Origin of the sequence: Paraburkholderia sp. SECH4 (assembly GCF_030511745.1) — a bacterium.
Taxonomy (GTDB): Bacteria; Pseudomonadota; Gammaproteobacteria; order Burkholderiales; family Burkholderiaceae; genus Paraburkholderia; species Paraburkholderia madseniana.
Map to the genome: position 1 here is coordinate 57,672 of NZ_JALOCP010000019.1, position 57,354 is coordinate 115,025.

The window sequence follows — 57,354 nt, forward strand, 5'->3', positions numbered from 1 at the left end:
CACAAACGCCGGACGTGCTGAACGTCGCCACCGACGCAACCTTCCCGCCGATGGAATACACCGAAAACGGCGCGCGCACCGGCTTCGACGTCGACATGATGAATGCGCTCGCGAAAGCGATGGGCAAACGCGTGCAATGGACCGATATCGACTTCAAAGGCTTGATTCCGGGCCTGATCGCGCATCGTTTCGACGTGGCGATCTCCGGCATCTACATCACCGATGAGCGCGCGAAAGTGGTCGACTTCACCGATTCGTACTACGCGGGCGGCCTTGTCGCGCTGGTGAAAAGCGATTCGCCGATCAAGTCGGTCGCCGACCTGAACGGCAAGAAAGTCTCGGTCCAGGTGGGCACGAAGTCGGTCAACTTCCTGCGCGACAACTACCCGCAAATCAACCGCGTCGAAGTCGAAAAGAATCAGGAAATGTTCGACCTGGTGGGCATCGGCCGTGCTGATGCAGCTGTGACCGGCAAGCCGGCCGCCTATCAACTGGTGAAGACGCGCGGCGGTTTCCGCGTGCTCGAGAAGCCGCTGACGACCGAAGCCTACGGTATCGCCGTGCGCAAGGACGAACCGCAACTGAAGGCGGCATTCAACACGGCACTGGCGAAGATCAAGGCCGACGGCACGTACGCCGCGATCGTCAAGAAGTGGTTCGGCGCCACCGCGCAATAACCGGCTGAGCGGACACAATGGAACTCGACTTTTCGCCGGTGATTACCGGCTGGCCGGACATCATGCATGGCGCGCTGGTGACGGTCGAAGTGACCGCCGCCGCGCTCGCGCTGAGCTGCGTGCTGGGCCTGCTGATCGGTATCGGCCGGCTCACGCCGAAGCGGCGCGTCGTGTACGCCTTCTGTACGGCGTACCTTACATTTTTTCGCGGCACGCCGTTGCTCGTGCAACTTTTCCTGCTGTTCTTCGGCTTGCCGCAATTCGGCATTCTGTTGCCGGCTTTCGTGTGCGGGATGCTTGGGCTTGGCCTGTATTCGGCGGCTTATGTGTCGGAGATCGTGCGCGGTGCGATTCAGTCGGTGGATCGCGGGCAAATGGAAGCGGCGCGTTCGATCGGCATGTCGTCGGGGCAGGCCATGCGCGCAATCATTCTGCCGCAGGCGATCGTGCGGATGATCCCGCCGCTCGGCAACGAGTTCATCGCGTTGATCAAGAACTCGGCGCTGGTGTCGCTGCTGACGATCGACGATCTGATGCATGAAGGCCAGAAGATCATCAGCGTGTCGTACCGTTCGCTCGAAGTGTATCTGGCCATCGCGCTGGTGTATCTGGTGTTGACGCAGGTGACGAATTACGCGCTGCATCGTGTGGAGCGCCGCTTGCGTGCAGGAGGGATGGTGCAATGAACACAGTAAAAGTAGATGAACCTATCGTCAGCATTCGTGGGCTGACCAAATCGTTCGGTTCGCATACCGTGCTCAACGGCATCGACTTCGACATTCAGCCGCAGCAGGTGGTGGTCGTGATCGGGCCGAGCGGCTCGGGCAAGAGTACCTTCCTGCGGTGCTGCAATGGGCTTGAACAGGCAGAAGGCGGCACGATCGATATCTGCGGGCATCGGCTGGTCGATCATGGGGCGATGCTCAAGGAGCGCTCGCTGAATGCGCTGCGCACCGAAGTGGGCATGGTGTTTCAGTCGTTCAATCTGTTTCCGCATCTGTCGGTGCTGCATAACATCACGGTCGGTCCGCGGATGTTGCGTGGCGCCAGCAAGGCCGAAGCCGAAGCGGCTGCAACCGCGCTGCTGGAAAAGGTTGGCCTCGCTCACAAGGCGCATGTGATGCCGGCGAGCCTGTCGGGTGGTCAGAAGCAGCGCGTTGCCATTGCTCGCGCGTTAGCGATGCAACCGCGCGTGATGTTGTTCGACGAGCCGACTTCCGCGCTCGATCCCGAGCTGGTCGGCGAAGTGCTGCAAGTGATGAAGCTGCTCGCGAGCGAAGGCATGACGATGGTCGTCGTCACGCACGAAATGGGTTTCGCGAAGGAAGTCGCCGACGTGGTGGTGGTGATGGACGGCGGCGTGATCGTCGAGGCGGGGCCACCTGCTGAAATCTTCTCGGCGCCGTCGCAGCCGCGCACGCGGGCCTTTCTGCAGGCGGTGTTGTCGCGCGCATGAGAGTTCCATTCGACGACAAGGTATGGAGCGGCCGTTCTGATGATGGTGAGCCCGGCGATACCCGGCGTATTTTCAATCAGGTGGTGCCGTTTGGCGGCGCGCGGCGGCATGAGGATGTTTTACGCGCTGCGCCATGCGCTGAAAGCGATGCGACTGTGATCGTCGGCTTTGGTTCTGACGAAGGCGTGCGGCGCAATCAGGGACGCGTTGGCGCGGCTCAAGCACCTAAGGAATTGCGCCGTGTGCTGGCCGGTCTGCCGGCGAAAACGTCGATGACGACGCTCGCCGATGCAGGCGATGTGGTGTGCGACGACGGCGACCTCGAAGGCGCGCAGGCGGAACTCGCGAACGTGGTGAGCGACGTGCTCGCGAACGGCGGCCAGCCGTTGGTGTTCGGCGGCGGGCACGAGGTTGCGTGGGGGACATATAGCGGTTTGCGCTTGCATGAGGATCGCGTGGATGGGGCTCGAGCTGAGGCCATGGCAACCGCAACCCGCAAGCTACTCATCATCAACTTCGACGCTCACTTCGATCTGCGTCAGAAGCGGCCGGCCAATTCGGGCACGCCGTTCGATCAGATTGCGAACGACTGCGCCGAGCGGGGCGTGCCGTTCAACTACGCCTGCTTCGGTATCAGCGATCTGGGCAACACCGCTTCGCTGTTCGCGCATGCAGAGGAACTCGGCGTGCGCTACGTACTCGACATCAACATGCAGGAGCCGCAATTGCCGCAGCGTCTGGACGATCTCCAGCAATTGCTGGATTCAGCGGACGACGTTTATCTGACCATCGATCTCGACGTGCTCCCGGCCGCTACCGCGCCGGCTGTATCGGCGCCTGCCGCATTGGGCGTGCCCTTGTCGGTGGTCGAAGCGATGGTGCAGCGCGTGCGTGCGTCGGGCAAGCTGCGCGCGGCGGATATTGCGGAGTACAACCCGTCGCTCGATCAGGATAAGCGCACGGCGAGGGCGGCGGCGAGGTTGGCGTATCGGTTGCTTTAATGCACGCTAACTGCACCGTGCGGCATTGAAAAGGTCGCAAGACAAAACGGCTCACCGGATTACTCCGGCGAGCCGTTTTTTATTTGCTCTTACACACGTTCGGACTTTTCGTGTGCATTTTTCAGCGTTGTCCAGTACCACTCGCAGACAGGAAACGCCAGTCTCTCGGAATAAGATTTTTTCAACCCCCAGGAGACTGACGCATGACACATAACGCACGCAAAGAAACGACCTGTCCGTTCGCCACAATAGGATCACTGGAGGAGAGAGGCGGACGCATCACAACGACTACCGGCGGCCTCACAATCGCAGGTCTGGCGAAATCGGAGTGATTCACATGCTCCGTTTGTATATCTGCATCGGCGATCAGCCAGAGACGGGGCGCGCGATCGAGCCATACGTGGGGCCGCCCACAACGTTTTACGGACATCAGGCGGCGATGATTGGCGCAGGCGTTTGCTGCAACGCCTGCAAGAGTACTGGCGTTATCGCCAAGGCAGGCGGGCCGCGCCGCCGGAAACACCACGGCAACGAAATCGCGCTCGACGGCGATATTCTGCTCTGCGGCTGCACGCGATCGCCTCGCATGGTTGCATCAATGCAACGCAATGCCCGGTTCGACGATCTTGCCGAGACGATGGGAGTGGTGGCTTCTGCGAGGACCGCGGGCGGTGGTGTCGCGTCCGTGCTGCTAGGCGCCTATGACGAACAGGTCGAAGCGAGACGCGGAGCGCGGATTGAAGGTTACCCCTATTTCATCGAAACCGAAGACGGGCGCGTGTTCTCGGGGAGGCTCGAATCCGGCTGCCGCCTACCGCGCGTATATACCGCAGTTTCTGATAACTACACCGTATATTGGGGCGATGATGCTCTCGCGAGACAGGATGGAGTCTAAGCAATGCCCAACAAGAAAACCGTAGTTAGAACGAACTCAACGCCTGGCTCCGTCAAGATCGTGGAGTTGAAAGTGGCTACGTTTTCCGAGCTATGGGTAGCCTATCCCAAGAACGAGCCATGCATTGACCCATCGACGGGCAAGCCAGCGTTCGAAGACGAATGCGCGTCCGCCTTGGCACCTGCCTCGCGAACGTGGGAATTACCAATAAGTCTTTCAAAGGCGAAAAGTGCTGGTTCCATGGGCATCCGCCCTGCCACATGCTTCGGGCGAAGGAGGTCGCACAGTGGCTTTATCGGCGCCCGTTTGCTGGCTGCCCTCTACCGGAGACGGTAACAGGAAAAGAATGGCAGACGCGTGTGGAGGGCAGGACCGGTATTATCTTCTTTGGAAGCTACTGGCGTCGCTCGCTCAAAGAGAAAGACCCTTCGGGCGATCATATCGACTTATGGAATGGCGAACGCCTCACGCCGAGTACGCAAACTACATTAAGGTTTGACGTTGGCATTCCAAAGGTCTGGAATCCCTTGTCTCTTATCGGCGTCGGTCCAGAGAATCTTTTCTCCAATCTCGCGGACGCGAAGCAGATTCTGTTTTGGGAAATAGCATGAAGACTGCGATGCAAGTACTTGCGCTATTCGTCAGCGGAGCTATCGTCGGTGGCTTGATTGGGCTGTTTTTCGCTCTGCCGCCTTCGATGGTCGAGTGTGGTGATGAGTGCGGCGTGCGAGCTTTGATTTTCTCCCTTCGCTGTGCATTGGCCGGTGGTGTCGTGCTTGCTGTCGCCGGCCGGATCATGGTGAAATCACGCCTTCGCAGTCGAGCACGTTAGTTTATGCTGCCCGGTGCTTTGCTTCGCAATAAGCCGAATTGGTGGTGAGCCGCTGGATTTCGGACTTAAGTGGACACAGCTCAAAGTTGAGTGAATCCCGATACTTACGCCGAAATTTCAAACAGACATGTGTATGAATTTCCGCATCGGAAATGCTCGTGGCCAGATTCCGCAACATACTGTTCAACGCAAGTGAACTTGACAGAGTGCGTATGCACATATACACTGCGCAGCATGACCCGTCCTCTCTCTTACGACGAATGCAACTGTTTCGCGCTGCGCCAGGCGGCCCGGCACGTCACGCAAATCTACGAACGCCATCTCGGCGAGGTAGGGCTAACGGCTGCGCAGTTCACGATTCTCGCCAAGCTCGCGCGCACGCCGAACCTGCCGATGGTGGATCTCGCGGATGCCATGGTCATGGAGCGCACCACGCTGGTCCGCGCCATGAAACCGTTGCAGCGTGACGGGCTCGTGGTCGCTGAATCGGCGGAGCATGACGGCCGCACGTTTCTGTTCAGTCTCACGGAGAAGGGCGAAACGACCTTCGATCAGGCGGCAATCGCATGGCGTGCCGCGCAGGACGAGTTCGAGGAAAAGTTCGGTCACGCACGTGCCAAGGCGCTGCGCTCCGAGCTTTTCAGCATCACCGGATAAACAACGCGTATGAGCTCGTTCCGACGAGCTTTTTTACGCCGGATTATGTGCATACGCACTCACGAAAAGGAAGCGCAGCGATGGACGGGCTTTTCGACGACGACTGCTTTGCGATCCGCCAGGCCGCACGCTATGTGTCGCAGATTTACGACCGTCACCTGGAGAATGTCGGCCTCACCATCACGCAGTTTTCGCTGATGGGGCGCTTGAAGCGCGTGGGTCCGATGACCATGAAGCAACTGGCGGAAGCTATGCGCATGCAGCGCACCACCCTGGTCCGCACGATCCAGCCGCTGCGGCGCAACGGACTGGTCTCGAGCGAGACGCTTGGGGCGGATGTGCGGGCGTTGTCGATTGCACTGACGGCCGCCGGCGAGGAGCGTTTGCAAGCCGGTCGCAAGCATTGGCATGCGGCGCAAGCCGAATTCGAGGATCGCTTCGGCGAGCAGCGCGCGGCGGCATTGCGTACGGAGTTGTTCGCCATCACAAAAGACCCCGTTTGAATCTGCCCCGCGTGAAGCGGGTCAAGTCCGGCGCAGCGCAACGCGCTTTTTTTCAAGCTTAACGAGTGCATACACACATACAGCCATCATGTCCACTACACCCTCGACTATTGCACCGCCCAGCGTGGCGAACGCCGCCAAACCGGCACGGCGCATTCCGTGGATGCTGCTCGCGGTCATCACAGTGCTTGCGGTGCTGGCACTTGCGGCGTCGTACTGGTTCTTCGTCGGCCGCTTTGTCGAAACGACGGACGATGCCTACGTCGGCGGTGATGTAACCGTGATGTCGCCGAAAGTGAACGGCTTCGTCACGGACGTGCTGGTGCGGGACAATCAGTTCGTCCATGCGAACCAGGTGCTGATCCGGCTCGATGCACGCGATTACGACGCTCGTCTCGCGCAGGCGAGTGCGGAAGTTGAGAGCGCGCAGGCGGCTGTCACCGAGTTGCAGGCGAAGAAGTCCCTGCAGCTTGCCACCATCAACGAGCAGGCAGCCGAAGTTCGCGCGTCCGGCGCCGAGTTGACGCGCAGCACCGCCGATCAGACGCGCTATCGCCAACTGGTGAAGGACGATGCGGTATCGAACCAGGTCGTAGAACGCGCTGATGCCGATCTGACCAAGGCGCATGCCGCGGTCGACCGCAGCAGCGCGGCCTTGATCGCGGCGCAACGGCAGATCGCCGTGCTCGACGCGCAGATCGGTGACGCAGAGGCGCGCATCGCCACTGCACAGGCGGCGCAGCGGGTCGCGGCATTGAATGTGGAGTACACCACGATTCGCTCGCCGATCGACGGTTACGTCGGCAATCGCACTGCGCGCGTCGGCTTGCTGGCGAATATTGGCGTGTCGCTGCTGACCGTGGTGCCATCAAGCGGACTGTGGATCGACGCCAACTTCAAGGAAGACCAGTTGAAGAAGATGCACGTTGGCGACGGTGTCGATGTCGATCTCGATGCGTCGAGCAAACGGATTCACGGCGTGGTCGAAAGTCTTGCGCCGGCGACCGGCGCGACCTTCAGCGTACTGCCGGCGGAAAACGCGACGGGCAACTTTACGAAGATCGTGCAGCGCGTGCCGGTGCGCGTGCGCCTCGAGGTGCCGAAGGATATGCAAGGCGTGCTGCGCCCTGGCCTTTCGGCGACGGTGAAAGTGCACCTCGACGCTGCTCACGGTTAAACGATCATGACTCAGGTCCTTGCCAATCCCGCCGACCTGCCGACGCGCACCAAAGTGTTCGCGTTCGTGCTGATGTGCCTCGGTTTTTTCATGGCGACGCTCGATATCCAGATCGTGGCGTCCTCGCTCAAGGATATCGGCGGCGGCTTGTCCGCGAGTCAGGACGAGCTCTCGTGGGTGCAGACCGCGTATCTGATCGCGGAGATTCTCGTGATTCCGATGTCCGGTTGGCTCACACGTGTGTTCTCGACGCGCTGGGTGTTCGCATTTTCCGCGCTGGGCTTTACGGTCACCAGTATGCTGTGCGGCCTTGCGTGGGACATCAACTCGATGATCCTGTTTCGCGGTCTGCAGGGCGCGCTCGGCGCCGCGATGATTCCGACCGTGTTCACGACGGCATTCGTGCTGTTCCCCGGCAAGCAGCGCCTGATTGCGTCCACCACCATCAGCGCGCTCGCCACGCTCGCACCGACGGTCGGCCCGGTGATCGGCGGCTGGATCACATCGCAATGGTCGTGGCACTGGCTGTTCTATCTGAACCTCGTGCCGGGTCTCGCCGTCACGCTGTTGGTGCCGAAGTACGTGCACTTCGACAACGTCGATCTCTCACTGCTGAAAAAGGGCGACTATCTCGGCATCCTGTTGATGTCCGGTTTTCTGGGTTGCCTTGAATACGTACTGGAGGAAGGACCGCGCAAGAACTGGTTCGGCGACGACGTGATCCTGACGTGTACCTGGGTAGCGGCGATCTGTGGATTCCTGTTCATCGTGCACGCGTTCACCGCAGAAGAGCCGATCGTCGATTTGCGCGCACTGGCGATCCGCAACTTCGGCATTGGCAGTCTGCTGTCCTTCATCACAGGGATCGGGATTTTCTGCGCGGTGTTCCTGACGCCCGTGTTCCTGTCGCGTGTGCGTGGCTTCGATTCACTGCAGATCGGCGTGGCGTTGCTGTCGGTCGGGTGTTTTCAGTTGCTCGCGATGGTGGCCTATTCGATAGTCGCGCGTTTTATCGACATGCGGGTGCTGATGGTGTTCGGCCTGGTGCTGTTCGGTGTTGGCTGTTATCTCTACGTGCCGCTGACCAATCAGTGGGGCTGGCAGGAGTTGCTGATCCCGCAGGCGTTGCGCGGCATTGGCCAGCAGTTCTGCATTCCGCCCATCGTCACGATGGCGCTCGGTTCATTGCCGATGTCGAGGCTTCGATCCGCCAGCGGTCTGTTCAATCTGATGCGCAATCTCGGCGGCGCGATTGGCATTGCCGTGAGCAGCACGATGCTCAACGATCGTTTGAATCTCCACTACGAGCGGCTCGACGAGCATTTGAGCGCGGGCCGTCCGGTGATCGAGTCGGTGTTGCAGCAGCAAAGCGCGCACTTCGCGGCAGTCGGTGGCGATGCGCTGAATGCGGCCAATGCGGGCCTCGGGGCGTTGCATTCGCTGCTGATGCGCGAAGCGCTCGTGCTCACGTTCTCCGACACGTTCTTTGCGCTGTCGCTCTGTTTCGTCGTCGGTTTGTTGAGCGTGCTGTTCTCGCGCCCGTTTGGCAATACCGCGCCGCCGCCCGATGCTCATTGAGGAAATCAGCATGAAACCAATCGTTATGAAAGTACTCGCGAGCGCGGCATTGCTGACACTGGCGGCATGCGCGGTGCAGCCGGAAACGCATGCGGACCTGCAGCATACGGTTCAGACCGTCGCACCGACAGCGTGGAATGTCGATGCGCCTCAAGACAGCATCAACGCCAACACGTGGTGGGCGCAATTCGGCGATCCTGTCATGCATCAACTGGTGGAGTCGGTGCTCACGGGCAATCTCGATGTGCAGGCCGCGGTGGAACGCGTCAAGCAGGCGCAGGATCTCGCGAAGCAAAATCGGGCGGCCTTGCTGCCTGAATTGAACGCTAGCGCGACCGCATCCGATTCTCGCCAGAACACGCCGCCACCGCTCGGCTATGTGCGTCAGGCCGGCGTCGGCGTGACGGCGAGCTGGACGCCGGACGTTTTCGGCGGCGAACGTCTTGCTGTTCTCGCAGCCGAGGCGCAAGTGTCGGGTCGGCAGGCGGCCTTGAATCAATTGCGCCTGGCACTCGCGGCGAACACAGCCGCGGCGTATATCGATCTGCGCTGGGCGCAATCGCAATTGCAGATTCTCAGCGACAACGAACAGATTCGCGCCCGCGCCCTGAAACTCACGCAGGAGCGTTTGCATTACGGACTGTCGACGCAACTCGACGTCGCCCGTGCACAGAATCAGTTGGAGGATTTGCAGGCACAGATCCCGCGTATCCAGTCGGCCGTGCAGCATCAACTGAGTCTGATCGCGGTGTATTCGGGGCGCACGCCGGAGAGCGTCGATGGCTTGCTGCTCGCTAACGCTCGCGATATTCCAGTGCCCGCGCAAAGCGTGCCGCAGATGCTGCCTTCGGAAGCGCTGTTGCAGCGCCCGGACGTGCGCAATGCCTACGCCACGGTCGAACAGCGCGCGGCGGAAGTGGGGGTGTCCAAAGCGCAACGCTATCCGCAGTTCAGGCTCAATCTTGCCGATGGTCTGCTGGCCTCGTCGTATCTTGGCTTGCCGACGCTGACCGATAACCTCTTCAGCGCGGCATTGAACGCAACGAGTCCGATCTTCAACGCCGGCCGCATTACCGCGAATATCGATGCGAGCGAGAGCCGGATGCGCGAATCGCAACTCGGCCTGCAGCAAACCATGCTGCAAGCGCTCAAGGAAATCGAGGACAACCGCAGCGACCTGGTGAGCGGCGCGGTGCAGGTGCAACGCCTGGGCGGCGCGCTCGATGCGTCGAACCACGCGCTGCGTCTGTCGAGTGAACTCTACAAGGGCGGCGCGACTGACTTCCTCGATGTGCTCACTGCGCAGGAGGCGTATCTGCGCGATGCGGAATCGTTGAATCAGGCCAAACGCGAGCATGCGCTCGCAGCGGTCGCTCTGTACCGCTCGCTCGGCGGCGGCTGGGATGTCCCCGAAACGGTCACGGCCGCATCGGCGAATTGATGCGCGTGGATGTGGCGTTGAAAGTAGTAGTCCAACTGGAGATGAATGATGAGTACGCGTGAAGTAGTGATCTGCAATCCGGTGAGAACGCCGATCGGCGCATTCGGCGGATCGTTGAAAGAAGTACCCGCGACGGAACTCGGCGCGGTCGCGGTACGTGAGACGCTGCGGCGCAGCGGCCTCGATCCGGCCGCGTTGGCCTCGGTGGTGCTGGGCAACGTGATTCAGGCCGGCAACCGGATGAATCCGGCGCGTCAGGCGTCGATTGGCGGCGGCGTGCCGGTGGCGGTGCCGGCGTTGACGGTCAATCGTGTGTGCGGGTCGGGCGCGCAGGCGATTGCGTCCGCGGCCCAGGAAATCTGGCTTGGTCTCGGCGATGCAGCCGTGGCCGGCGGCATGGAAAACATGGACCGCGCGCCGTATCTGCTCGACGGCGGCCGCTGGGGCTACCGGATGGGCAACGCGCAAATCCACGACAGCCTGCTGCGCGACGGCCTGAATGACGCGTTTTCCGGCGAGCATTCCGGCTGGCATACCGAAGACCTCGTCACACAGTTCGACCTCACTCGTGAAACGCAGGACCGTTGGGCCGCGCGTTCGCAACAGCGTTTTGCGGAAGCGCAGGCACGCGGCGATTTCGACGCCGAACTGGTCGCTGTGGAAATTCCGGGGCGTAAAGGGCCGCAGCATTTTACGAGCGATGAACAGCCGCGCCCGGATACTACGGTCGAAACGCTCGCCAAACTGCGTCCGGCATTTCGTCCGGACGGCACGATTACCGCAGGCAACGCGCCGGGCTTGAACAGCGGCGCGGCAGCCATGCTGGTCGCTGAACGTGGGTTCGCCGAGGCGCGCGGCATCGAGCCGTTCGCGCGTCTGGTGGCGTTTGGCGTCGCGGCCGTCGAGCCGGGCATGTTCGGTCTCGGTCCGGTGCCGGCCGTGCAAATGGCCCTGGCTCGCGCGGGTTGGCAACTCGATGACGTCGAACGCTTCGAGATCAATGAAGCCTTCGCTGCCGTGCCGATCGCCGTGGCGCGCAGACTCGGCATCGCGGATGAACTGATCAACGTGCAGGGCGGTGCGATCGCGCACGGTCATCCAATCGGCGCGACCGGTGCGGTATTGACTACCCGCCTGCTGCATTCGATGCGCCGCGACGGCCTGAAACGCGGCATCGTCACGTTGTGCATCGGCGGCGGGCAGGGGATTGCGCTGGCATTGGAAGTGATCTGAGATCGGCCGCTGCGGTGCGTCGCGGTGCCACGAACCGCGATGGCGCCGCGGCCGCATCGGCTAATGAAAGATCGGCAAAGCCATAAAGCCCTTGATGACGATCGCGTTAGCAATGTCGATAAAGAACGCGCCCACCATCGGGACCACCAGAAAGGCGAGATGCGAATGGCCGAAGCGGGCCGTAACGGCCTGCATATTCGCAATGGCCGTAGGCGTGGCGCCGAGGCCGAAGCCGCAATGACCGGCGGCGAGCACGACAGCGTCGTAGTTGCGGCCCATCACGCGGAATGTCACGAAGATCGCGTAGAGCGCCATCAACACGGTTTGCGCAACGAGAGTCGAAACGACCGGCAGCGCCAGCGAGGCGAGGTCCCAGAGCTTGAGCGTCATCAATGCCATGGCGAGAAATAGCGCGAGGCTCACGTTACCCAGCAGGGCGACGGCGTGATCGATAACAGGCTTGCCTGCGAGCCCGAGCATATTGCTTAGCAACACGCCCACGAATAGCACGCAGACAAAACTCGGCAGTTCGATTGCCGTGCCGGCCAATACCTGTGAGAGCGCGTCGCCGGCCGCGAGGCTGATCGCGATCAGCGCCAGCGTCTCGATGAAGGCGGCCGGCGTGGTGGCTTGTTCCGCCTTCGGTTCTTCGAAGGCGAGCGGCGCTTCGGCGGAGTTCTCGGCGTGGCTCTCCGCATGGTTTTCGGCGCGGGCGGCGTCCTTCCTGGCGACTTGCCGCATCAGCACGCGCGCGACCGGACCACCGAGAATGCCGCCCATCACGAGACCGAAAGTCGCGCAGGCAATCGCGGCCTCCGTGGCGGACTGAAGCCCGTGGTGTTCGGCGAATACCTTGCTCCATGCCGCGCCGGTGCCATGACCGCCGGACAATGTGATCGAACCGACCAGCAAACCGTACAGCGGATCGATGCCCAATACATAAGTGAGAGCGATGCCCACTGCATTCTGCAGTATCAACAGGCTGATCACGAGACCGAGAAAACGCAGCAGCAGCGGGCCGCCGGACTTGAGGCTGGCGAGGTTGGCGTTGAGGCCGATGGTCGCGAAGAAGGCGAGCATCAGCGGCGTTTGCAACGCTGTATCGAAGCGTACTTCGATGTGGCTCGTCGTGCGCAGGATCAACAGGACGATTGCCACAAGGAGCCCGCCGGCAACGGGTTCGGGAATCGTATAGCTGCGCAGCAGGGGGATCCATCCGACTAGCCGGTTGCCGAGCAGTAGAACCAGTGAAGCCGTGACGAGCGTTCCGTAGATACCGACGTTCATGGTCGACCTCGTTGAGCATGATTGATGGTCATAGCGGTACGAGGCGTCTGACGGCGTGTGGAGCGGCAAAGGAGCGAGCGAGAAACGCCTGTGGCGTGAGCGTACCTGAACGGCAGTGATCCAACAACGGTGGCAGCGAGGCGCACCGGCGCGGACCGCCTGGCCGGCGATACCGGAGTAAGACCATATTTAAAGTTTTCTCCAGCATCGGTTTCGTTTAGCATCATTGCCACTTTCACAAGAACACCAAGAGACATGGCACTGATCGCTCGAAACATGCTCGGTATTGCCGTCCTGCTGCTTATCGCTTTCATCTTTTCGACCAACCGGCGCGCCATCCGCTTACGGACTGTAATTGCGGCGCTGCTTGCGCAGATCGGGATTGGCGCTTTCATTCTCTTCGTGCCGGTCGGCAAGACGGTGCTCGCCGCTGCTGCATCCGGCGTCAATCACGTACTCGGCTATGGCAACGCGGGCATCGAGTTCCTGTTCGGCGGCCTCGTGCAATCAAAGATGTTCCAGGTCTTCGGCGACGGCGGCTTCGTTTTCGCCGTGCGGGTGTTGCCGGCCATCATCTTCGTGACCGCGCTCATTTCCGTGCTGTACTACATCGGCGTGATGCGCTGGATCGTGATCGTGCTCGGCACGTTATTCCACAAGCTGCTCGGTGTATCGAAGCTTGAATCTTTCTCGGCCGTGACCACGATCTTCCTGGGTCAAAGCGAAATGCCTGCCGTGGTTAAACCGTTCACGCGCGATATGACAGGCGCTGAAATGTTCGCGGTGATGTCGAGCGGCATGGCGGCGGTTGCCGGTTCGGTGCTCGCGGGCTATGCGGGCCTCGGTGTGCGGATTGACTATCTGCTGGCCGCGTCGTTCATGGCGGTGCCCGGCGGCTTGCTGTTTGCCAAGATCATTCACCCGACCACTGAGCCGAGCCGCGTGCACCTCGAGAACCTCAGCTTCGACGAAAAGCGTCCCGCGAATGTGATTGAAGCCGCGAGTTCCGGCGCGACTGTGGGTTTGAAAATCGCCGTGATGGTCGGCGCGATGCTGATCGCTTTCGTCAGCCTGATCGCGTTGCTCAACGGCATTGTGGGCGGCATAGGCGGCTGGTTCGGCCATCCGCAACTGTCGATGCAATCGGTGCTCGGTACGGTGTTCGCACCGCTCGCGTATCTGATCGGTGTGCCGTGGAGCGAAGCCGCAATCGCCGGCAATTTCCTTGGTCAGAAGATGATTCTCAACGAGTTCGTCGCCTATGCTTCGCTGTCGCCGTATCTGAAAGATGCCGCCAGCGTGAGCGCGGCCGGCCTGCAGGCGCTCGACCCGCGTACCCTTGCTATTCTGTCGTTTGCGTTGTGCGGCTTCGCGAACTTCGCATCGATCGCGGTGCTGACGGGCGGCTTTAGCGCCGTCGCGCCGGAACGCCGCGCTGAAGTCGCGCGCTACGGCCTGCGTGTCGTGCTCGCCGCGACGCTCTCGAACCTGATGAGCGCCACGATTGCGGGCATGTTCCTGACGCTGAATTGAATCGAATCGAGGATCGTTGCATGAATATGGAACAACTGCTGGAACGCGCGGGCGTCGCGCGAGAAAAGGCCTATGCGCCTTATTCGAAGTTCAAGGTCGGCGCCGCGCTGCTGACTAAAGACGGCACTGTATTCGACGGCTGCAACGTCGAGAATGCCTCGTACGGACTGTGCAATTGTGCTGAACGTACGGCGTTTTTCAGCGCGATTGCCGCGGGCTATCGGCGCGACCAGTTCGCCGCGCTTGCCGTGATCGGCGATACGGATGGACCGATCGCACCGTGCGGCGCGTGCCGCCAGGTGATCATCGAACTGGGCGGCCCCGAATTGCCGATCCGGCTCGGCAATCTGCATGGCGCCACCCGCGACACCACCGCGCGTGAACAATTGCCGGACGCGTTTTATCTATGAGCAAGCACAAAGTTATCTACGACACCGATCCTGGTGTGGACGACGCGATGGCGCTCGTTTTTCAGGCGCTGCATCCGGACATCGAATTGTTGGGTCTGACGAGCGTATTCGGCAACGCCACGATCGAGACCACCACGCGCAATGCGCGTTTTCTGGCCGGGCGGTTCGTGCCGGGCGTGCCGGTTGCGCAGGGCGCCGCGGCACCGCTCAAGCGCGTGGCACCTGAACCGCTCGCCTGGATTCACGGCGACAACGGGCTTGGCAACATCGCGATTGAAGCCGCTCCTGAAGCCGCGCTCGATGCACGTCCCGCGCATCGGTTCATCATCGACACGGTGCGCGCCCATCCCGGCGAAGTTACGTTGATCGCGGTGGGCCCGCTTACGAACCTGGCATTGGCGCTGGCCGACGATCCGCAGATCGCGCCGCTCGTCAAACAGGTGGTCATCATGGGCGGCGCGTTCGGCACGGACGGCGTGCTCGGCAACGTGACGCCGGCCGCCGAAGCGAACATCCTCGGCGATCCCGATGCTGCCGACATCGTGTTCGGCGCACCGTGGCCGGTTGCGATCGTGGGGCTCGACGTCACGCAGCGCACCATCATGAGCCAGGATTATCTGGCGTCGCTGCGCGATCGCGGCGGTGCAGCAGGGCGGTTCGTGTGGGACGTGTCGCGGCACTATGAGGCCTTTCATGAGCAAAGCGCGCAACTCAAGGGCATTTACGTACACGACTCGTCGGCAGTCACTTATGTGCTGGCGCCGCATCTTTATACGACTCGCAGTGGTCCCGTACGTGTGCTGACGGACGGTATCGCGGTGGGCCAAACCATCCAGAAGCCTTCTACGATGCCGGTGCCCGCGCCGGACTGGGACAGCCGGCCCGACAGCACGGTCTGCCTCGACGTGGATGTGCCCGGGATGCTCGCACTCTACGAGCGCACCATTTGCGGCACGCTGTAGGGCGATCTTGTGACGCTGCCGCCGTTTGCTAAGGGACGCCACCTCTTAAGCACCTCTCTTCGTGCAGCCCGCGGCGTAGCAGGCGGCTGGCGGCGCGGCGATTGATCCGACGCGATTGATCTGACATAAAGAACAACGCGGAAACGGTGTGAGAAACCACGATGCCGCGGTGCAATGCAGCAAACCGGCCCGCCATTGTGGCCGATGCGTATCGTCAATCTTTGCTACATTTCTGCAGACGTGCTGCGCAGGCGGTCTTCGAAGCCTTTGCATACCGACCCGGCGCGCGTGACCCACATCTATCAAGAGGCAAAAGATGCGAATTCTAGTAGTAGGGGCGGGCGCCGTGGGCGGCTACTTCGGCGGACGTCTCGCAGCGGCGGGCCAGGACGTGACCTTCCTCGTGCGCCCCGGCCGCGCGGAAAAACTCGCGCGTGACGGCCTCGTCATCAACAGCCCGCGCGGCAATCTCACGTTGCACGACGTCAAGACGATACTCGCCGGTGTCGGCGCGGAGCCGTTCGATCTGGTGCTGCTCAGTTGCAAAGCCTACAGTCTCGACGACGCGATCGATTCATTCGCACCGCTGGTCGGCGAATCCACGCTGATTCTGCCGATGCTCAACGGCATGCGCCATATCGAGGTGCTCAAGGAAAAGTTTGGTGCGTCACGCGTACTGGGCGGTCAATGCGTGATCGCGGCGACGCTCAGCCCCGAGCAGCACGTCATGCATCTGAACGAAACGCACGCGATCACCTTTGGTGAACTGGACGGCGGCACGTCCGAGCGTGTCCAGGCGATCGCGGATGCGATGGCCGGCGCGAATTTCGATACCGTAGTCAGCGACAACATCCTGCTGCGCATGTGGGAAAAGTGGGTGTTCCTGGCCACACTGGCGGCCAGTACGTGCTTGATGCGCGGTTCGGTCGGCGATATTCTGGCTGCGCCGGACGGCAAGCGCATCGTCGAAAACCTGCTCGGCGAGTGCCGTGGCGTCGCGGAGCACAACGGCTTTACGATGGGCCCGGACTTCGACGCCCGAGCTACCCAAACGCTCTTCACGCCTTCGCCGCTAACCGCTTCAATGCTGCGGGACGTCGAAAACCACTCGCATACCGAGGCGGATCACATTCTCGGCGATCTGATCTCGCGCGGCGGCGATGCACAGAAGGGTGAGCATGGCTTATCGCTGCTGCGTATCGCCTATAGTCATTTGAAGACGTATGAAGCGAGGCAGACCCGTACGTCCTGAATGACCGGAACGCGGGCGACGCGGACTGTCACAGCAGCCTAACGTTTCGGAGGTGAAGCATGCCGAGTCCAACCGGATCCGTACCCGCGCTCAGTGCCGCTTCGGCGACGATCTTCTCGATCGGCATCGTCTTTCTCGGCTACTGGGGCTTGTACGAGCCGACCAAATGGCGAGCCTCCGACGTCTTCGTCTTCGTGTTTGCGATGATCGGCTTCGGCTGCCTCGGGCTCGTGCCTTGGATGGCGACGAGCCCCGTTGAACCGGAAAACAGCGACGTCCGCATCCGGGTTGCGCGGCACATGTTCCTTATCGGCGTGCTGTCGATCTGGCTGGGCGTGGCAATTTCGGTGATCTTCTGATTAACGCTCGATCTGCCTGTTCCAGCGCGTATCCCACTGTGCGCGATGCGCGTTGATCGTGTCCCAATCCACCACGGTCACCTTCTTCACCAGATCGTCGACGTTACCCAGGCTTTGCTGCATCGGCGGCGTCATCTTCGCGAGACGATTGGTCGGAATCTGCTTGCCGGCCTCGGCCGCATTTGTCTGCGCCGGCGCGGACAGCAGGAACTGCGCGAGTTTCTGTGCCAATTGCGGATCCGGGTTGTTGTTGACCACGCACAGATCGACCAGCAGCAACACCGGACCTTCCTTCGGACTCACATAGCCGACCGGAATGCCCTTGTCCTGCAGATCGCTGACGGCAGTCGGCGTCAACGGGAACAGACCCGCTTCACCGGTCTGGACCATTTCGGAAATCTTCGCCGAATTCGGCACGTACTCCACCACGTTCGGGCCGACTGTCGTGGCCCATTTCGTGAAGCCCGGTTCGACATTCTGCTCGCTGCCGCCCATCAAACGGTTGATCGCCAGAAAGCCGTGCAGGCCGAAGGTGCTGCTCGAAGCGGACTGGAACACCACTTTGCCCTTGTACTTCGGATCGGCAAAGTCCAGCCACGAAGTCGGCGGCGCCCAGCCTTTTTCAGCGAACAGCTTCTTGTTGTACGCGATGCCGGTCATGCCGAGTTGCACGCCGGCGCCCATGTCGTCCTTCATGCGCGCGAACGGGTAGAGCTCCTTGAGCACCGGCGAGTCGTCGAGCTTCTTGCACACGCCCATGCTGACCGCGCGTGCCATCACGCCGTCGTCGAGAAACACCACGTGGATTTGCGGATTGGCCTTGTTGGCGAGCAGCTTGGCGAGAATGTCCGACGAGGTGCCGGGCACCACGACTACTTTGACATTGTTGGCTTTCTCGAAGTCGGGCAGCACCTGGCTCGTATAGGCCTTTTCCATAGGACCGCCGTTCATGCCGATGTAGATGGTTTTGGTCTCCGACCATGCCGGCGCGGCCGCACCGAATGCGCACAATGCGGCCAGCGCCGCGATCGTCTTGAACAGTTTCATTGAGAGGCTCCTGAGTTTCATTAAACGATAACGAGGCGATGACTGAGCGATAAGAAAGCGAAAACCGAGCGATAACCGAGCGACAACTAAGCGACGGACGGCGCAGCAACAGCAGCGAAGCGATTGATCGAAAAAGCGTCGAGCGGTGTGGTTGTGGCGCCGTCGATCACGAGATCCGCGAGTATTTCGCCGACGCCCGGCGCCAGCAGAAACCCGCCGCCCGAAAAGCCGAACGCATGCAACAGTCGCGGCACCGTGCGGCTTGCACCGATGATCGGGTTGCTGTCGGGTGTTTCGCCTTCCACGCCGCTCCACGTGCGGATCAGCAGCGCCTCGCGCAACGGGGGCAGCAGGGCGCACGCATCGCGCATTACCGCGCGAGTGGTTTCCGTCGACGGTTGACCGTACTCGCCGTCGCCATGTCCGCGCCCGCCGCCGATCACGCAATTGCCGCGCGCCACTTGCCGTGCGTAGATGCCGCCACCGTACACGCCGAGGTTGTGCGTGATGAAATGCGGCAGCGGTTCGGTGACCCACATGTTTGGGTAGATCGGTTTCATCGGCGCGGTTTCGCCGAAGTAACCGGCGACCGTGTTAGCCCATGCGCCGGCGGAATTGATCAGCCAGTCGGCGCTGATACGCGTGTCGCCTGCTCGTAGCTGGAAGCGCGTGCCGTCGTGATGGATCTCGGTCAGTTCGGTTTGCTCACGCACGTCCGCGCCTGTGGCGCGCGCGGCGCGTGCGAACGCGGGCGACACCAGACGTGGATTCGCATGGCCATCGGTCGCACAAAGCGAGCCGCCGACCGCTGCAGCGCCCAGCCATGGATAACGTTGCCGGAACGTGGCGCCGCTGATGACCTGCGCTTGCAGTCCATGGCCGCGCGCCATGTCCGCCCATGCTTCGAGCGCGGCAAGATCGGCTTCGCTGCGCGCGAGCCGCAAATGTCCTGACGCGGTGAATTCGCCGTCGATGCCGATCAGCTCCGGCAAGCGGTCCCAGATGCGCCGTGCGCGCATGGCGAGCGGCATCTGTTCGGCCGGCCGTCCCTGGACGCGCACGCCGCCGTAGTTCACGCCGCTTGCCTGTGCGCCGCAATAGCGCCGCTCGAACAGGCCCACGCGCAAGCCGCGCCGCGCGAGCGCCAACGCTGCCGATGAGCCGACCAGTCCGCCGCCCGCAATCGCGACGTCGCAGTGCAGGGTGTCACTCATCGCGCGCCTCCTCGGGAATCTCGACGACGTCGTTGGCATACATCGCCGGCGATAGCGGAATCGGTTTGACAGGCGGCTGGCTACGCAAACGGCCTACTGCTTCGAGGGGTTTGCCGGTTTCTGCCGCAAGCAGCGTCAATGCCGCTTCGCCGCACATGCGTCCCTGGCAACGGCCCATGCCGACGCGAGTGAGCGCTTTCAGGCGGTTGATCTCGTTCGCTTCGCCACCGCGGATGCAGCGCCGCAAGGTGCCTGCATCGATTTCTTCGCAGCGGCACACGGTCATGTCGTCGGGCCATTGTGCTGCGCATTTTGCGGGTAGTGCAAATGCCGCTTCGATACCTTGTCGAAACACCGCGATACGTTGCAGGCCGCGCTCGAGGGAAGCCGCGTCGCGCATGCCGAGGCCACGTGGATGAGCGATGCCGAGGTCGTCGAGTAGCGCGAGCGCGGTGCGGCGGCCGCCGAGTTCGGCAGCGTCGGCGCCCGCGATGCCCGCACCGTCGCCCGCCAGATAGATGCCGCGCACGGAGCTGCGGCCGGCCGGGTCGAGTTCGGGTAGCCAGCAACGGTTGTGCGTATCGAAGCGGAAGCGGCACCCGGCGAGATCGGCGAGTTGGGTTTCAGGCTTCAGGCCGAAGCTGATGCCGACGGCGTCGCATGCGATGGATTCGGTTTTCGAACCGTCGGCCGAAGAACGCCATTCAATTGCACTCACACCTTGGTCGCCACGAATGCCGATCAGGTTCACATCGCGTTCGATCCGCACGCCGTGGATCTTTAGCCAGCCGACGTAGTAGAGCCCTTTGGTGAACGTTGCAGGTTGCCGCGCGAGTTTCGGCGCCGCCGCAATCTGCTGCGATAGCGGACTCGTGTCGAGTACAGCTACCACCTGTGCACCGGCTTTCACGTACTGATAGGCCACGAGATAGAGCAGCGGCCCGGTACCAGCGAGTACCACGCGCTGGCCGATCGCACAGCCTTGCGCCTTCAAAGCGACCTGCGCCGCGCCTAGTGTGTAGACGCCGGGCAGGGTCCAGCCCGGCGCCGGCAGCACACGATCGGTGGCGCCGCTTGCGATGATCAGATGCGAAAACGGCACACTGATTTCCTGTCCCGCGTGCAGCGTATCGAGACGGCCCGGTGCACAAGCCCAGGCCAGTGTGTCGGGGCGATAGTCGAGATGCGGAAGCAGCGCGGCCATCGTCGTATGTAATGCGTCGGCCTTGTGCGCTTCAAAACCGTAGAGCGTTTTCTTCGAGCGCTGGAACGCGCCGTTCGCAGGCGGTTGACGATAGATCTGTCCACCCCAGCGAGCGTTTTCGTCCAGCACGATGGGCTTGATGCCGGCCGCCACCAGCGTTTCGGCGGCGCGGACGCCCGCCGGTCCCGCGCCGACGATCACCACGCGGTGTTCGTTGCTCATTGCGTGTCTCCGTTTGCCGTCGCGGCAGAGGTAGCAGCAGTCGGAGCAGAGACGGGAGAGACAGCAGCAGTGGCAGCAACGGAAGCAACTTCAGCGAGCCGCGTGACCACCCGCATGCCTTGCGTCACCAGTGTCGAGCACGCGCGCAAACGCAGACCCTCTTCCGTACGCATCCAACAATCCTGGCAAGCGCCGATCAGGCAGAAGCCGGCGCGTGGCGCGCCGCTGAATTCGCTTTCGCGCACGCGACGTTGTTGCATCAGCACGGCGGTGAGCAGCGTATCGCCTTGCAACGCGGTGACCTCGTGACCATCGATAACAAAGCTAAGCGGTTCACGCTGCGTTTCCGCAACGCGAACGAATTGCGCATCGCGTTTCGGCGCGGCGGATTCGGAAGACGGCAAATTCGACGGCATGTGATAGAGGGCAGTAGAAGACATCAGTGCTGGCCGATCAGAATCCGGTTGAGCCCATACACGCGGTCGAGCAGCAGCATCGCGCCGGCCGTGATGAAGATCACCAGCGCGGAGACGGATGCCATCATCGGATCGATTGACTCGGTCGCATACATGTACATGCGCACCGGCAGCGTGACGGTTTGAGGCGAGGTGACGAAGATCGACATGGTCAGTTCGTCGAAACTGTTGATGAACGCGAGTAACCAGCCGCCGGTAATGCCCGGCAGAATCATCGGGAAGGTGATACGGCGAAACGTGGTCCACGCGTCAGCGCCAAGCGAGTGCGCGGCATGTTCCACACTGCGGTCGAGACCGCTGACCGAGGCCAGCACGAGCCGCATCACGAACGGCGTGATGATGATCATGTGCGCGAGCACAAGCCACGCGAACGAACCGGTCGCGCCGATCAGCGCGAAGAACCGCAGCAGTGCGATGCCGAGCACGAGGCCGGGAATCACCAATGGCGACAGCAGTAAGCCGTTAAGAAAACCGCGACCCGGAAAGCGCGCACGGCCGATGGCCAACGCGGCAGGCAAAGCGACGATCAAAGACAAGGTTGCAGAGGCAAACGCCAGCTTCAGGCTGTTGAAGAACGCCGAGATAAAGTCAGGGTAGTCGAGGATCGCGCGGAACCAGCGCAGTGATACGCCGTGTGTGGGCAGCGTGAGCGTTTCGTCGGGCGTGAAAGCGACCAGGACCACGATCACGAGCGGCGCGAGTACGAACGCGATGACGAGCGTGTGGAAAATCAGCGCAATGGGACCATTTTTTCTCATGATGATCTCGGGAAGTTCAACCGAGGCTTCTGGTGTACTTGCGTTCCAGAACCCGGTAGTAAGTGAGCATCACGATCAGATTCGCGACCAGCAGCAGGAGGGCAATGGTCGCGCCGAGCGGCCAGTTCAGCGAGCCGAGGAATTCGTCATAGACGGCGGTTGCGGCGACTTTCAGGCGCCGTCCGCCGAGCAGTCCGGGAATCGCGAACGCGCTCGCCGACAAGCCGAACACCATCAGGCTGCCCGACAGGATGCCCGGCGTGAGTTGCGGTAACACGATGCGGCGCAGCGTGGTGGCGGGGGAGGCCATCAGCGAAAGCGCGGCATTTTCCGTTTGCGGGTCGAGCTTCTGCAACGCGGTCCACACGGGAATCACCATAAACGGCAACATCACATGCACCAGTGCAATCACGATCGCAAAGGTGGTGTATTCGAGCTTGTACGGTCCGAGCCCGATAAGACCGAACGCCTGATTCACGAGGCCGTTGCTGTTGAGCAGCATGCTCCAGCCGAACGCGCGCACCACGACCGAGACCAGCAGCGGTGCGAGAATGATCAACAGGAACATCGAGCGATACGGATCGCGCATGCGCGACAGCACGTAGGCTTCGGGCATGCCGATCACGATGCACAGCAGGGTGGTCAGAAAGGCAATGCCGAAGGTGCGCAGGAAGATCGTATGGAAATACGACGATTGCAGCACTTCCGCATAGTTGCCGAACTGGAATGCGGCGAGCGGGCCGCTCGACGGATCGAAGCGGTAGAAGGTCAGCACCAGCGTCATCACGAGCGGCACCAGCACGAGCGTCGCAAACAGCAGGAAAGCCGGCGCGCACATCAGCCACAACGGCAGGAACGCCTGCCACGGCGCGCGGCGCGCATTGCCGGTCTTCATGCTGTCGTTGTTCGAAGCGGGCAGCGTACTAGCCATGATGCGCATCCCGTTGAATGAAGCGGATCGCCTCGCTGCTCCAGTCGACGCCAACCGCCGCGCCTTCCGGCAACGGTTCGGTGCCTTCGTTCTGGCAGCACACCAGCACTTCGCCGAGCCGGCTGTCCACGCGGTACAACCATTGGCTGCCGAGGAAGAAGCGGCTCGTCACGGTGGCAGCCAGACGTCCCGCGTTCGGCGCACACAGGCGCAGTTTTTCCGGACGAATGCACAACGTGACCGCATCGCCGACGCCGATCACGCGTTCACGCATCGGCAGTTGCGCGGTGTGGCCCGTCTCGGCGAGATCGTGTCCGAGGTCGATACGGATCGCGTCGCCGTCGCGCGCCACCACGGTGCCTGCCAGCATGTTCGCCTTGCCGATGAACTGCGAGACGAATCTGTTTTCAGGCCGTTCGTACGCTTCGTACGGCGTGTCGATCTGCGTAATGCGGCCGGCTTCCATTACCACCACGCGGTCGCTGATCGACAGCGCTTCCGACTGGTCGTGCGTGACCATGATGGTGGTCGTGCCGATCTTGCGTTGAATGGCGCGCAGTTCGAACTGCATGTCTTCGCGCAGCTTGGCGTCGAGGTTCGACATCGGTTCGTCGAGCAGCAACACGGGCGGCGCGATCACGATCGCGCGAGCAATCGCCACACGCTGCCGCTGGCCGCCGGACAACTCGCGCGGAAAGCGGTGCGCGAGCGCATCGAGCCGCACCAGTGCCAGCGCTTCGCGCACTCGCTCCTTGCGTTCGGCCTTGTCGATGTTGCGCATCTCCAGACCGAAGCCGACGTTTTCTGCGACGCTCATATGCGGAAATAGCGCGTAGCTCTGGAACACGATGCCGAGACCGCGTTTGTTCGGCTTCATGTGAGTGATGTCGCGGCCGTCGAGCGTGATGCGGCCGCGCGTCGTTTCGACGAAACCCGCGATCATCTGCAACGTGGTGGTCTTGCCGCAACCCGACGGTCCGAGCAGCGAAACGAACTCGCCTTTCTCAACCGACAGGTTCACGTCGGCGACTGCCTGCAGATCGCCGAACGATTTCGCTACGTCCGTGAGTGTGAGGAACGACATGATCTGGCCTTTGGATGGATCGACACCGGTTCTATCGGCTACTGCCTCGATGGAGCCGACTCTATCCAGCCAAATTGCATGGCGTCAATTTCAAATTCCGTTTGACGGTATAAGTTTAGAAAAAATTCCGATGAGCGGAATAGATTCGGCAAGACTGGCATTGATCATTCCGTTCCATGACGTCCGGAAAATCCCTATGAATCGGAATAAAGTGCAAATGGAACGGGCGTGCCGGGAATATTCCATTCATGGATAATTCCCTCTATAGTGTTCCGGTCAATGAAATAAATCGGAGCGACAGAGATGAATGCTGCCACCAAACGAGATGCCGATCCCGCACTGGCCGATACCGGCAGTCCGCCCGGCCCCGGGATGCTGGAGCGCGCCTTCGCGGTGATCCGTGCGTTATCCGAAGCGCAACCCGACGGCGGTCGCGTCACGCGTCTCGCGAAGGCGGTGGGTCTCACGCAAGGCACGGTGCATCGCATTCTTCACGCGCTGATCGCGGAAGGCATCGTCGAGCAGGACGAAAGCTCGAAGCTTTATCGGCTGAGTGTCGATTTCTTCGCGCTCGCCGCGCAGGCCGGCAATCCGAGCGGCATGCGCACGCTGTGCCGTCCCGCGCTGCTGCGGCTTTGCGCGAGTCTTGGCGACACGATTTTTCTGCTGGTCAAAAGCAGCTTCGACGCGGTGTGTCTCGACATTTGCGAAGGGCCGTTTCCGATTCGCTCGTTCACCGGCGATATTGGCGGGCGCGTGGCCTTGGGTGTCGGTCAGGGGAGTCTGGCGATTCTCGCGTTCCTGCCGGAAGCAGAGCGTGAAGAGATCATCCGCTTTAACGTGCCGCGCATTCGCGGCTATGGTGTGCTCGACGAAGTGTATTTGCGCACCGAGATCGAGCGCGTGCGCCAACTCGGGTACGCGGGCCGCAATAGTGGGGTACTCGACGGCATGGCGGGTGTGGCGGTGCCGATTCTGGATCGCACGGGTGTCGCGGTGGCGGCGCTGAGCGTGGGCACGCTGGCGGCGCGTCTCGGCGACGATCGCCTGCCGATGGTGGTCGAATTGCTGCGCCGTCAGGCGGATGCGATCGGCCCGCAAACCAATCCCTTCGATGTCGCGTTGCGCCGGCCGATGCATGGTTTGTCGCGGGCGATGACTACGGAGCGGATCGCGGGTTAATCTGAAACTGAAAGCGAATAGGGCGTCACGTTGAGCCGACGCGGTTTTGCCTGTCAAGTACACCCTGCCAACGCAAAACGGAAGCCACGGCGCTACGGCAGTTTGGCGAGTAGAGTGTCCAGGAGTGACGGCGGCAGACTGATTTCACCGTCATCGCCGTCCGCTGACGTGTCGTAGATAAGCGAGTGGTCTGTCCAAGCAAGGTTCGGTGCATCAAGATTGAAATGGGTCCTTTCCGCTAACAGCTTCTTGGACTTTGCGTCGTATAGACGTAGAAGAATCTTGTTGTTCCACAGATAACTGTAGCTGGCCGTGTAGCGGGCATCCGTATCGGATGGCACGTTGTGCCACGTCGCAGCGTGCGACCGCTGTCGCACGTCCAGCAAATAATTGCCCGTATAGGCCAACGCGACCACAATGGCGAGGCGCTCGGCCGTGAGCAGGGCAATCTGGCGAGTCCGCATGGTCCTGCCGTCACCGCTCGAAAAGATGAACATGACTGACCGGACAAAACTGACCAACGTGACTGTGACGACAATGGCGAGGATGCAAAGCATCAGCATGCTCTCGCTATATCCTTGCAGCCCTTTCATAGAAACCCCAATTCAATTGGTGGATTCAGTCCAATAACCCGGTAGTCGGAATACACGATAAAATCTCCGCCGCGTTGGTGCATTAGCTGCCACTGCCTGAATGAACGGTTTCTAACTGACTTCCGGGAGGTGGAACGTGGCACCCCCTAGGGCAATTTGGCTAGCAGTCTGTCATACAGCGAAGGTGGCAGGATTACCCAGGAAGAATCGTCGCCACCTCTCGAAAATGAAACATTGTCCTCTTTCCACCACGACAACTCTGGTACGGGTGTGCTGAATGTTCGCTCGGCCAACAGTTCGCTATTCTTTGCGTCGTACACGCGGCCTACGTAGTCAGAATCGTTTCCGGGATTCCATCGCAGTAGGCACAGTTCGGCTATGTAACGTCCTCCATCCGAGGGCGTCTTTCTGCAGTCGTGTGCCTTTGACCTCAGGTCAGCGCCGATCCAGTAATTGACGGCAATCCATAGCACGGCCACGCTGGCAATTCGTGTGACCCACAACCCGGCGACGCGCCCGACGCGAGCAGCCCGTTCCGTTGACTGCGAAAAAATGATGACCAGCGACCGGACGAAGCTAGCCAGCACAACCAACGCAATAAGGACGAGCGCGTAGAACGCCATCATGCCTTCGGAATATCCTTGCATTCCCATCATAGGTAGACCGTCATGGGTGGGTAAATCGGCACAAAACGACAATCCGAATAAACAACAAAGTCGCCGCCGCGCTTATGCTTCATCACCCACGGTCGGAATGAACTGCCCTTGACGGGGTTGTAGATGTTTCCGCTCCCACGCACAACCCCGACCGCAACGGGACAGCCAACGAAGGAGGTTGCGGTTGATCGAGAATCGAGGCCCCGGCGTTGTAGGCGGAGATAACAACGCTCTTATGCGCCTAAGCACAGGGCCTGGAGCCCCGCCCCGCTCAAAACACCTTCACCGGTACATTCACCACCAACCGGTACTCCATATTGTTGCCATCGGAGTAATAGTGCGAGGCGTTGTGCCACATCGCGATGAACGTGACCTTCGTGTCCTTGAAGCGGCCGCTTTGCAGCGTATAGCTCGGAATGAAGCCGAACTCGTGATGGTGGCCGTGCACCGGTTCACCGTTCTTCCAGTACAGGTTGTGCAGCGGCGCGGACGCCGAAGCATTGTCCGCGGCACCCGCCGACGCATCCGCACCCCAGCCGTACTCGCCCCAGAACATCGCCTTGAGCCCCGGCACGCCGGCGTATTTGCCGTCGAACGTGTAGCGCAATTGCAGCGACTGCTCATGCGGCGCGTTGTAGTCGACGTCCATCGAGTTGGTCAGGTAGATACCGTTGGTCTCGTTGACGTAGTCGAAGAACTGATCGCCGAGCACCTGCTGGTAACCGAGCAGCAGCGCATGTGGGCCGTGCTGTGCGGAAACCGACAGGCTGTACGCGTTGCTGTTGATATGCCCCTGGCGTGATGCGCCGGTATCGTGCGTCGAGTAGATATTCGCGAGACCGCTCCACCTGATCGTGGTCGGGTCGCCGAACGACTGCGCGACCGAGCCATAGTACTGACGCCAGACGTCGTCCGCCTGGTCGACGTACAGCGCCATTTCGCCGTTCTTCGCGTAGTGCCACGTTCCGCCCACGTAAGTCAGGCGGTCGATGCGCGTGCCGCCGTACGAGGTGGTCAGGTTAGTCAGGTTCGTGTGGCCGCGTGCATCGACTTTGGTGAAACTGCCGGCCTCCAGCGTCGTGTGAACCAGATCGTTGCTGACCATCGAAACACCGAGGAACGTCGGCGGCAATGCGCGGTTGTCATGCGGTTCGAGGAACGGATTGGTGACGGTCTGCAGACCGTACTTCACGACCGTTTCCGAAATACGTCCCTTGATGTCGTACATGCCGGGGTAAGCCCATGCGAGCTGCTGCGAGCCGCCGCCGTCCTTGCCGACGTGCACCATGTTGCCGGCGCCGTTGCCGCCGTCGAGCTTGAGCGCGGCGAACAGTGACGCGTCGACACCGAAGCCAACCAGGCCCTGCGTGAAACCGGATTCGTAGTTGACTTGCGCACCCTGAACCCACGCGTGACGATAGATCGAGGTGGGCGCCTGGAAGTAGTCGGAATAGTTGCGGAACTGCAGGTTCAGATGGCTATCGGCGATAAAGCCCTTGCTCGCTGCCTGGCTCGACGGCGGCGTGGCTGGCGTCACCGTCTGGCTGGCTTCCGCATTGACGACGGCATTGGTGGTGTCGGGTTGATCGTTGCGCACCTGGCCGCCCTGTTCGGCTCTGCGCTTGCCGGGCGTGTTGGCTTGCGAACTTTGCGAGGCGGGCGTTGCTTGCGATCGTTGCGCAGGAGAGGAAAACGTTTGCGCGAGTGTTTGAGTTTTCGTCGTATCGGAGGTGGGCTCCAGTACGACGTCGTCGGCGTAGGCACTCGCGCCGATGGTCAGCGCGGGCAGCGTGAATGCGCAGTAAAAGAAGGTGGCTGCATTAGTTTTTTTTGACCACTTTTTTGTTCGGCTATCTTTCATGTAGTACGTCTCTGTTATTTTGGTGAGTCTTTGGCTGGCGTTTAGCCAGTCCACGCGTATCGTTTGTCCCGCTGATGGCAGGACGAACGAATCCAACGGCGCGGCGGCCCGCCGCGCCGGGGAATACGGTTTAAATTTTCAGACTGATCTCTTTAGCGATGCCCTAAGGGGACTGCTATGGAGGCGTCGTTCACGCGAATGCACGCGACGCGTGTCGCGCTCGCGCCATGCGTGACAGCCTGCGGAATCTCGCCAGCGCAGGCCTCGATCGCATCCGGGCAGCGTGTGCGAAACGCGCAGCCGGAGGGTGGGCTGAGCGGCGACGCAATCTCGCCGCGCAACAGCAGATGACGGCGTGCGCGTTCAACCACCGGATCGGGCACCGGCACGGCCGACAGCAACGCACGTGTGTACGGATGACGCGGCGTGCCATATACGTCGCGCTTGTCGCCGAACTCCATCACACGACCCAGATACATCACCAGCACGCGGTGGCTGATCGCCTTGACGACCGCGAGATCGTGCGCGACGAACAGCAGCGACAGCGACAACTCGCGCTGCAGATCGCGCAGCAGGTTGACGATTTGCGCCTGAATCGAGACGTCGAGCGCCGACACCGGCTCGTCGCAGATTACCAGTTGCGGTTCGCCGATCAACGCGCGCGCAATCCCGACGCGCTGACACTGGCCGCCGGAAAACTCATGCGGATAGCGGCGCAGATGCTGCGCGTTGAGGCCGACGCGTTCGAGCATCGTCAGAACGCGCCGTTGCACGTCGGCGCGGGCAATGTCCTGGCCATGCGTGCGCAAGGGTTCGGAGACGATCTGTTCGATCGTCATGCGCGGATCGAGCGAGGCGAGCGGGTCCTGGAAAATCATCTGCACATCGCGGCGCAAGCGCGAGGTATCGCGATGCGCCCCCGTCAGGACGGTTTCCTTGTCGAGCCAGCGCACGCTGCCGCTCGCCACCGGTGCGAGCCCGATGATGGCGCGCGCGAGTGTGGACTTGCCGCAGCCCGATTCGCCGACGAGGCCCACGGTTTCGCCGCGCCGCACGCTGAACGACACGCCGTCCACTGCGCGCAGCGTTGCTTTGCCGGACCACGGAAAGCCGCCGCGCGGCACGCCGAACTGCACCTTGAGATTGTCGACTGACAACAGCGTTGCCGGACTTTGGCCCTGGCTTGCAATGGAAGTGGCGTTCATACGTGTTGTACCTCCATGATTTCCTGCGCCGGCCGGTGGCACGCGCGCAACGCATCGACAGCCGTAGGCGACGCGATAAGCGCAGGCCGCGACTCGCGGCACCGGTCGGAGCAATACGTGCAGCGCGGTGCGAATGCGCAGCCTTCGCCGACTTCGCCGGGTAACGGCGGGTTGCCGGGAATGGTTTGCAGCGGACGGTCATCGTCGTCGGTCAGGCGCGGCAGTGCGTTCAGGAGACCGATTGTGTACGGATGCGTCGGTGCGGCGAACAGCGTGGCGGCGTTCGCCTGCTCGACGGTTTGGCCGGCGTACATCACCATCACGTCGTCGCACAAACCGGCCACGACGCCCATATCGTGCGTGATCAGGATGATCGCGGTGCCGCGTTCGCGGTTCAGTTCGCGCAGCAGCTCGATGATCTGCGCCTGCACGGTCACGTCGAGCGCGGTGGTCGGCTCGTCGGCGATCAGGATTTCCGGCTCGGAGAGGAGGGCCATCGCGATCATCACGCGTTGCCGCATGCCGCCGGAAAATTCGTGCGGATACATATTGATGCGCCGTGCGGCATCGGGAATACGCACCGTTTCGAGCGTTTCGATGGCGCGGCGGCGCGCTTCGCGGCGCGACATCTTGCGATGCAGTTGCAGCGTCTCGGTCATCTGCCGTTCGATCGTCAGGAACGGGTTGAGCGAGGTCATCGGGTCCTGGAAGATCATGCCGATGCGGTCGCCGCGAATCCTGTTCAACGCGGCTTCGTTCATCGTCAGCAGGTTTTCGCCGCGATAGGTCGCGGCGCCCGACACCTTGCCGTTGCCGGCAAGCAGACCGAGCAGCGCCATCACCGTCTGGCTTTTGCCCGAACCCGATTCACCAACGATGCCAAGCGTGCGGCCCGCTTCGAGCGAAAACGATACGCGCTGCACCGCGTCGACGGGTGCGCCCTCGCGGCGCGTGAAGCGCACGCTCAGGTCTTTGACTTCGAGTAGCGGCATGTCAGCGGTCCTTCGGGTCGAACGCGTCGCGCAGACCATCGCCGACGAAATTCACGGAATACAGTGTGATGCACAGCATCACGGCCGGGCACAACAGCAGCCAGGGCATCGAATCGAGTTTCTGCGCGCCGTCCTGGATCAGCACGCCCCAGCTCGTCATGGGTTCCTGCACGCCGAGGCCGAGGAACGACAGCACCGATTCGGTGAGCACGATATTCGGCACCGTCACGCTCGCGTACACCACCACCACGCCGAACAGGTTCGGCACGATGTGGCGCGCGATGATCGAACGCGAACTCACGCCGATCGCACGGGCGGCGTCGATGAATTCGCGCGAGCGCAGCGACAGCGTCTGACCGCGCACCACGCGCGCCATGTCGAGCCACGAGAACGCGCTGATGGTGAGCACGACCAGATAGAACGCGCGGCCGAACAGCGTCATCATCAGGATGGCGATCAGCATGTAGGGGATCGCGTACATCATGTCGACGATACGCATCATCACCGCGTCGACGCGGCCACCCAGATAGCCGGCGGTAGCGCCATATGCGACGCCGATCAGTCCCGATACCAGTGTGCCGAGCAGGCCGACTTCGAGCGACACGCGACCGCCTTGCAGCGTGCGCGCGAGCAGGTCGCGACCGAGTTCGTCGGTGCCGAACCAGTGCATGTTTTGCAGCGTGGGCGCGAGGCTGATCGCGCTCCAGTCGCTATCGATCGGATTATTCGCCAGGAACCACGGACCGGCCACGCAGGCAATCACGATCAGCAGCAAGACGACAAAGCCGGCGAACGCCGCGCGGTTGCGCACGAAGCGCGCGGCAGCGGTGGCGAGCGGGCCGCGCGAACGCGGCGCGTTGGCAATGGCCGCGAGCGGATCGAGCGCCGCGGCAGTCGTTTGAAATGAGCGGGCCATGGATCAGTACCGGATGCGCGGATCGAGCCATGCATACGCGAGGTCGACCAGCAGATTGAACAGCACGGCGACGGCGGTCGTCAGCACAACGAGGCCGAGCACGAGGGTGTAGTCGCGATTGATCGCGCCGTTGACGACCAGTTGGCCGAGACCCGGCAGCGCGAACACCGATTCGGTGACCACGGCCGCGGTGATCGACGAGATGCAGATCGAGCCGAGCAGCGACACGACCGGCATCAGCGCGGGCTTCATCGCGTGGCGCAACACGATCGTGCGGCCCGGCAGACCTTTGGCGCGCGCTGTGCGGATGAAGTTACCCGACAGCACTTCGATCATGCTGCCGCGCATCACGCGCGCGATCCCGGCGACGTTGATGATGACGAGCAGCACGATCGGCAGCACGCGATAGCGCCACTCGCCTTCGCCCCAGCCGCCTGCCGGCAGCCAGCCGTGGCCTTCGGAAGTCTTCAGCAGGATCGCGAAGATCCACACCAGCACCGGCCCGAGCACGAACGGCGGCACCACGTTGCCGATATTGCCGAGCACCATCACGAAGTGATCGACGAAGCGGTCACGCCGCACCGCGGCCAGCGTGCCGAGCGCGACGCCGATCACCAGTGCGATCGGCACCGATACGCCGCCGACGCCGAGACTCACCGGCAACGCTTTCCACACCAGATCGTTGACGCTCCAGTCGGCGTAGCGGAACGACGGGCCGAGGTCGCCGTGCAGCAACGAACCAAGGTAGTGGAGGTACTGCAGCCACAACGGTTCGTCGAGGTGATACTTGGCGTTGAGGTTCGCGAGCACGGCCGCCGACAGGTGTTTCTCCGTGTCGAACGGCCCGCCGGGGGTGAGGTGCAGCAGCAGATAGCACGCGGTGATAACGGCGAGAATCGTCGGGATCGCCCAGAGCGTGCGGCGCAGCGTATAGGCCAGCATGACGGTGCTCCCGCGCTTAGTGCTTGATCAGATACATGTCTTGCGTGGCGCGCTGGTCGACGTAATTGGTCGACGTGTAGCCGCCGACATACGACTTGACCAGCCGGTCCGCCGAGTACTGGAAGAGCGATACCAGCGGGTAGTCGTTCATGGCCAGATCGTGCGCCTGCGTGAGCAGGGCAGTGCGCTTCGCGTCGTCGAGCTGCAGGTTACCTTCATCGACCAGTTTGTCGACTTGCGGGTTGCAGTAGCGCTGATCGTTCTGCACGCTGTTGCAGCGTATCAGATCGAAAAACGAGTTGGCGTCGTTGTAATCGACAAACCAGCCGTCGCGCGAGGCCTGCACCTTGCCGTCGTGGCGTTGCTTGAGCAGGACCTTGTATTCGACGTTTTCGAGCTTGGCGGTCACGCCGAGCTTGGTGCGCCATTCCGAGGTGGCAAACAGCGCGACCTTCTTGTGCAGGTCGTTGGTGTTGTAAGTGAGGGTGAACGTCAGCGGCTTCGCGTCCGAATAGCCTGCGGCCTTCAACAGATTGCGCGCGTAATCGACGCGCTTGGCCATCGGCCAGCTTACCCAGTCAGGCGTGAAGACGTTCGAGCCTTCCGTGCCCTTGGCGATCAGGCCGTACATCGACACCTCGCCGTCGGCCGTTATACGCTTGGTCAGCAGGTCGCGATCCAGCACCATCGCCAGCGCCTGGCGCACTCGCTTGTCCTTGAATGCCGGGTCTTCGTTGTTCAGGCTGTAGTAGTAGGTGGCGATCTGCAGGCCGGTTTTCAGTTCGGAGCCGAACTGTTTGCTGACCTGCGCATAGATGCCCGACGGAATCGAATACGTGTAGTCGAACTGGCCGGCCTGATACATGCGCATCGCCGTTTCGTCGTTTTCGATCGGCAGATAGGTCACTTTCGTGATCACGACCTTGCTGGCGTTCCAGTACGTGCTGCTTTTGGATGCCACCAGCCGGTTGCTCGGCTGCCAGTCGGTCAGCACATACGGGCCGTTACCGACGAAGTTGCCCGGACGAGTCCAGTCGCCGCCGAATTTGGTCACGGTCTCACGATTGACCGGGGCCATGGCCGGCATGGCGGTCAGTTGCGGGAAGAAGGCGGCCGGCACTTCGGTGGTGACTTCGAGCGTGTACGGATCGACGGCACGTGCGGCGAGGCTCGTCAGCGGCGCCTTGCCGGCGAGGATCGCCTTGGCGTTCTTTACGAATTCGACCAGCACCGTGTATTTCGAACCCGTTTTCGGATCGAGCACGCGTTGCCATGCATAGATGAAGTCAGCCGCCGTGACCGGCTGGCCATTGCTCCAGCGCGCGTCGTGGCGCAGCTTGAAAACCCACGTAGTCGGCCCGGTGCGCGTCCACGATTGCGCAACGCCTGGCACGATCGCGCCGGCCGCGTCGATGCGCGTCAGACCTTCGAACATGTCGAGCGCGATCGTGTCGCCGGTCCAGGATTCGATATGGGCGGGGTCGAGCGATTCGGTTTCGGCCGGTACCTGGCGGGTCATTTCCTGGCTGGCGGCGAGGGTGACACCTGCGGGTACGTTGACGGCGAAGGCGGAGGGCTGAAACGTAAGGACGAGCGCGGTCAGCGCCGTCGCGTAGGCAAACGGGGTTTTCATCGGTTGAGGTCGCAGGAAAGGTCGAGAGAAGAACGCGCTGGCGCCAGGGCGCCCGGTTATCTGCGGTGCTCGGGGCGGGGCGGCCCTTGTTGCCCGTGCTGGTTGCGCGACATGCAGGATTCCTTACATTTCGTAATGCAGGCAAACCCTGGCCGGATCAACCGGAAAAGGTGCCTGCCTCTTAGAACAGTCTTGGTGTGCCCACCCAGACGACTACCGTCTCGATACGCGCGGTATTCGCCCAGCTATGAGGCACCGTCGATTCGTAATGCGCGCTGTCTCCCGCGTGCAACACGAACGTCTTGCCTTCCAGCGTCAACGACACTTCGCCGCTGATCACATACATAAACTCTTCACCGGCATGCGTGGTGACTTCCGAGCGTTTCTGCCCGGGCGGCATCCTCACGAGGATCGCTTCGAGCTGCCGGCCGCCCGTCAGATTAGTCAACCGTGCAAACAGATTGGCTGAGTCTGCAAAACCGAAAAACTTCAACTGATCGCCGCGGCACATCGAGCGTTCTTCGCTTGGCGTGTCGACGAAATACTGCACCGTCACCCCGAGTGCGTGGGCAATCCCGGCCAGCGAAGTGATGGACGGTGAGGCCAGACCGCGTTCGACTTGCGACAAAAACGGTTTGGAAATCCCCGCCGCTGTTGCCGTTTCATCCAGCGTGCGCTTCAGCCGTTGCCGCAGCGCGCGGATCTTGCTCCCAAGTTCGAGTGCCGGGTTGTTCTTTTGAATTGTCGTGACCATAGCAGGAGGAAATTAGCCCGTCAAAATTTGTTTGATATAAGTAAATATGGTTTGATTGCGGTCCAGGCCGGGGTGGCGGGCCGTTCAGCGCCCGGTCGTGCAAGGGGCCGCAATTTCGAGACAACGCTCTATGTTGCCAGAACCGAAATCCGCGCCAGCCGTTTTGACCGGCAATCGGCGAGAAACTGAAAGCGGATGCGGTAAAGACTGCTGTATGCAATGGGTGTCGGCATTGATGCAAATTGAGTATCAGGAGACGTTAAAGGCATGACATCAAAGACTATTTTCAGCCACACCCGACTGGGGAATGAAGGAATATGGCGCGTAAGAACAGGTAATTGGCGTGGCATCAGTGAATTCCCTGAGTGACGAACCGTGCTTCTGTTTGCAGAATCAGGCCCGCTTGGCGGATGGGCGCACGTGTTTGTATCAGACGCGACGCCGGCCGCTGTTTTTTATTCCGAGCGCAGCGATCCTGCGCGGCGGAGCATTGTCTGGCACGTTCCATCAGAACGCTGGCCGGCATGAGGACATGACCATCACTGCCGATTTTTCCTGCCGCGGGCTGTGTGCCCGCCGCCCGGCGCGGCCGCCATCTGCCGCCCGTCGGATAGCCGTTCCCCACAATGCTTTATCATTGAGCCCGTTCCGCTTGCCGGAACCCGAGCCCGATGTGGCGCAGCGTCCCCCAAGGGCACTTCCTTCGGGACGTCCCGCGTGGCGGGCCTCCATCCCATTCCCTGGTTTTTCTGCTGGTACAGGCGCCTCACTTTGCAACCTGGCTTGCAGATGAGCGCGTAGCTGAGCGTGCCGCTGGCTACGCACATGCCTATGCAAATGCCTGTGCCGCGTCGCGCGGGCTCCGCCGACCGTTTTCCCAGATCCAGTTTTTCGCGCCGCGTGGCCAGTCCGCGTGCCGCTGCAACCGTAAGAACAAGAGGTACATGATGAATTCGTCCAATCCCGCCAGCGCACCGGTCTCGCAGACCCGTTCGTTCTCGACGGTCTTTCTGATCGAGATGTGGGAGCGCTTTGGCTACTACGGGATGGCCGCGCTGCTGGTCCTGTTCATGATCGACAAGCTGAACTTCACCGACAGCCACGCCACCCTCACGTGGGGCGCGTTTACGGCACTGGTGTACGCCTCGCCGTCGATCGGCGGCTGGATCGGCGACAAGATTCTCGGCGCGCGCCGCACGATGATCTTCGGCGCCGGCGTGCTGGCAGCCGGCTATCTGATGCTGGCGTTACCTAATGAGCAATTGAACTACATGTACGCGTCGCTCGGCGTGATCGTGGTGGGCAACGGGCTATTCAAGGCGAATGCCGCGAACCTCGTGCGCCGCATCTATGAAGGCGACGACGCGCGCATCGACAGCGCATTCACGATCTATTACATGGCGGTCAATATCGGCTCGACGGTGTCGATGCTTGCGACGCCGTGGATCAAGGACCATTGGGGCTGGCATACGGCATTCGCGGTCTGCTGCGCCGGCATGCTGCTGTCGGTGCTGAACTACTTCATCATGTTCCGCACGCTCGCGCATATCGGCTCCACGCCGGACGCCGAGCCGATTCGCTGGAAACGCGTCGGCGCGGTTGCGTTGGGCGGTATCGTGCTTGGCGCGGTCACAATGTTCGTGCTGCAGCACAAGGCGATTGCGGTGGCTTGCGTGTACACGGCGGGCGTCGCGATTCTGGCGATCTTCGGCTACATGCTGGTGAAGTGCGAACGCTCAGAGCGCTCGGGCCTGGTGGCGGCGCTGATCCTGACCGCGCAGGTGATCCTGTTCTTCGTGTTCTACGTGCAGATGTCGACGTCGCTCACGCTGTTCGCGCTGCGCAACGTCGATCCACGTTTCATTCTGTTCGGCCAGACGTGGTTCACATGGAGCGCCGCGCAGTTCCAGGCGCTCAATCCGATCTGGATCATGTTGCTGAGCCCGGTGCTCGCGCTGCTCTATACGAAGCTCGCGAAGAGCGGCAAGGACGTGCCGGTCGCGGTGAAGTACGCGTTCGGCTTCGCGGTGGTGGCGGCCGGCTTCTTCGTCTATGCGGCGAGCGGCAACTACGCGGTGAACGGCCGCGTGTCGTCGTGGTTCATGGTGGGCGGCTACGGTTTGTATTCGCTCGGCGAATTGCTGGTGAGCGGCCTCGGCCTCGCGATGATCGCGCGCTACGTGCCGGCGCGGATGAGCGGCTTCATGATGGGTGCTTACTTCGTGGCGACCGGTGTTTCGCAGTATCTGGGCAGCGTGGTGGCGAACTTCGCGCAAATGCCTGCGGGCAATCTCGATCCGCTCGAATCGCTGCCGCTGTACACCAAGTTGTTTAACGGCTTGGGTTGGCTTGCGGCGTTGGGCGCGCTGATCGCCGTGCTGCTGTTGCCGCTGATGCGCAAGCTTTCGCGTGAGCATCAGCGTTGCGGCGATGAAGCGCGTGAGAACGCGCGGCAAGCGGCTGCATTGAATGGAGTAGTGGCGGAGTAATCGCTTCCGGTAGTGCAACAAAAATGGCGCGCGTCGTATTACAGAGGCGCGCCATTTTGCGTTTTATGCGCGGTTCCTTGTCGTAAATGTCCGGTACGTTTCTGCTCCGATGGCGGCGACGGAGGTAAGCTTACGGTCGGTATTGGTCTTTCGGAATAAGCATTTCCCGGATATTTAAGGTAGCCACTCGGATGGACATCCATATCGCGGTCGACGGGCGTCACGATCTGTCCGGACAGATCTACCGGCAGTTGCGTGCCGGCATACTCGAAGGGCGCCTCGCCGGCGGCACGCGTTTGCCGTCCACGCGCGATCTCGCCACGCAATTGGGCGTCTCGCGCAAGACGACGCTCGACGTGTTCGAACGCTTGCTTTCTGAAGGCTATTTGAGCGCGCACGCCGGTTCGGGCACCTTCGTCGCCGATGGTCTGGAGCGTCTGCCGGCGGAGCGCTCGTCGCATGCACTGGCGGTTGAGTCGGCGCGCGAGCGGGCGAAGGCGAAGCCGAAAGCGGCAGCGCGTGCCCAACCGCTGTGGGAAGAGATGCCCGAGACTTTGCCATTGCCGCGGCCCACGGTGGCCTCGCCGCACGATTTCGTCGGCGGCGCGACCGACAAATCGCTGTTCCCCTTCGACGTCTGGCGCCGCTGCGTGAACCACGCATTGCGTGTGCAGGCGCGCGGCCCAGGCACGTATCGCGACGTGGCCGGCGAGCAGGAATTGCGCCTCGCGATTTCGCGCTACCTGGCGTTCAACCGCGCGGTCGCGAGCAACTGGGACGACGTGATCGTCACGCAAGGCGCGCAGCACGCGCTCGATCTGATCGCGCGCATCACATTGCGGCCCGGCGAGATCGCGGCGCTCGAAGACCCAGGCTATCCGCCGGTACAGGCGTGCTTCACGGCCACGGGCGCACGCGTGGTGCCGGTGCCGGTGGACGCCGAAGGCCTGATCGTGAGCAAGCTCCCGGACAAGGCGCGGATCGTCTACGTGACGCCCTCGCATCAGTTCCCGCTCGGCATGCCGATGAGTCTGGAGCGGCGCGTCGAGTTGCTCGAATGGGCGCAGAAACGCGGCGCCGTGATCATCGAAGACGACTACGACTGCGAGTACCGTTTCGAAGGCCGGCCGATGGAGCCGCTGAAGAGTCTCGACCGCGCCGGTCTGGTCGCATACGTGGGGACGTTTTCGAAGACGATTTTTCCGGAACTGCGGGTCGGCTACGTGGTGCCGCCGGCCTCCCTCTATGGCCCGCTTCTCAAGGCCCGACAGATTGCCGACTGTCACGGCTGCACCCTCACGCAAACCGCGCTCGCGACCTTCATGCTCAACGGCGACTTCGCCAAACATCTGCGGCGCATGCACAAGACCTATGCGGCGCGCCGCGCGATGCTGCTGAAGCATTTGCAGGGCGACCTCGCGCCGTGGTTCGAACCGATTGTGCCGACCGCCGGCATCCATATGGCGACGTGGCTGAAGGCGCCGTTGACCGAGGAGGCGCTAGTGAGCGCCGCGCGTGAAGCGTCGATCGGTTTGTATGGGCTCGCGCCGTTTTATCAGCGTGCGAAGCCGCAGCCCGGTTTGATGTTGGGTTACGGCAGCATTGCGGTCGAACATATCGACGCGGCCCTTACCAGGCTCGCCGACATTCTGCCGCGGCTCGCCCGCTGACGACTCAAAACACGCTCGAACATTACTTAAGCCTATCCTTGAAACGGCCTGCGATTTTCTGTCGCAGAGCAATGTTAGCCGCCCCTTGCAGAGACTTTCGCTGCAGGGGGCGTGTTTTTTCCGTCGCGTGAATCGGCGTGGCGAACGCGTCGGCGAGTCACGGTTTCGCCATCGAGTCGCTATCCGTCGACGATCGCCCGGTGCCGAAAGTGCCTCAATTCAGGCGTCGAAATGGCTTGTAACGCACGTTACGTGTTCGTGTTGCAGACCGGTCCGACGCGCGCCGCCGCACGTTTACCCGCTAAAACAAGGATCAAAATGTGTTGCGCAGTCTGCGCCGCGCAACAAACCTTCGCTGTTATACACAAAAGAGTCGCGCAAATCGTATTAGCGCTTGTAGAATCCGGCGTTGAAGCGTGCGCATACCGTGTGCGCTTCGTGCAATTTACTGACCACTACAGGTAGGAGAAACATGCCGACTTCCGCAAAAAAGGTGGCCAAGAAGGCTGCTGCCCCGGTACCGACCAAGAAGGTTGCTGCAAAGAAAGTCCCTGCGAAGAAAGCCGTCGCAGCTAAGAAGGTCGCCGTGAAGGCGTCCAGCGCTCCGTCGCCGATCAAGGACACCTTCACGAAGGCCTCGCTGGCTGCACACGTCGCTGAACGCGCTGCTGTGGAACCGAAGACCGCCAAGGCCGTTCTGGCCGCGCTCGAAGACACGATCCTCGGCGCTGTGCACAAGAAGGGCGCTGGCGAATTCACGCTGTCGGGTCTTCTGAAGATCGTCGTGCAAGCTGTGCCGGCGAAGAAGAAGCGCTTCGGCAAAGACCCGTTCTCGGGCGAAGAGCGTTGGTTCCCGGCCAAGCCGGCTAGCGTGCGCATCAAGGCACGTCCGCTGAAGAAGCTGAAAGACGCAGCAGCAGGCTAATCGTGCTTCATGCGTTGCCGCGGTTTTTGAGCGTGGTTGTTTAACGGTGCGTTTTTAACCGTGCGCTTTTAACCTTGGTTAACGTTTGAGCCGACCCGCAGTGCGAGTTGTCCGAATCCCCGTGGATGCGAATCCGCGGGGATTTTTTATGCGCGCCTGCCGTGGTTTGGCGAACTCGCCGCTGCCCGCCAAGGTGCCGCTTATGCACCGTACTAGCGCATCATGAGCCGCCGCAGTACGATGGCAGCGAGGCCATGCCGGTCGGGATGCGCTGTTGGCGTGCATGCACTGTATTTGGCACGCGAAAAGCTCAATGGCATAGCGCTTGCTTCAACGATTGTCGAACACCGAATGCGCAGCGCATTCGCCTTCTATCCGACAACAAGAGCGGGGCGTGACATGCGATGCTATGACGAGATGCGTCATCATGACGATGCCGTGCGGCCACACTACGCGCGCTTTGAGCGGTGGCTGGTGAAGCAGGGCAATGAGGCGATCGCACGCAAGCGTGCGGAAGCCGACCTGCTGTTCCGCCGGGTCGGTATCACCTTCGCGGTGAACGGCGATTTGTCCGGCACCGAGCGGCTGATCCCTTTCGATCTGATTCCGCGCATCATTCCGCGCAGCGAATGGCAGACGCTGGAGGCCGGTTTGCGCCAGCGGGTGCAGGCGCTCAATCTGTTTATCCACGACGTCTATCACGATCGCAATATCGTGCGTGCCGGCATCGTGCCGGCCGAACAGGTCTATACCAACGCGCAATACCGGCCTGAAATGCAGGGCGTCAACGTACCGCTCGGTGTTTACGCGCATATCGCCGGCGTCGACGTGGTGCGCGCAGGCGACGAGGGCGAGTTCTACGTGCTCGAAGACAACCTGCGGGTGCCGTCGGGCGTCTCCTATATGTTGGAAAACCGCAAGATGATGATGCGGCTTTTCCCCGAGCTGTTCGTGCAGAACCGCATTGCGCCGGTCGCGCATTATCCCGATCTGCTGCTCGACACCCTGCGCTCGGTTGCGCCCGAAGGCGTCGACGATCCGGTCGTGGTGGTGCTCACGCCGGGCATGTACAACTCGGCGTATTTCGAGCACACCTTCCTCGCACAGCAGATGGGTGTCGAACTGGTGGAGGGCAAGGACCTGTTCGTCGACGACAACTATGTGTTCATGCGCACCACGCAGGGACCGAAGCGCGTCGACGTGATCTATCGCCGCGTCGACGACGATTTTCTCGATCCGCTCGCTTTCCGCAACGATTCGGCGCTGGGCGTGCCGGGTCTGTTGACCGCCTATCGGGCCGGACGTGTGGCGCTGGCGAACGCCATGGGCACCGGTATCGCCGACGACAAATCGATCTATCCGTACGTGCCGGAAATGATCGAGTTTTACCTCGGCGAGAAGCCGATCCTCAACAACGTACCCACGTTCCAGTGCCGCAAGCCTGACGATCTCGCATACACGCTCGCGCATCTGCCCGAGCTGGTCGTGAAGGAAGTGCACGGCGCGGGCGGCTACGGAATGCTGGTGGGACCGGCATCGACGAAAGCCGAAATCGAATCGTTCCGGGAGCGCCTGATTGCGCGGCCCGCGGGTTATATCGCGCAGCCTACGCTCGCGTTGTCGGCGTGTCCGACCTTTGTCGAATCCGGCATCGCGCCGCGCCATATCGACTTGCGGCCGTTCGTGCTGTCCGGCAAGAGCGTGACGATGTGCGCAGGTGGTCTCACGCGCGTGGCGTTGCAGGAGGGCTCCCTCGTCGTCAATTCGTCGCAGGGAGGCGGGACCAAAGATACGTGGATGGTCGACTGACGCGGTTGCCAATGCGGTTGCTCATGCTGGAGTTATTGCAGCATTTCATGCAACCGCGCTCGCAACCCAACGTGCCGGCGAAGTAATCGAACCGCCGCCGGTGCACACGGATAACCAGCGCGAGCCTTTTTACTTTTACCAGGGGCTCGCGTCATCAGATACGGAACGCCGTCATGCTAAGCCGAACCGCCGATCACCTCTTCTGGATGGCCCGCTACATGGAGCGCGCGGAGAACACCGCCCGCATGCTCGACATCAACCTGAAGGCGCTGCTGTTGCCGCAAACGCCCGAACAGGAAGCGCGCGCGCAACGCTCGGTGCTGCGCATTTCCGAGCTCGAAAGCGCGTTCGCGCAGCGCTACGACGAACCGACCCGCGAACATGTGCTCGATTTCATGGTGGCCGATGCGACCAATCCGTCGAGCATTCACTCGTGTTTGCAGGCCGCGCGCGAAAACGCCCGCGCCGTACGCGGCACCTTGACGACCGAATGGTGGGAAACCATCAACGACACCTGGCTCGAATTCAACGAACGGAGCCAGTCCGGTCAGGCCGTGAGCAATCCGGGCGCGCTGTTCGAGTGGGTGAAGTTCCGCTCGCACCTGTCACGCGGCGTGACGATCGGCACCGCGTTGCAGGACGACGCGTTCTTCTTCACGCAACTCGGCACCTTCCTCGAACGCGCCGACAACACCGCGCGGATTCTCGACGTGCGCTTTGCCGACGTCGAGCCGAATTCACGCGATGCCGCGCGCCAGCTCGAAGACTTTTACTACTGGACCTCGATTCTCAGTTCGGTGTCGGCGCTGGAGATTTATCGCAAGGTGTATCGCGATGTCGTCACGCCGGCGCGAGTGGTCGAATTGATGATCCTGAACCAGCAGATGCCGCGCTCGCTGCTCGCTTCGCTCGAAGGCGTCTGCACGAATCTGGCGATGCTGCGCACGCCGGGCTCGAACCAGTGCGAACGGTTTGCCGGCAAGCTGCGCGCCGAGCTGGTGTATTCCGACATCCGGCAGATTTTCGAAGCCGGCTTGCACGCCTATCTGACACAGTTCCTTGCTCGCGTGTTCGAGCTCGGCAATCTGGTTGCGCGTACCTATCTGATGTTGCCAGTCGCCTGACGGAGTTCTTTCTATGTACCTGACGATCCGCCACGACACGTCCTATCGCTACGAAGCGACTGTCCATTATTCGATCCAGCAACTGCGTCTGACGCCGGCGAGCGGCGCCTCGCAGGTGGTGCGGCGCTGGAGCATCGATGCGCCGGGCAAGCTCGACGCCACCTTCGACGCCTACGGCAATGTGCTGCATACGCTCGTCATCAACAAGCCGCACAGCGAGATTCGTCTGCACGTAGCGGGCGAAGTGGACACGATTGCGCTGAAAGATGGTCAATTGCCCGACGCGGTCGGGCCGATTCCGCTCGAGCATTTCACCTGCTCGACGCGTCTCACCGAGGCCGATGCGGCAATCCGCGAGTTGGCCGCATCAGTGCCGAGTCTTGCGACATCCGGCAATCTGATCGAGTTGTCCGAACAGATCGTGCAGCGCGTGAAGTACAACACCGGTATCACCGAAGTCACCAGCACGGCCGCCCAGGCGCTCGCGCTCGGCAACGGCGTGTGCCAGGACCACGCGCATCTGATGCTGGCCTGCTGCCGCGCGCGCGGCATCCCGGCGCGCTACGTGAGCGGCTACATCGAACCCGGCGATGTGAGCACCGGAGGAAGTCCCCTTGGGGCGGACCACGGCGCGAGCCACGCATGGGTCGACGTGTGGCTCGATGGCAAGGGCTGGATTTCCGTCGACGTCACGCATGCTGCGTTTGCCAGTGAGATCTACTGCCGGCTCGCCGTGGCGCGCGACTACGAAGCTGCCGCGCCGGTGCGCGGCCGGCGGATCGGCGGGCTGGAGGAGCATCTGAAGGTGTCCGTTACGGTCAGTGGGCAGATGCCGCAATAGGGGGCGGGGACTGACGGTCGGCTCAACTGGGCGCCCGGGGCTGCATGACAGGCCGCCCGCGGCCGCCTCCGCGGTCACATCACAGGACGGCTTACCGGGAGGGCTGGCGAGGCGTTTAAGTGAGCGTCAGCCCGCATAGCCGTTCAGATTCGGCGCGCGGCGGCCGTAAAACGGGGTAAGGCGCATGTGCGCCGCATTACAATAGCGCCGTTCAGTCGTTTTTTGCGGGTACTTTTCCTTATGACTTACTGTGTAGCGATGTCCGTCGATGACGGGCTCGTGTTCCTGTCGGACACGCGCACCAATGCGGGCGTCGATCACATCAGCACCGCGCGCAAGATGTCGGTGTTCGAGCAGCCGGGCGAACGCATGCTTGTGCTGCTGGGCGCGGGCAATCTGTCGCTCACGCAAGCGGTGCTGCACGAGCTGTCCGAGCCCGTCGATCCTTCGCAGCCTACGCTCTGGAGTGCGCCCACCATGGCCGACGCGGCCCGCGTGATTGGCCACGCGGTACGCCGCGTGCATCAGCGCGAAGCGGAGGCGCTGCAGGAATTCGGCGTCGAATTCAATTGCAGCTTCATTCTCGGTGGCCAGATCGCCGGCAACCGGCCGCGCCTGTTCATGATCTACGCGGCGGGCAATTTCATCGAAGCGTCGGCTGTGAACCCGTATTTCCAGATCGGCGAGGCCAAGTACGGCAAGCCGATCATCGATCGCGTGCTGACGCCGTCCACGCCGCTCGACGAAGCGGCCAAGTGCGCGCTGATTTCGATGGACTCGACGCTGCGTTCGAATCTTTCGGTCGGGCTGCCACTGGATCTGCTTGTGTATGAGAAAGATTCGCTGCACGTCACGCGCTTCGTCTCGATCGACCACGACAATGCGTACTTCGAGATGATTCACCGCACGTGGGGCGAGCGGCTGCGTCAGGTATTCGGCGAGATTCCCGATCCGGACTGGCAGGAATCGCCTGATGTGCCGCTGCTGCAGCGTGAGCGTGCATTGGTGCTGCATCGCGCGCCGGTGGGGGCGGACGGCGTGGAGCACGAGCTCGATGCGAAGCCGGCGCAGACATTGGCGCAGGCGGAGAAGGGCAAGGCCCAGCGGCGCTAGGGCGTTCGGCGTAGATCGCTGGCCGGGAGCATCACACCAAGGTCGTCACGAGCCTGTTAAGGGCTTGCTGGCGGCCTTTTCATTTACTGAGGGGATCGCGATGGACGTGCAGCGCGTGCGCGGTTGTCCCTCGATCCGCGGCATGACTCGGACGGACCAGTCGTCGCCGCGAGCGCCAAAGCCTGGGGACGAAAAAAAAACCAGCCACAGGCTGATTGCCCGTGGCTGGTCTTCGACTGCGTGTTGCTCCCGCAGTCCGTCAAGTTCGATTAGAACTTGTGGCGGATACCGAGGCTGACGATTACTTGCGAGTTCGAGGCCGATTCGGCGTCGTAGTCGGCAACCGTTGCCGTTGCGCCCGTGCCCGATGCCCTTTGATAGGCGCCGACCAGGTAGAGGTCTGTGCGCTTCGACAGGTTGTAGTCGCCGCCCAGCGAGATCTGGTTATACGATGCCGACGGACCGTTGCCCGAAGCGTGCGTGAACGTGTAGCCCAGACCCAGCAATGCTGCCGGCGTCAGTTGGTAGTTCACGAAGCCAGCACCGACGTTGTAACGCTCGGTCGAGCTGAACGTCGAGAGGGCGTCCGGCTTGTACTGTGCGTTGCTGTAACGGATACCAGCCGTGACCGGGCCGATAACGTACTGGCCAGCAACCGAAGCGATACCGATCGACTTCGCCGATGCGTACGGTGCATTGATCGAGTTGAACGTGCCGTCCGACGTCGCGTTCCAACCAGTTGCGCGAGCGGCCGCCGTGTTGGAGTTGTCCATGCGGATGTAGCCAGCAGCGATGCTGAACGGACCGTTCGCGTACGTTGCTGCGCCGGACCAGGTTTGACCTGCACCCGACGAGCCTGCTACGCCGCCGAATGCGTACATTGCTTCGAACTGGAAGCCAGCGTACGTGTTCGACGTGTACTTGACTGCGTTGTTCGTACGCGAGCTGTTGTCGTTGTTGTCAACGTCGCTCGGCGTCGTGAAGGTGGAACCGAAGTAGTTGTCTGCCGTCAGCGCCTGAACCAGGTCGACCACCGGGTCATACTGGCGGCCGATGGTGACCGTACCGAACTGGTCGCTTTGCAGGCCAACAAAGGCCTGGCGGCCGAATTCGCGACCGCCTTGGTTCAGCTTGCCGCTGTTCGGGTCGAAACCGTTTTCCAACTGGAAGATAGCCTTCAGGCCACCGCCCAGATCCTCCGTGCCCTTCATGCCCCAGCGGCTACCCTGCAGGTTGCCTGCGGCCATAGCGACGGAACTCTTGTTCTTGCCCGAAACGTTGTTGTTGTTGATGTACTGGATCGAGTCGTCGATCAGGCCATAGAGGGTAACGCTGCTTTGAGCATGTGCTACGCCGGTGGCGCCGAGCAGCGCCAGCGAGAGGGTAGACAGGGCGATTCGTTTCATCCTTTTCTCCACGCAGATGATTAGTTTGTTGTTGCGGAAAGGAGAATAGCTCACTGCCTCAACTGGTAAGAACCGGAAAAAAAAGAGTGTCTCCAAAAACCGACAAACGACGCAAAGCCTTGTATTTAAAGCCCGTTAACGATTGTTGCTGTTTCAGCAATATTCGTTCGCTGAGTGCGCATTATTGTTGTTTTGTTGATAGTGAAGGCCTCGGGACCTGCAATTTAGACACTTGTTTGAATGTCCTTTGTAATCTAGTCGTCTAGTTGTTCCATCGGTTCTTCAGCGCCCATATAAAAACAGAGCCGCGTCGCGCTTGACGGGCGCGCTGGACAGAATTTATGCGTTATGAGCAGGTAGCCACCGCTGCCGTCGCAAACTTGTGGCCGGGATTTGCTGCTGTGGTTTGCCGTCGTGGCCGGCCGTTCCGGCCCCCTGCTTTGGTCCGCCGCCATGGTTCTCATGTCGGGGCGCTCCCTTCTGGTGTTGTCGGTGCGAACTGCCACCAGCTTCACTCTTCACGCGCATTCACGCGCCACGGCCGTCATCGTCACCTTTGCGGCGCGCCACGGCGGCGGCAGCGAGTCCAGCCGCTGCCGCAAACAGCACCGAGGTCCACGGGTGCCGTTTGACGTAACGATCGGCGGCGACGGCCGTGCGGCCCGCTTCGACCAACGTGACCGCGGCGACACGTGTCGCTCGCGCTTCGGCAAGGACTACGGTGCGGCCGATCTTGACTACGGTCGCCCGCGCTGAAGTCTTCTTTCGCGGTTCCAGCGGCGGTAAAGCTGACGCTGGCGTTGCTGCGGCACGCGCCACGGCGGCAGCCGCTCCGGTTGCTGGGGCAAGCCCGGCAGCAGGGGTTTCTCGGTCTTTCACGCAAGGCTGCGCATCGATCGATACCGTCGAGGCCGCCAGCACCGAAGCAAGCACGGCACGGCTGCCGGGCGGCGAGTCTTCCTGCATGCCCCAGCCGCCGCGCGGATCGTGCATGCGCCCGCGCGCCGCCGAAAACTCCGCACCGAGCAGGAGCACGGCGGCCGAGAAGTACAGCCACATCAGCAGCACGGCCAGCGAACCGGCGGCGCCGAATGAACTCGCCATCCCGGCATGCGCGATATACAGCGCGAACAGTTTCTTGCCCGCCGAGAACAGCACAGCCGCGACGATCCCGCCGACGAACGCATCGCGCCACTGCACCTTGGCGTCCGGCAGAAACTTCAGCAGTCCGGCGAAGGCGAAGGCCAGCACCAGCAGGCCGACGCCGAGTTGCAGCAGGTTGCCGATCACCACATACGGCGAGTTGCCCCACAGCCATTTGCCGATGAACGTGATGACCGTATCGAGCACCAGCGAGACGATCAGCAGGAAGGCGACACCGAGCACGAGGCCGAACGAGATCAGGCGCACGCGCACCATCGCGATCACGCTCGACGAGCGCGGCCCGGTATACGGCCACACCAGATTGAGCGCGCTATTGAGCGACGAGAAGGTAGCCGAGGCGCCGATCGCCAGCATCGAGAACGAAATGATCGCCGCGATGCCGCCGGCGCTGCCGCTGTGATGAGCGTTCTCGACGATGGTTTGCACGCCCGCGGCGGCCTGGTCGCCGAGCAGGCCGTGAATGTGGGTGAACAGTTCACCGCGCGCGGCCGCGGCGCCGAAGAACCAGCCCGCCACGGCGATCACCATGACCAGCGTGGGCGCGAGCGAGAAGGCCGCATAGAAGGCGATGCTGGCGGCCATGGCCGCGCAACGGTCGTCGGAGAACTGTTTGAATGCGCCAATTGCCCAGTTGGCCTGCCTGCGCGCTACCAACTGGAGGTTCTCGGAGGAGAGCGTGTCGATGTCCATGGTCGTGTTTCTCAAGGGGATACTGGCGCCGCAAGCGCAGTGTGCGAGCCGCTAAGGTGGCCTCAATGCAGCATTTGCAGACTTCGCATCGACGCCTTTCGCAAACCTTGTGCCTGTCACTATAACAAGCGCTTCGTGCCCATGCGCGTGATACGCCGCGAGCATGTGTGCCGTTAGAATGCCGCCGCCCCGGCAAGCAGCACCAGTCAAGCTCCGCCCCATAGGTCAACGCACGAAGGCATCAAACACACGCATCAAACAAACGCTGAAGTTTTCTCCCGCTCCGCCGTTATTCCGAAGATTGACATGAACAGTTACGGTGCCCGCCCGCGCGGCGCCGGCTATAAGTACAAAGGAATACGGAGATGGAACGTTTTCGCCTGAAAGTGCGGCTTTGGCTCGCGCTGGCAGTAATGTGCATGGGAATTCTGGCCATCGGCCTGTGGGGCGGGTTCAAAACGCGCGACACGATGATCGCCGACCGTCAGGCCGAGCTGAAAAGCGTGGTGAGCGTGGCCTACAGCGTGCTGGATCGCTATAACGGCCTCGTTGCGGCCGGCACGATGTCGCTCGGCGACGCGCAACGTACGGCCATGGCCGACCTGCGCGCGATGCGCTATGACGGCGCCGGCGGCTACCTCGTGCTCGAGGATGCGCATGCAAGAGTGCTGATGCACGGCGTGCGGGCCGATCTCGAAGGCAAGGACATGAGCGGCTTCACGGACCCGCAAGGCCGTCACGTGTTCAAGGACGGCTCGGATCTCGCCCAGCGCGAAGGCGAAGGCTTCATCCACCTGCAGTTCCTGAAGCCGGGCTCCAATCAGATGGCGCCGAAGATCAACTACGTGCGGCTCTACAAGCCATGGGACTGGACGATCGTCACCGGTGTGTTCACCGACGATATCGACGCCGCGTTTTACACCACCCTCGCGCAGTACGTCGGTGCCGCGCTGATTCTGTGTCTGGTGGTGGGGCTCGTGATCGGCGTGATCCTGCGCAGCATCTTGCGGCAACTCGGCGGCGAACCGGCTTACGCGGCGCAGATCGCTTCACGTATCGCCGATGGCGACCTCGATGTGGTCGTCGAGACGAAAGCCGGCGACAACGTCAGCCTGCTCGCCGCGATGCAGCGCATGCAGCATCGACTCGCGCAGGCGATCATGCAGATTCGCAGCGGCGCAACGCTGATTTCGACGGTGTCCAACGAGATCGCCGCCGGCAACGCGGACCTGTCGCGCCGCACGGAACAGCAGGCGACAGCGCTCGGCGAAACCGCTTCCAGCATGGAGCAGATCACCGCGACCGTGAAGCAGAACGCCGATAACGCCAAGCAGGCCAGTCAACTGGCGCACAACGCCTCGGAGACGGCGGCGCGCGGCGGTGAAGTGGTCGGCCAGGTGGTCGAGACGATGCGTGGCATCTCGCAGTCATCGCACCGGATCGGCGACATCATTGGGGTGATCGAGGGGATTGCATTTCAGACCAACATTCTTGCCTTGAACGCGGCCGTCGAAGCGGCGCGCGCCGGTGAGGAAGGGCGCGGCTTTGCGGTGGTGGCGGGCGAAGTGCGCAGCCTCGCGCAGCGTAGCGCGGCGGCGGCCAAGGAGATCAAGACGCTGATCGAAGAATCGGCCGCGCAGATCGAAGGCGGCTCGCAGTACGTGGGCCGGGCCGGTGAAACGATGCAGGAAGTGGTGCACGCAGTGCGCCGCGTGACCGACATCATGGGCGAGATCAGCGCGGCGTCGGTCGAGCAAAGCTCGGGCATCGAGCAGGTCAACATCGCGGTGGCGAGCATGGATCAAACGACCCAGCAGAACGCTGCATTGGTGGAAGAAGCCAGCGCGTCGGCCGACGTCCTGAAAGCACAGACCGGGCAACTGGCGGCCGCGATTGCCGTGTTCACGCTGCCGGAAGGGGCGTGAACAGCGTGGGGCACGCGAGGCGCCAGACAGACTGAATGTCGTGGCCAAGGTGACGCAGTGGCCAGGCGGGATTGTAAAACGGGTGAGTTTTACCGCAATGTGGTCAATATGACTGGTGAGGCAAGCAGAGCCGTGATCGTGGCGCGCGTGACGCCGCCTGATGGAGGCGTCACGCGACCAGTTGCGTGACAGCGCCTGACCGCGCGCCAGCGAGCGTTCGCTCAGATGATCAGACGTGAGACCTTGGTGCCTTCGAGCGACACCCCTGCCATCAAGCCGCCGTTCGTCAGCACAAACGCTTCGACCGGGCTGGTGGCGGTCGACGTATCGATCGCGCCGTTCGCACCGACCTTCAGCACGGCAACCGTTGCATCGGCGCCTGCTGCCCATCCCTGGCTGCTGAGGAATGTGTCGAGCGCCCCTTGCGTCATGAACAGGAAGACCAGCGCCTTGGACTGGGCGCCGATCTGCAAACCGAACGAACCCGCGACAGTGCTGTAGTAGCCCGTTGTGCGTCCGGCCACGCGCAACGCGCCTTCGCCATATTGCGCGCCAACCCAGAAGCCCGCGGAAATTACCGACGGGAACACCAGCACGCCTTGCGCCTTGCCGACCAGTTCACGCGAGCCGGTGACGTTCGCGTAGAGACGCGACAAGGTGGAATCGACGCCGGCGTTGATCGTGTCGCGCTTGCCGGCGTTCGCCGACTCAGACGCGCTCGAGGATGGCGACGTGGTCGTGCAGCCGGCGAGGCCAAAACCCGCCGTAGCCAAAGCGGCGCTCGTGGTCATGATGAATTGTCGTCTGCGCATGATTGTTCTCCTGGTGCGTAGTGAAGATTGCGTTTTCTTGTGTGACAGTGAGTGCCGTGACTTCGGCACATGCGTACGTCGGCAGCCCGTATGCCTGCCAATCAGCATTTAGCGTGCCTGACGCCGCGGCCTGTGTATAGACAACTGTCATGCGCTGACGTTCGCGCGGGGATTCACGGCGCTCAACTCCGCTTCCCCCCTCAACTTCCCCCTCGATTTCTAGGCCGCCGGGCGGATATTCTGATTGTGGCGGAACAGGTTGTCAGGGTCGTAGCGGTTCTTCACGGCGCCGAGACGCTCGTAGTTTGGCCCATACGCGTCAGCCACCCGGCCGCCTTCCTCCTGCGTCATGAAGTTGACGTACACGCTGCCTAGCGCGAACGGTGCGGCTGCGTCGAAGAAAGCGCGCGCCCAGGCAATGCAGCGCTCGTCATCGCTCGCGTCGTCCCAACGGCCGTGCACGTTCATGGCGTATTGCGTGTCGCGGCTCGAATAGGCCGTGGCTTCGACCGGCACGCGGCTCGTCTGCGCGCCGATCTGCCCGAAGAAGATTTCGCATTGCGGTGACGGCAGCTTGCCGATCGCATCGAGCAGCGCATCGATGAGACCATCCGATATTTTGTCGAGATTGTGCGACTTCCAGTAGTTACGAGCGCCCGGCGTGAGCAGTGGATCGAACGCCTGTTGCCACATGGCGTACGGCATCGGCCCGAGATGTTCGCCGACCGGTGTGCCGAAGCCGCGTACGGCCTCCACCACGGACGGCCCGTTTTCGATGGGGCCCGAGTAGCACATCGCGAATACGATGACCGGTTTGCCGTGCACTTCGGGCGGCAGGAACGGCAGCGGTGGCGCAAGCCGTAAAACGGCCCATACGCTCAGCTCCTCAGGCATCTGTTCTGCAGCCGTGCGGTACTTGAGCAGGGCATTTTTCGCCTGGTCGATCGGCAGCACGACGAGGCCGCCGTACACGAGCGGCCCGACCGGGTGCAGCGCGAACTCGAAACGCGTCACGACGCCGAAATTGCCGCCGCCGCCGCGAATCGCCCAGAACAGATCGTCGTGCGAGTCCGCGCTTGCGTGCAGCAACTCCCCGTCGGCGGTGACCACGTCTGCTGAAATCAGATTGTCGACGGTCATGCCGTATCTGCGGCTCAGCCAGCCGAAGCCGCCCCCTAGCGTCAGACCTGCCACGCCAGTGGTCGAGTTGATGCCAAGTGGCGTGGCGAGTCCGAATGCTTGTGCTTCGTGGTCGAAATCGCCGAGCGTAGCACCAGGCTCGACATACGCGCGCTGCGCGACCGGATCGATGAATACGGATTTCATCGGCGACAGATCGATCACGAGGCCGTCGTCGCATAGCGCGGTGCCGGCGATGTTATGGCCGCCGCTATGCACCGCCAGCGGCAGATTGTTGTCGCGCGCGAAGGCTACGCCGCGGCGCACGTCGGCCACGCCGGCGCAGCGCAGAATCAGCGCCGGATGCCGGTCGATCATTGCATTCCAGATGCTGCGGGCCTCGTCGAAACCCGCGTCTCCGGGCCGCAACAGTTCGCCTCGAATCGCGGCTTTGAGTTCTTCTGCGGCGCTGCTGGACACGCTTACCATGACACACCTCCAGACATTAATGGGAGACGCTCTCGAAACACCATTGAGCTGCACAAAGCAAATTGAAAGCGTCTGGACAGGTTCAAGTTGCGTCCAGTAAACGGCCCTGCTTCCTTAAGTCAAACGAAGGTAAACCCGCGTCCGCGATCGACACCGCGCGAAAGCACGTACGGCAAGTGTCCGTGCGCTGCGGCACGAGTCATGGCTGTCGTCGCCGCTGTGTATGGTGGAAATACTTCGGGAAAAGACTGCGAGAGGAAGTGTTGGTTGTGCGCCGCGGTGGTGGCTGCGCAGCGACACTTTGGTGGGCGAACGGTGGAATTTTCGTTTGCGTACCTTGCGGACGTGTCGATTTACATGCGGCTTCGCACGGAGGAATATGCCCGTATCGACTCGTTCACGATCAATCGCTGGGGAGGCGTGATGTCCATGCAAGCTCTTGTTCTCAGGCAGCACAACGGCCCGCTCGAACTGACCGAACTACCGCGCCCCGAGCCTGCGCGGGGTGAGGTGCTGGTGCGAATCGCCGCGAGCGGCCTCAATCCGCTCGACACAAAAATTCGCGCCGGCGCCGCCGGGCACGCGAAACATCCCTTGCCGGCGGTGCTGGGGATCGACATGGCCGGCGTCGTCGAGGCAATGGGCGCCGGTGTCGACAGGTTCAAGGCGGGTGATCAGGTGTACGGAATGACGGGGGGCGTGGGCGGCCTGCAAGGTTCGCTGGCGCAATACGCATCTGTCGATGCGGATCTGCTGGCCTTGAAACCGTCCAATCTCTCAATGCGCGAAGCCGCTGCGCTGCCGCTTGCTTTCATCACGGCGTACTCGGGCATTGTCGATCGCGCGCATCTGCAGGCAGGGCAAACGGTGCTCGTGCATGGCGGGGCAGGGGGAGTCGGATACGTCTCTGTGCAGTTGGCGCTCGCGCTGGGTGCGAAGGTCTTTACGACAGTGAGCGAGCGCGACCGCAGCGTGGTGGAGGCGCTCGGCGCCAGACCGATCGATTACCGTGCACAGTCGGTCGAGCAATATGTCCAGTCTGCGACGGATGGCGTGGGTTTCGACCTGGTTGTCGATACCGTCGGCGGGACGACGCTCGACGCATCGTTTGTCGCCGTGAGGCATTTCGGCCATGTGGTGAGCGCGCTCGGGTGGGGCACGCATGCGCTAGCGCCGCTGTCGTTTCGCGAAGCCACCTACTCGGGCGTGTTCACGCTGCATGCGTTGCTTTCCGGGAAAGGCCGCGCGCATCACGGCGAGATGCTGCGTGTGGCCGCGCGGCTTGCCGAAGAAAACAGGCTTGCGCCTCGCCTCGACGCGCGGCGCTTTGATCTGGGCACCGCGCAGCTTGCGTATGAAGCACTGGCCGACGGTAGCGCGCGAGGCAAAGTTGTGGTCGAGGTCAGTTGAGCGGAACGCTGAGCGCAGCGTTGCTGCGCGCTTTTGGATTAACCCTTCACGAGGCCGCCGTCCACGATCAGATCCGCCTGGATCGGCAGGACACGATCGCCGAATTCGTCTCTCAGCGCGTGAGCCAGCGTTTCGCTCTTACAGTAATTCACCACGACGCCGGCGCCTTCGCGTACCAGTGCGCGTGTGATCGCGGCACCGAGTCCACGAGCGCCGCCGGTTACCAGCACGCATTGTTCGGATAAAAGCATTTCTCTTCCTGTTGTCGATGAGGTTGCGATCTTCCTGTTGTCGCCTGATTCGGTTTTCTCGCTCGCTTAGTGGGGTGGCGCACGGATAACGATGGCGCGGACGCCGAGCGCCGGTCGATGTCCGCGACGAGGCGCGCTTCGTTTGGCCGAGTGATGGGTCGCGCACCGTAGTACTGTCTGTGTGATTGCGCTCACTCCCGTCTTTGTAAATTCTCTTTTGTGTCCGGACAAACACATAGGCAAAACAATTGTTCGCGTCACGGTCCATGTATCTCCACCGAAACTGCTCACTCCTGGGTAAATAGTTTGTTTGCGGCTGTTCGAATCATCTGATTAGGCGAGCCGGACTTGAAGTAAAAATAATAGTTTGGACTGCGTATCTGGAGATGAGGATTTCCGACGCTGTTAAAAACGGTAATTGACGATCTTTGACAGTCGTGCAGCGCAATTAATCGGAAACAGGCCAGCAATCTCGCATTGCGTGGGGTAACGCACGGTCATTGGATGACGCTCCGCATAACTTCAACTTCCATCGGGCCCCTGCTGTGCTCTTTTCAAACCTTTGTTCGCGCACAGCCAGTCGCTTCTCCCGGATCACGTCAAATCGGACCGGGAGTATCTGCGGATGCGATGCCGGGAGTCGCGCGCTTTTCGTGCGGTGCCTGGCAATGCCGACTGGGCTTTGAAGTTTCATTTTTAACAGCGAACAGAGATTCACTCGTTATCTGGATCTGTCTTTCGAATTATATGGTTAGGAGAATGAAATGAAAAAGAAAAACGGGGACGCGCGGACGTTGGGGACAAGCAAAGCGGTATTGGCGATTGCTGTGAGTCTTTATGCGGCGATGGCGGGCGCTCAAACGAGCCCGGCTGAACCTGTGGCGCAGTCCGCAAGTTCGACGAAGCTGACGGTTTCGCAGGTATTGCCGATCGATTGCCCGCTATTCGACACGCTCGGCTGCAAGCAGGATGACGGTGGGCTGCGGGCGTTCGGCGGAAGTGGAGTGGCAGTGGCTGCGGGGCTGGGGTCTACATCGGCGTCGGGCTCGCAGAGCAGCAATGGCAGCGGGACTTCGTCGACTGGAGCGGGCGCTAACGGTAGCGGAGGCGGCTCGACGTCCGGCGCGGTGGGACTCGGCGCCGGAAGTGTAGGGAGCGGCGGTGGAGGAAAGGGCGGGACGGGTGGTGGAACGGGAAGTGGTGGAACGGGAAGTGGTGGGAAAGGCAGTGGTGGGACGGGAAGTGGTGGGACAGGCAGTGGTGGGACGGGCAGTGGTGGGACAGGCAGTGGTGGGACAGGCAGTGGTGGGACAGGCAGTGGTGGGACGGGAAGCGGTGGGACAGGAAGTGGTGGGACAGGCAGCGGCGGGACGGGAAGTGGTGGGACGGGAAGTGGTGGGACGGGCAGCGGCGGGACGGGAAGTGGTGGAACAGGCAGCGGTGGGACGGGAAGTGGCGGGACGGGAAGTGGTGGGACGGGAAGCGGTGGGACGGGTAGTGGTGGGACGGGTAGTGGTGGGACAGGTAGTGGTGGAACAGGCGGTGGTGGAACTGGCGGAAATGGTGGCGGCCACGGCGATGGCGGCCACGGCGACGGTGGTCATGGTGACGGCGGCCACGGGGATGGTGGTCATGGCGATGGCGGTCACGGTGACGGCGGCCACGGCGATGGCGGTCATGGCGACGGTGGCCACGGTGACGGTGGCCATGGAGATGGCGGTCATGGCGACGGTGGCCATGGCAATGGCGGTCATGGTGACGGCGGTCATGGCGATGGTGGTCACGGCGACGGCGGCCACGGCGATGGCGGCCATGGTGACGGTGGTCATGGCAACGGCGGCCACGGCGACGGCGGTCATGGTGACGGCGGTCATGGCGATGGTGGTCACGGCAACGGCGGCCACGGCGACGGCGGTCATGGTGACGGTGGCCATGGCGATGGCGGCCATGGAGATGGCGGTCATGGCAACGGCGGCCATGGGGATGGTGGTCATGGCGATGGCGGCCATGGTGACGGTGGTCATGGCAACGGCGGCCATGGCGACGGTGGCCATGGCGACGGTGGTCATGGAGACGGTGGCCATGGCGACGGCGGCCACGGAGATGGTGGCCATGGTGACGGCAGTCATGGAGATGGCAGCCATGGCGACGGTGGTCATAGCAACGGCGGCAAAGGCGACGGCGGCAAAGGCAGCAGCGGCCAGGGCCATGGCGGCGGTTTCGGTGGAGGCTTCGGCGGCAGTGGCGGCCATGGTGGCGGTTACGGCGGCGGCCACGGCCACTAACGCGTCTTGCAACCCTCAGCGCGCGGGCGGCCGACAAACGGCCGCCCGCGCCGCTTCAATCACCTGCCTTCTTAAGTTCGAAAAACATCCGCCCGACGCGATCCACGAAAACACAAACAGCGTCCGCCTGATAGAGTGCCGTCCATGATTAAATGCCGGGTCTCGCTCACCGCGTAAAACGCCAAAGCCAGCCGCCGGCGTGCACACCGCAACAGTCCATTCAGAACGGAGTCCGCGTTGAATAACAAACAGGCCTCGCTGCCGCAAGCACCTTTGCGAATTGCGGCGGCGCAAGCGCAACCGGTTTCCGGCGACGTCACGGCGAACATTGCCAGAACGGTCGAACTGACCGGCGTTGCAGCCGACCACGGCGCGAAACTGGTGGTCTTTCCCGAGAAATTTCTAAGCGGCTACGAGCCTGACCTGATTGCCGGCGACCCCGCGAAATACGCCTTCGACGAACACGACGCGCGGCTCGAACCGATTCGGGAGGTTTGCCGCGAGCGTGGGATCGTCGTAGTCGTCGGTGCGGCAACACGTAGCATAGGCAGCGTGGACGCCCTTCATATTTCGTCGCTGATCTTCAACCATTCCGGCGAGCTGGGCGAGCCGTATCACAAACAGCATCTCTACAGCAGCGAAACGAAGACTTACCGACCCGGCACGCAAGGCTGCATGCTGGAGATCGACGGATGGCGGCTCGCGCTCGGCGTGTGCTACGACTCCGGTTTTCCTGAGCACGCGCGCAACGCCGCTGTGAACGGCGCGCACGCTTATCTGGTGAGCGCGCTCTTCAGCGTGAAGACTGGCTATCACCAGTCGCGCATCTGGTTTCCCGCGCGTGCTTTCGACAACACCCTGTACGTACTCTTGTCGAATCACGTCGGCATCACCGGCGGTTGGGGAACG

General features: G+C 62.0%; 54 protein-coding genes (2 of these 54 running past the window's edge). 30 read left to right on the top strand and 24 right to left on the bottom strand.

Features of this window, described 5'->3' with window-relative positions; translation table 11 throughout:
* The 13 genes from M0D67_RS23985 to M0D67_RS24045 all read left to right on the top strand — a co-directional run.
* On the top strand, positions 1–677 hold the 3' portion of the coding sequence (locus tag M0D67_RS23985) for a transporter substrate-binding domain-containing protein (RefSeq protein ID WP_171927857.1). Its footprint begins 79 nt before the window's first position; 677 of the gene's 756 nt are visible here — the last part of the coding sequence; its start codon lies off the left edge, out of view; the stop codon is at positions 675–677.
* A 17-nt stretch (positions 678–694) separates the two neighbouring features.
* A complete protein-coding gene (locus tag M0D67_RS23990; RefSeq protein ID WP_266239860.1) occupies positions 695–1,363 on the top strand; it encodes an amino acid ABC transporter permease in 669 nt (222 codons plus the stop codon).
* Positions 1,360–2,133 (top strand): amino acid ABC transporter ATP-binding protein, encoded by a 774-nt coding sequence (locus tag M0D67_RS23995; RefSeq protein ID WP_266239862.1) that lies wholly within the window; start codon positions 1,360–1,362, stop codon positions 2,131–2,133. Before M0D67_RS23990 ends, M0D67_RS23995 begins: the two co-directional genes overlap by 4 nt.
* Positions 2,130–3,134, top strand: a complete 1,005-nt coding sequence (hutG, locus tag M0D67_RS24000) for a formimidoylglutamase (protein WP_266239864.1) — start codon at positions 2,130–2,132, stop codon at positions 3,132–3,134. The genes M0D67_RS23995 and hutG overlap by 4 nt, the downstream gene beginning before the upstream one ends.
* Positions 3,135–3,471: 337 nt before the next feature.
* The gene (locus M0D67_RS24005) at positions 3,472–4,029 is read left to right on the top strand and encodes a PAAR domain-containing protein (protein WP_266239993.1); all 558 of its coding nucleotides are present in this window, start codon (positions 3,472–3,474) and stop codon (positions 4,027–4,029) included.
* Positions 4,030–4,190: 161 nt separating this feature from the next.
* Positions 4,191–4,640 carry a T6SS effector amidase Tae4 family protein gene (locus M0D67_RS24010; protein WP_266239866.1) on the top strand — a complete coding sequence of 150 codons (450 nt, stop codon included), beginning with the start codon at positions 4,191–4,193 and terminating at the stop codon, positions 4,638–4,640.
* Entirely contained in the window at positions 4,637–4,861 is a 225-nt protein-coding gene (locus tag M0D67_RS24015; RefSeq protein ID WP_266239868.1) for a hypothetical protein, read from the top strand. Before M0D67_RS24010 ends, M0D67_RS24015 begins: the two co-directional genes overlap by 4 nt.
* A 234-nt stretch (positions 4,862–5,095) precedes the next feature.
* The gene (locus M0D67_RS24020; protein WP_154562865.1) at positions 5,096–5,518 is read left to right on the top strand and encodes a MarR family winged helix-turn-helix transcriptional regulator; all 423 of its coding nucleotides are present in this window, start codon (positions 5,096–5,098) and stop codon (positions 5,516–5,518) included.
* Positions 5,519–5,598: 80 nt separating this feature from the next.
* Positions 5,599–6,021 carry a MarR family winged helix-turn-helix transcriptional regulator gene (locus M0D67_RS24025; RefSeq protein WP_097395805.1) on the top strand — a complete coding sequence of 141 codons (423 nt, stop codon included), beginning with the start codon at positions 5,599–5,601 and terminating at the stop codon, positions 6,019–6,021.
* Positions 6,022–6,109: 88 nt separating this feature from the next.
* Positions 6,110–7,198, top strand: a complete 1,089-nt coding sequence (locus M0D67_RS24030) for an HlyD family secretion protein (RefSeq protein WP_171927860.1) — start codon at positions 6,110–6,112, stop codon at positions 7,196–7,198.
* 6 nt (positions 7,199–7,204) lie between these two features.
* Complete coding sequence (locus M0D67_RS24035) at positions 7,205–8,776, top strand: DHA2 family efflux MFS transporter permease subunit (protein ID WP_266239874.1); 1,572 nt, start codon at positions 7,205–7,207, stop codon at positions 8,774–8,776.
* A gap of 10 nt (positions 8,777–8,786) precedes the next feature.
* Positions 8,787–10,217, top strand: coding sequence for an efflux transporter outer membrane subunit (locus tag M0D67_RS24040; RefSeq protein ID WP_171927861.1), 1,431 nt, complete (start codon positions 8,787–8,789; stop codon positions 10,215–10,217).
* A gap of 48 nt (positions 10,218–10,265) precedes the next feature.
* On the top strand, positions 10,266–11,450 hold the full coding sequence (locus tag M0D67_RS24045; RefSeq protein ID WP_266239876.1) for a thiolase family protein: 1,185 nt from the start codon (positions 10,266–10,268) through the stop codon (positions 11,448–11,450).
* A 60-nt stretch (positions 11,451–11,510) separates the two neighbouring features.
* Here the strand turns inward: M0D67_RS24045 and gltS are convergent, their stop codons facing one another.
* Positions 11,511–12,737 carry a sodium/glutamate symporter gene (gltS, locus tag M0D67_RS24050; RefSeq protein WP_266239877.1) on the bottom strand — a complete coding sequence of 409 codons (1,227 nt, stop codon included), beginning with the start codon at positions 12,735–12,737 and terminating at the stop codon, positions 11,511–11,513.
* Between the two features lie 255 nt (positions 12,738–12,992).
* Between gltS and M0D67_RS24055 the strand changes: the two genes are divergently transcribed.
* The 5 genes from M0D67_RS24055 (at position 12,993) to M0D67_RS24075 (ending at position 17,253) form a co-directional block, all read left to right on the top strand.
* The gene (locus M0D67_RS24055) at positions 12,993–14,270 is read left to right on the top strand and encodes a NupC/NupG family nucleoside CNT transporter (protein ID WP_266239879.1); all 1,278 of its coding nucleotides are present in this window, start codon (positions 12,993–12,995) and stop codon (positions 14,268–14,270) included.
* 20 nt (positions 14,271–14,290) lie between these two features.
* The gene (locus M0D67_RS24060) at positions 14,291–14,680 is read left to right on the top strand and encodes a cytidine deaminase (protein WP_115776755.1); all 390 of its coding nucleotides are present in this window, start codon (positions 14,291–14,293) and stop codon (positions 14,678–14,680) included.
* Positions 14,677–15,642 carry a nucleoside hydrolase gene (locus M0D67_RS24065; protein ID WP_266239881.1) on the top strand — a complete coding sequence of 322 codons (966 nt, stop codon included), beginning with the start codon at positions 14,677–14,679 and terminating at the stop codon, positions 15,640–15,642. The genes M0D67_RS24060 and M0D67_RS24065 overlap by 4 nt, the downstream gene beginning before the upstream one ends.
* Before the next feature lie 316 nt (positions 15,643–15,958).
* Positions 15,959–16,894 carry a 2-dehydropantoate 2-reductase gene (gene panE / locus M0D67_RS24070; protein ID WP_266239883.1) on the top strand — a complete coding sequence of 312 codons (936 nt, stop codon included), beginning with the start codon at positions 15,959–15,961 and terminating at the stop codon, positions 16,892–16,894.
* 59 nt (positions 16,895–16,953) lie between these two features.
* Positions 16,954–17,253 carry a hypothetical protein gene (locus tag M0D67_RS24075; protein WP_154562881.1) on the top strand — a complete coding sequence of 100 codons (300 nt, stop codon included), beginning with the start codon at positions 16,954–16,956 and terminating at the stop codon, positions 17,251–17,253.
* Here M0D67_RS24075 and M0D67_RS24080 read toward each other — a convergent pair whose 3' ends face one another.
* The 7 genes from M0D67_RS24080 to M0D67_RS24110 form a co-directional block, all read right to left on the bottom strand.
* The gene (locus M0D67_RS24080; protein WP_266239885.1) at positions 17,254–18,300 is read right to left on the bottom strand and encodes an ABC transporter substrate-binding protein; all 1,047 of its coding nucleotides are present in this window, start codon (positions 18,298–18,300) and stop codon (positions 17,254–17,256) included.
* An 86-nt stretch (positions 18,301–18,386) separates the two neighbouring features.
* On the bottom strand, positions 18,387–19,514 hold the full coding sequence (locus tag M0D67_RS24085) for an FAD-binding oxidoreductase (RefSeq protein WP_266239887.1): 1,128 nt from the start codon (positions 19,512–19,514) through the stop codon (positions 18,387–18,389).
* Positions 19,507–20,940, bottom strand: coding sequence for an NAD(P)/FAD-dependent oxidoreductase (locus M0D67_RS24090; protein ID WP_266239889.1), 1,434 nt, complete (start codon positions 20,938–20,940; stop codon positions 19,507–19,509). The genes M0D67_RS24085 and M0D67_RS24090 overlap by 8 nt, the downstream gene beginning before the upstream one ends.
* A complete protein-coding gene (locus M0D67_RS24095; protein ID WP_266239891.1) occupies positions 20,937–21,380 on the bottom strand; it encodes a (2Fe-2S)-binding protein in 444 nt (147 codons plus the stop codon). Before M0D67_RS24095 ends, M0D67_RS24090 begins: the two co-directional genes overlap by 4 nt.
* Positions 21,380–22,174 carry an ABC transporter permease gene (locus M0D67_RS24100; protein WP_120344644.1) on the bottom strand — a complete coding sequence of 265 codons (795 nt, stop codon included), beginning with the start codon at positions 22,172–22,174 and terminating at the stop codon, positions 21,380–21,382. The genes M0D67_RS24095 and M0D67_RS24100 overlap by 1 nt, the downstream gene beginning before the upstream one ends.
* A gap of 16 nt (positions 22,175–22,190) precedes the next feature.
* A complete protein-coding gene (locus tag M0D67_RS24105; protein ID WP_266239894.1) occupies positions 22,191–23,105 on the bottom strand; it encodes an ABC transporter permease in 915 nt (304 codons plus the stop codon).
* Complete coding sequence (locus tag M0D67_RS24110; protein ID WP_266239896.1) at positions 23,098–24,189, bottom strand: ABC transporter ATP-binding protein; 1,092 nt, start codon at positions 24,187–24,189, stop codon at positions 23,098–23,100. Before M0D67_RS24110 ends, M0D67_RS24105 begins: the two co-directional genes overlap by 8 nt.
* 303 nt (positions 24,190–24,492) lie before the next feature.
* Here M0D67_RS24110 and M0D67_RS24115 point away from each other — a divergent pair, with 303 nt between their 5' ends.
* Positions 24,493–25,371: an IclR family transcriptional regulator gene (locus tag M0D67_RS24115; protein ID WP_154562894.1), complete on the top strand. Its 879-nt coding sequence runs from the start codon at positions 24,493–24,495 to the stop codon at positions 25,369–25,371.
* A gap of 92 nt (positions 25,372–25,463) precedes the next feature.
* Here the strand turns inward: M0D67_RS24115 and M0D67_RS24120 are convergent, their stop codons facing one another.
* The 11 genes from M0D67_RS24120 to M0D67_RS24165 form a co-directional block, all read right to left on the bottom strand.
* Positions 25,464–25,964 (bottom strand): hypothetical protein, encoded by a 501-nt coding sequence (locus tag M0D67_RS24120; protein ID WP_266239899.1) that lies wholly within the window; start codon positions 25,962–25,964, stop codon positions 25,464–25,466.
* Positions 25,961–26,107: a DUF6402 family protein gene (locus tag M0D67_RS24125; RefSeq protein ID WP_266239901.1), complete on the bottom strand. Its 147-nt coding sequence runs from the start codon at positions 26,105–26,107 to the stop codon at positions 25,961–25,963. Before M0D67_RS24125 ends, M0D67_RS24120 begins: the two co-directional genes overlap by 4 nt.
* Before the next feature lie 3 nt (positions 26,108–26,110).
* A complete protein-coding gene (locus M0D67_RS24130) occupies positions 26,111–26,590 on the bottom strand; it encodes a hypothetical protein (RefSeq protein ID WP_266239903.1) in 480 nt (159 codons plus the stop codon).
* A gap of 26 nt (positions 26,591–26,616) precedes the next feature.
* Positions 26,617–26,763: a DUF6402 family protein gene (locus M0D67_RS42115; RefSeq protein WP_367619649.1), complete on the bottom strand. Its 147-nt coding sequence runs from the start codon at positions 26,761–26,763 to the stop codon at positions 26,617–26,619.
* A 128-nt stretch (positions 26,764–26,891) separates the two neighbouring features.
* Complete coding sequence (locus M0D67_RS24135) at positions 26,892–28,481, bottom strand: OprD family outer membrane porin (protein WP_266239905.1); 1,590 nt, start codon at positions 28,479–28,481, stop codon at positions 26,892–26,894.
* A 152-nt stretch (positions 28,482–28,633) separates the two neighbouring features.
* Positions 28,634–29,686, bottom strand: a complete 1,053-nt coding sequence (locus M0D67_RS24140; RefSeq protein WP_266239907.1) for an ABC transporter ATP-binding protein — start codon at positions 29,684–29,686, stop codon at positions 28,634–28,636.
* Positions 29,683–30,678, bottom strand: coding sequence for an ABC transporter ATP-binding protein (locus tag M0D67_RS24145; protein WP_266239909.1), 996 nt, complete (start codon positions 30,676–30,678; stop codon positions 29,683–29,685). Before M0D67_RS24145 ends, M0D67_RS24140 begins: the two co-directional genes overlap by 4 nt.
* Before the next feature lies 1 nt (position 30,679).
* Positions 30,680–31,594: an ABC transporter permease gene (locus M0D67_RS24150; RefSeq protein WP_266239911.1), complete on the bottom strand. Its 915-nt coding sequence runs from the start codon at positions 31,592–31,594 to the stop codon at positions 30,680–30,682.
* Between the two features lie 3 nt (positions 31,595–31,597).
* Positions 31,598–32,536 carry an ABC transporter permease subunit gene (locus M0D67_RS24155; RefSeq protein ID WP_054040391.1) on the bottom strand — a complete coding sequence of 313 codons (939 nt, stop codon included), beginning with the start codon at positions 32,534–32,536 and terminating at the stop codon, positions 31,598–31,600.
* Between the two features lie 16 nt (positions 32,537–32,552).
* Complete coding sequence (locus tag M0D67_RS24160) at positions 32,553–34,169, bottom strand: peptide ABC transporter substrate-binding protein (protein ID WP_154562904.1); 1,617 nt, start codon at positions 34,167–34,169, stop codon at positions 32,553–32,555.
* A 181-nt stretch (positions 34,170–34,350) separates the two neighbouring features.
* The gene (locus M0D67_RS24165) at positions 34,351–34,923 is read right to left on the bottom strand and encodes a cupin domain-containing protein (protein ID WP_154562906.1); all 573 of its coding nucleotides are present in this window, start codon (positions 34,921–34,923) and stop codon (positions 34,351–34,353) included.
* Positions 34,924–35,870: 947 nt separating this feature from the next.
* Here M0D67_RS24165 and M0D67_RS24170 point away from each other — a divergent pair.
* The 7 genes from M0D67_RS24170 (at position 35,871) to M0D67_RS24200 (ending at position 44,894) form a co-directional block, all read left to right on the top strand.
* On the top strand, positions 35,871–37,412 hold the full coding sequence (locus M0D67_RS24170; RefSeq protein WP_266239997.1) for a peptide MFS transporter: 1,542 nt from the start codon (positions 35,871–35,873) through the stop codon (positions 37,410–37,412).
* A 191-nt stretch (positions 37,413–37,603) separates the two neighbouring features.
* Positions 37,604–39,082, top strand: a complete 1,479-nt coding sequence (locus M0D67_RS24175; RefSeq protein WP_266239915.1) for a PLP-dependent aminotransferase family protein — start codon at positions 37,604–37,606, stop codon at positions 39,080–39,082.
* Between the two features lie 472 nt (positions 39,083–39,554).
* Complete coding sequence (locus tag M0D67_RS24180) at positions 39,555–40,007, top strand: HU family DNA-binding protein (protein WP_007177969.1); 453 nt, start codon at positions 39,555–39,557, stop codon at positions 40,005–40,007.
* 399 nt (positions 40,008–40,406) lie between these two features.
* Entirely contained in the window at positions 40,407–41,816 is a 1,410-nt protein-coding gene (locus M0D67_RS24185) for a circularly permuted type 2 ATP-grasp protein (RefSeq protein WP_154562910.1), read from the top strand.
* Positions 41,817–41,989: 173 nt separating this feature from the next.
* The gene (locus tag M0D67_RS24190; RefSeq protein ID WP_154562912.1) at positions 41,990–42,940 is read left to right on the top strand and encodes an alpha-E domain-containing protein; all 951 of its coding nucleotides are present in this window, start codon (positions 41,990–41,992) and stop codon (positions 42,938–42,940) included.
* A gap of 13 nt (positions 42,941–42,953) precedes the next feature.
* Positions 42,954–43,781 carry a transglutaminase family protein gene (locus M0D67_RS24195; protein ID WP_266239917.1) on the top strand — a complete coding sequence of 276 codons (828 nt, stop codon included), beginning with the start codon at positions 42,954–42,956 and terminating at the stop codon, positions 43,779–43,781.
* 240 nt (positions 43,782–44,021) lie between these two features.
* Positions 44,022–44,894 carry a proteasome-type protease gene (locus M0D67_RS24200; protein WP_266239919.1) on the top strand — a complete coding sequence of 291 codons (873 nt, stop codon included), beginning with the start codon at positions 44,022–44,024 and terminating at the stop codon, positions 44,892–44,894.
* A 269-nt stretch (positions 44,895–45,163) separates the two neighbouring features.
* Here M0D67_RS24200 and M0D67_RS24205 read toward each other — a convergent pair whose 3' ends face one another.
* Positions 45,164–46,300, bottom strand: a complete 1,137-nt coding sequence (locus tag M0D67_RS24205; RefSeq protein WP_154562918.1) for a porin — start codon at positions 46,298–46,300, stop codon at positions 45,164–45,166.
* Between the two features lie 528 nt (positions 46,301–46,828).
* Entirely contained in the window at positions 46,829–48,154 is a 1,326-nt protein-coding gene (locus M0D67_RS24210; protein WP_266239921.1) for a YihY/virulence factor BrkB family protein, read from the bottom strand.
* Between the two features lie 365 nt (positions 48,155–48,519).
* Here M0D67_RS24210 and M0D67_RS24215 point away from each other — a divergent pair, with 365 nt between their 5' ends.
* Entirely contained in the window at positions 48,520–50,079 is a 1,560-nt protein-coding gene (locus M0D67_RS24215; RefSeq protein ID WP_266239922.1) for a methyl-accepting chemotaxis protein, read from the top strand.
* Positions 50,080–50,300: 221 nt separating this feature from the next.
* Here the strand turns inward: M0D67_RS24215 and M0D67_RS24220 are convergent, their stop codons facing one another.
* Both M0D67_RS24220 and M0D67_RS24225 read right to left on the bottom strand, forming a co-directional pair.
* Entirely contained in the window at positions 50,301–50,891 is a 591-nt protein-coding gene (locus M0D67_RS24220) for a YSC84-related protein (protein WP_266239923.1), read from the bottom strand.
* 219 nt (positions 50,892–51,110) lie between these two features.
* Positions 51,111–52,499, bottom strand: a complete 1,389-nt coding sequence (locus M0D67_RS24225) for an FAD-binding oxidoreductase (protein WP_266239924.1) — start codon at positions 52,497–52,499, stop codon at positions 51,111–51,113.
* A 423-nt stretch (positions 52,500–52,922) separates the two neighbouring features.
* On the opposite strand from M0D67_RS24225, the gene M0D67_RS24230 reads away from it, so the two are divergent.
* Complete coding sequence (locus M0D67_RS24230; RefSeq protein ID WP_266239999.1) at positions 52,923–53,909, top strand: zinc-dependent alcohol dehydrogenase family protein; 987 nt, start codon at positions 52,923–52,925, stop codon at positions 53,907–53,909.
* Between the two features lie 38 nt (positions 53,910–53,947).
* Here M0D67_RS24230 and M0D67_RS24235 read toward each other — a convergent pair whose 3' ends face one another.
* Positions 53,948–54,160 carry an SDR family NAD(P)-dependent oxidoreductase gene (locus M0D67_RS24235; RefSeq protein ID WP_308112589.1) on the bottom strand — a complete coding sequence of 71 codons (213 nt, stop codon included), beginning with the start codon at positions 54,158–54,160 and terminating at the stop codon, positions 53,948–53,950.
* 1,185 nt (positions 54,161–55,345) lie between these two features.
* Here M0D67_RS24235 and M0D67_RS24240 point away from each other — a divergent pair.
* Positions 55,346–56,593 carry a hypothetical protein gene (locus M0D67_RS24240; RefSeq protein ID WP_266239926.1) on the top strand — a complete coding sequence of 416 codons (1,248 nt, stop codon included), beginning with the start codon at positions 55,346–55,348 and terminating at the stop codon, positions 56,591–56,593.
* Between the two features lie 89 nt (positions 56,594–56,682).
* Positions 56,683–57,354 carry the 5' portion of a carbon-nitrogen hydrolase family protein gene (locus M0D67_RS24245; protein ID WP_266239928.1) on the top strand. Its footprint extends 195 nt past the window's final position, so only the first 672 of its 867 coding nucleotides appear in the window; its start codon is at positions 56,683–56,685; its stop codon lies off the right edge, out of view.

Coding starts and splice junctions, on each gene's coding strand:
- M0D67_RS23990 (WP_266239860.1), top strand. CDS start 695: ATGGAACTCGACTTTTCGCCGGTGATTACCGGCTGGCCGGACATCATG.
- M0D67_RS23995 (WP_266239862.1), top strand. CDS start 1,360: ATGAACACAGTAAAAGTAGATGAACCTATCGTCAGCATTCGTGGGCTG.
- hutG (WP_266239864.1), top strand. CDS start 2,130: ATGAGAGTTCCATTCGACGACAAGGTATGGAGCGGCCGTTCTGATGAT.
- M0D67_RS24005 (WP_266239993.1), top strand. CDS start 3,472: ATGCTCCGTTTGTATATCTGCATCGGCGATCAGCCAGAGACGGGGCGC.
- M0D67_RS24010 (WP_266239866.1), top strand. CDS start 4,191: ATGCGCGTCCGCCTTGGCACCTGCCTCGCGAACGTGGGAATTACCAAT.
- M0D67_RS24015 (WP_266239868.1), top strand. CDS start 4,637: ATGAAGACTGCGATGCAAGTACTTGCGCTATTCGTCAGCGGAGCTATC.
- M0D67_RS24020 (WP_154562865.1), top strand. CDS start 5,096: ATGACCCGTCCTCTCTCTTACGACGAATGCAACTGTTTCGCGCTGCGC.
- M0D67_RS24025 (WP_097395805.1), top strand. CDS start 5,599: ATGGACGGGCTTTTCGACGACGACTGCTTTGCGATCCGCCAGGCCGCA.
- M0D67_RS24030 (WP_171927860.1), top strand. CDS start 6,110: ATGTCCACTACACCCTCGACTATTGCACCGCCCAGCGTGGCGAACGCC.
- M0D67_RS24035 (WP_266239874.1), top strand. CDS start 7,205: ATGACTCAGGTCCTTGCCAATCCCGCCGACCTGCCGACGCGCACCAAA.
- M0D67_RS24040 (WP_171927861.1), top strand. CDS start 8,787: ATGAAACCAATCGTTATGAAAGTACTCGCGAGCGCGGCATTGCTGACA.
- M0D67_RS24045 (WP_266239876.1), top strand. CDS start 10,266: ATGAGTACGCGTGAAGTAGTGATCTGCAATCCGGTGAGAACGCCGATC.
- gltS (WP_266239877.1), bottom strand. CDS start 12,737: ATGAACGTCGGTATCTACGGAACGCTCGTCACGGCTTCACTGGTTCTA.
- M0D67_RS24055 (WP_266239879.1), top strand. CDS start 12,993: ATGGCACTGATCGCTCGAAACATGCTCGGTATTGCCGTCCTGCTGCTT.
- M0D67_RS24060 (WP_115776755.1), top strand. CDS start 14,291: ATGAATATGGAACAACTGCTGGAACGCGCGGGCGTCGCGCGAGAAAAG.
- M0D67_RS24065 (WP_266239881.1), top strand. CDS start 14,677: ATGAGCAAGCACAAAGTTATCTACGACACCGATCCTGGTGTGGACGAC.
- panE (WP_266239883.1), top strand. CDS start 15,959: ATGCGAATTCTAGTAGTAGGGGCGGGCGCCGTGGGCGGCTACTTCGGC.
- M0D67_RS24075 (WP_154562881.1), top strand. CDS start 16,954: ATGCCGAGTCCAACCGGATCCGTACCCGCGCTCAGTGCCGCTTCGGCG.
- M0D67_RS24080 (WP_266239885.1), bottom strand. CDS start 18,300: ATGAAACTGTTCAAGACGATCGCGGCGCTGGCCGCATTGTGCGCATTC.
- M0D67_RS24085 (WP_266239887.1), bottom strand. CDS start 19,514: ATGAGTGACACCCTGCACTGCGACGTCGCGATTGCGGGCGGCGGACTG.
- M0D67_RS24090 (WP_266239889.1), bottom strand. CDS start 20,940: ATGAGCAACGAACACCGCGTGGTGATCGTCGGCGCGGGACCGGCGGGC.
- M0D67_RS24095 (WP_266239891.1), bottom strand. CDS start 21,380: ATGTCTTCTACTGCCCTCTATCACATGCCGTCGAATTTGCCGTCTTCC.
- M0D67_RS24100 (WP_120344644.1), bottom strand. CDS start 22,174: ATGAGAAAAAATGGTCCCATTGCGCTGATTTTCCACACGCTCGTCATC.
- M0D67_RS24105 (WP_266239894.1), bottom strand. CDS start 23,105: ATGGCTAGTACGCTGCCCGCTTCGAACAACGACAGCATGAAGACCGGC.
- M0D67_RS24110 (WP_266239896.1), bottom strand. CDS start 24,189: ATGTCGTTCCTCACACTCACGGACGTAGCGAAATCGTTCGGCGATCTG.
- M0D67_RS24115 (WP_154562894.1), top strand. CDS start 24,493: ATGAATGCTGCCACCAAACGAGATGCCGATCCCGCACTGGCCGATACC.
- M0D67_RS24120 (WP_266239899.1), bottom strand. CDS start 25,964: ATGAAAGGGCTGCAAGGATATAGCGAGAGCATGCTGATGCTTTGCATC.
- M0D67_RS24130 (WP_266239903.1), bottom strand. CDS start 26,590: ATGATGGCGTTCTACGCGCTCGTCCTTATTGCGTTGGTTGTGCTGGCT.
- M0D67_RS24135 (WP_266239905.1), bottom strand. CDS start 28,481: ATGAAAGATAGCCGAACAAAAAAGTGGTCAAAAAAAACTAATGCAGCC.
- M0D67_RS24140 (WP_266239907.1), bottom strand. CDS start 29,686: ATGAACGCCACTTCCATTGCAAGCCAGGGCCAAAGTCCGGCAACGCTG.
- M0D67_RS24145 (WP_266239909.1), bottom strand. CDS start 30,678: ATGCCGCTACTCGAAGTCAAAGACCTGAGCGTGCGCTTCACGCGCCGC.
- M0D67_RS24150 (WP_266239911.1), bottom strand. CDS start 31,594: ATGGCCCGCTCATTTCAAACGACTGCCGCGGCGCTCGATCCGCTCGCG.
- M0D67_RS24155 (WP_054040391.1), bottom strand. CDS start 32,536: ATGCTGGCCTATACGCTGCGCCGCACGCTCTGGGCGATCCCGACGATT.
- M0D67_RS24160 (WP_154562904.1), bottom strand. CDS start 34,169: ATGAAAACCCCGTTTGCCTACGCGACGGCGCTGACCGCGCTCGTCCTT.
- M0D67_RS24165 (WP_154562906.1), bottom strand. CDS start 34,923: ATGGTCACGACAATTCAAAAGAACAACCCGGCACTCGAACTTGGGAGC.
- M0D67_RS24170 (WP_266239997.1), top strand. CDS start 35,871: ATGAATTCGTCCAATCCCGCCAGCGCACCGGTCTCGCAGACCCGTTCG.
- M0D67_RS24175 (WP_266239915.1), top strand. CDS start 37,604: ATGGACATCCATATCGCGGTCGACGGGCGTCACGATCTGTCCGGACAG.
- M0D67_RS24180 (WP_007177969.1), top strand. CDS start 39,555: ATGCCGACTTCCGCAAAAAAGGTGGCCAAGAAGGCTGCTGCCCCGGTA.
- M0D67_RS24185 (WP_154562910.1), top strand. CDS start 40,407: ATGCGATGCTATGACGAGATGCGTCATCATGACGATGCCGTGCGGCCA.
- M0D67_RS24190 (WP_154562912.1), top strand. CDS start 41,990: ATGCTAAGCCGAACCGCCGATCACCTCTTCTGGATGGCCCGCTACATG.
- M0D67_RS24195 (WP_266239917.1), top strand. CDS start 42,954: ATGTACCTGACGATCCGCCACGACACGTCCTATCGCTACGAAGCGACT.
- M0D67_RS24200 (WP_266239919.1), top strand. CDS start 44,022: ATGACTTACTGTGTAGCGATGTCCGTCGATGACGGGCTCGTGTTCCTG.
- M0D67_RS24205 (WP_154562918.1), bottom strand. CDS start 46,300: ATGAAACGAATCGCCCTGTCTACCCTCTCGCTGGCGCTGCTCGGCGCC.
- M0D67_RS24210 (WP_266239921.1), bottom strand. CDS start 48,154: ATGGACATCGACACGCTCTCCTCCGAGAACCTCCAGTTGGTAGCGCGC.
- M0D67_RS24215 (WP_266239922.1), top strand. CDS start 48,520: ATGGAACGTTTTCGCCTGAAAGTGCGGCTTTGGCTCGCGCTGGCAGTA.
- M0D67_RS24220 (WP_266239923.1), bottom strand. CDS start 50,891: ATGCGCAGACGACAATTCATCATGACCACGAGCGCCGCTTTGGCTACG.
- M0D67_RS24225 (WP_266239924.1), bottom strand. CDS start 52,499: ATGGTAAGCGTGTCCAGCAGCGCCGCAGAAGAACTCAAAGCCGCGATT.
- M0D67_RS24230 (WP_266239999.1), top strand. CDS start 52,923: ATGTCCATGCAAGCTCTTGTTCTCAGGCAGCACAACGGCCCGCTCGAA.
- M0D67_RS24235 (WP_308112589.1), bottom strand. CDS start 54,160: ATGCTTTTATCCGAACAATGCGTGCTGGTAACCGGCGGCGCTCGTGGA.